50 protein-coding genes and 1 pseudogene (1 of these 51 cut by a window edge) are annotated in these 54,769 nt (G+C 67.4%); 21 read left to right on the top strand and 30 right to left on the bottom strand.

Annotated elements, in window-relative coordinates:
- Together ACTJLF_RS13330 and ACTJLF_RS13325 are read right to left on the bottom strand one after the other, a co-directional pair.
- A partial coding sequence (locus ACTJLF_RS13330) for a beta strand repeat-containing protein (RefSeq protein ID WP_440883240.1) occupies positions 1–3,716 on the bottom strand: 3,716 nt, incomplete at its 3' end.
- Positions 3,717–3,773: 57 nt separating this feature from the next.
- A pseudogene (locus tag ACTJLF_RS13325) lies at positions 3,774–3,878 on the bottom strand (ESPR-type extended signal peptide-containing protein); the annotation flags it as partial.
- A 218-nt stretch (positions 3,879–4,096) separates the two neighbouring features.
- On the opposite strand from ACTJLF_RS13325, the gene ACTJLF_RS13320 reads away from it, so the two are divergent.
- The 11 genes from ACTJLF_RS13320 to accD all read left to right on the top strand — a co-directional run bounded on the left by ACTJLF_RS13320 (position 4,097) and on the right by accD (position 17,297).
- A complete protein-coding gene (locus ACTJLF_RS13320) occupies positions 4,097–5,041 on the top strand; it encodes a LysR substrate-binding domain-containing protein (protein ID WP_019654087.1) in 945 nt (314 codons plus the stop codon).
- Positions 5,042–5,092: 51 nt separating this feature from the next.
- Positions 5,093–6,514, top strand: a complete 1,422-nt coding sequence (gene leuC / locus ACTJLF_RS13315; RefSeq protein ID WP_126182855.1) for a 3-isopropylmalate dehydratase large subunit — start codon at positions 5,093–5,095, stop codon at positions 6,512–6,514.
- 32 nt (positions 6,515–6,546) lie between these two features.
- Entirely contained in the window at positions 6,547–7,197 is a 651-nt protein-coding gene (gene leuD, locus ACTJLF_RS13310; protein ID WP_019654089.1) for a 3-isopropylmalate dehydratase small subunit, read from the top strand.
- Positions 7,198–7,315: 118 nt separating this feature from the next.
- Positions 7,316–8,404 carry a 3-isopropylmalate dehydrogenase gene (leuB, locus tag ACTJLF_RS13305; protein ID WP_019654090.1) on the top strand — a complete coding sequence of 363 codons (1,089 nt, stop codon included), beginning with the start codon at positions 7,316–7,318 and terminating at the stop codon, positions 8,402–8,404.
- A gap of 89 nt (positions 8,405–8,493) precedes the next feature.
- The gene (gene asd / locus ACTJLF_RS13300) at positions 8,494–9,636 is read left to right on the top strand and encodes an aspartate-semialdehyde dehydrogenase (RefSeq protein WP_019654091.1); all 1,143 of its coding nucleotides are present in this window, start codon (positions 8,494–8,496) and stop codon (positions 9,634–9,636) included.
- Positions 9,637–9,803: 167 nt separating this feature from the next.
- A complete protein-coding gene (locus ACTJLF_RS13295; RefSeq protein ID WP_440883235.1) occupies positions 9,804–12,680 on the top strand; it encodes a FimV/HubP family polar landmark protein in 2,877 nt (958 codons plus the stop codon).
- A 38-nt stretch (positions 12,681–12,718) separates the two neighbouring features.
- Entirely contained in the window at positions 12,719–13,531 is an 813-nt protein-coding gene (gene truA / locus ACTJLF_RS13290) for a tRNA pseudouridine(38-40) synthase TruA (RefSeq protein ID WP_132752512.1), read from the top strand.
- A complete protein-coding gene (locus ACTJLF_RS13285; protein WP_184604172.1) occupies positions 13,528–14,229 on the top strand; it encodes a phosphoribosylanthranilate isomerase in 702 nt (233 codons plus the stop codon). The genes truA and ACTJLF_RS13285 overlap by 4 nt, the downstream gene beginning before the upstream one ends.
- Before the next feature lie 48 nt (positions 14,230–14,277).
- On the top strand, positions 14,278–15,555 hold the full coding sequence (gene trpB / locus ACTJLF_RS13280; protein ID WP_019654095.1) for a tryptophan synthase subunit beta: 1,278 nt from the start codon (positions 14,278–14,280) through the stop codon (positions 15,553–15,555).
- The gene (gene trpA, locus ACTJLF_RS13275; RefSeq protein WP_019654096.1) at positions 15,555–16,400 is read left to right on the top strand and encodes a tryptophan synthase subunit alpha; all 846 of its coding nucleotides are present in this window, start codon (positions 15,555–15,557) and stop codon (positions 16,398–16,400) included. Before trpB ends, trpA begins: the two co-directional genes overlap by 1 nt.
- Before the next feature lie 24 nt (positions 16,401–16,424).
- Complete coding sequence (gene accD, locus ACTJLF_RS13270; protein ID WP_019654097.1) at positions 16,425–17,297, top strand: acetyl-CoA carboxylase, carboxyltransferase subunit beta; 873 nt, start codon at positions 16,425–16,427, stop codon at positions 17,295–17,297.
- A gap of 67 nt (positions 17,298–17,364) precedes the next feature.
- On the opposite strand, the gene ACTJLF_RS13265 is transcribed toward accD, so the two are convergent.
- Positions 17,365–17,925, bottom strand: coding sequence for a YggT family protein (locus ACTJLF_RS13265; RefSeq protein ID WP_019654098.1), 561 nt, complete (start codon positions 17,923–17,925; stop codon positions 17,365–17,367).
- A 49-nt stretch (positions 17,926–17,974) separates the two neighbouring features.
- Here ACTJLF_RS13265 and ACTJLF_RS13260 point away from each other — a divergent pair, with 49 nt between their 5' ends.
- From ACTJLF_RS13260 to ACTJLF_RS13235, 6 genes are all read left to right on the top strand, one after another.
- On the top strand, positions 17,975–18,619 hold the full coding sequence (locus tag ACTJLF_RS13260; RefSeq protein WP_240649923.1) for an LON peptidase substrate-binding domain-containing protein: 645 nt from the start codon (positions 17,975–17,977) through the stop codon (positions 18,617–18,619).
- A gap of 124 nt (positions 18,620–18,743) precedes the next feature.
- Complete coding sequence (gene lysS / locus ACTJLF_RS13255; protein WP_126182852.1) at positions 18,744–20,291, top strand: lysine--tRNA ligase; 1,548 nt, start codon at positions 18,744–18,746, stop codon at positions 20,289–20,291.
- A 2-nt stretch (positions 20,292–20,293) separates the two neighbouring features.
- Positions 20,294–21,568 carry an Hsp70 family protein gene (locus tag ACTJLF_RS13250; RefSeq protein WP_126182851.1) on the top strand — a complete coding sequence of 425 codons (1,275 nt, stop codon included), beginning with the start codon at positions 20,294–20,296 and terminating at the stop codon, positions 21,566–21,568.
- A gap of 23 nt (positions 21,569–21,591) precedes the next feature.
- Positions 21,592–22,125 (top strand): M48 metallopeptidase family protein, encoded by a 534-nt coding sequence (locus ACTJLF_RS13245; protein WP_440883234.1) that lies wholly within the window; start codon positions 21,592–21,594, stop codon positions 22,123–22,125.
- A 72-nt stretch (positions 22,126–22,197) separates the two neighbouring features.
- Positions 22,198–22,824: a hypothetical protein gene (locus tag ACTJLF_RS13240; protein ID WP_051127570.1), complete on the top strand. Its 627-nt coding sequence runs from the start codon at positions 22,198–22,200 to the stop codon at positions 22,822–22,824.
- A gap of 29 nt (positions 22,825–22,853) precedes the next feature.
- The gene (locus ACTJLF_RS13235; RefSeq protein ID WP_440883233.1) at positions 22,854–24,803 is read left to right on the top strand and encodes a glycosyltransferase; all 1,950 of its coding nucleotides are present in this window, start codon (positions 22,854–22,856) and stop codon (positions 24,801–24,803) included.
- A gap of 9 nt (positions 24,804–24,812) precedes the next feature.
- On the opposite strand, the gene ACTJLF_RS13230 is transcribed toward ACTJLF_RS13235, so the two are convergent.
- The 23 genes from ACTJLF_RS13230 to ACTJLF_RS13120 all read right to left on the bottom strand — a co-directional run bounded on the left by ACTJLF_RS13230 (position 24,813) and on the right by ACTJLF_RS13120 (position 45,886).
- Positions 24,813–26,162 carry a galactosyl transferase GMA12/MNN10 family protein gene (locus ACTJLF_RS13230; protein WP_440883232.1) on the bottom strand — a complete coding sequence of 450 codons (1,350 nt, stop codon included), beginning with the start codon at positions 26,160–26,162 and terminating at the stop codon, positions 24,813–24,815.
- Positions 26,163–26,166: 4 nt separating this feature from the next.
- Positions 26,167–27,261 (bottom strand): beta-N-acetylhexosaminidase, encoded by a 1,095-nt coding sequence (gene nagZ, locus ACTJLF_RS13225; protein WP_132797166.1) that lies wholly within the window; start codon positions 27,259–27,261, stop codon positions 26,167–26,169.
- 2 nt (positions 27,262–27,263) lie between these two features.
- Positions 27,264–27,656: a holo-ACP synthase gene (gene acpS / locus ACTJLF_RS13220; protein WP_126182847.1), complete on the bottom strand. Its 393-nt coding sequence runs from the start codon at positions 27,654–27,656 to the stop codon at positions 27,264–27,266.
- Between the two features lie 13 nt (positions 27,657–27,669).
- Entirely contained in the window at positions 27,670–28,467 is a 798-nt protein-coding gene (locus tag ACTJLF_RS13215) for a pyridoxine 5'-phosphate synthase (protein ID WP_440883231.1), read from the bottom strand.
- Entirely contained in the window at positions 28,464–29,234 is a 771-nt protein-coding gene (recO, locus tag ACTJLF_RS13210) for a DNA repair protein RecO (protein WP_440883230.1), read from the bottom strand. The genes ACTJLF_RS13215 and recO overlap by 4 nt, the downstream gene beginning before the upstream one ends.
- 135 nt (positions 29,235–29,369) lie before the next feature.
- Complete coding sequence (gene era, locus ACTJLF_RS13205; RefSeq protein WP_019654110.1) at positions 29,370–30,344, bottom strand: GTPase Era; 975 nt, start codon at positions 30,342–30,344, stop codon at positions 29,370–29,372.
- Positions 30,345–30,352: 8 nt separating this feature from the next.
- Entirely contained in the window at positions 30,353–31,039 is a 687-nt protein-coding gene (gene rnc / locus ACTJLF_RS13200) for a ribonuclease III (protein ID WP_019654111.1), read from the bottom strand.
- 17 nt (positions 31,040–31,056) lie between these two features.
- Positions 31,057–31,425 carry a DUF4845 domain-containing protein gene (locus ACTJLF_RS13195; RefSeq protein ID WP_019654112.1) on the bottom strand — a complete coding sequence of 123 codons (369 nt, stop codon included), beginning with the start codon at positions 31,423–31,425 and terminating at the stop codon, positions 31,057–31,059.
- Positions 31,426–31,472: 47 nt separating this feature from the next.
- Complete coding sequence (gene lepB, locus ACTJLF_RS13190; RefSeq protein ID WP_019654113.1) at positions 31,473–32,438, bottom strand: signal peptidase I; 966 nt, start codon at positions 32,436–32,438, stop codon at positions 31,473–31,475.
- Between the two features lie 7 nt (positions 32,439–32,445).
- Positions 32,446–34,257, bottom strand: coding sequence for a translation elongation factor 4 (gene lepA, locus ACTJLF_RS13185; protein WP_019654114.1), 1,812 nt, complete (start codon positions 34,255–34,257; stop codon positions 32,446–32,448).
- 522 nt (positions 34,258–34,779) lie between these two features.
- Positions 34,780–36,258: a DegQ family serine endoprotease gene (locus ACTJLF_RS13180; protein WP_132752503.1), complete on the bottom strand. Its 1,479-nt coding sequence runs from the start codon at positions 36,256–36,258 to the stop codon at positions 34,780–34,782.
- 104 nt (positions 36,259–36,362) lie between these two features.
- On the bottom strand, positions 36,363–37,445 hold the full coding sequence (locus ACTJLF_RS13175) for a MucB/RseB C-terminal domain-containing protein (protein ID WP_019654116.1): 1,083 nt from the start codon (positions 37,443–37,445) through the stop codon (positions 36,363–36,365).
- Positions 37,446–37,477: 32 nt separating this feature from the next.
- Positions 37,478–38,170 (bottom strand): sigma-E factor negative regulatory protein, encoded by a 693-nt coding sequence (locus tag ACTJLF_RS13170; RefSeq protein WP_019654117.1) that lies wholly within the window; start codon positions 38,168–38,170, stop codon positions 37,478–37,480.
- A 16-nt stretch (positions 38,171–38,186) separates the two neighbouring features.
- Complete coding sequence (gene rpoE / locus ACTJLF_RS13165) at positions 38,187–38,858, bottom strand: RNA polymerase sigma factor RpoE (protein WP_019654118.1); 672 nt, start codon at positions 38,856–38,858, stop codon at positions 38,187–38,189.
- A 10-nt stretch (positions 38,859–38,868) separates the two neighbouring features.
- Entirely contained in the window at positions 38,869–39,351 is a 483-nt protein-coding gene (locus ACTJLF_RS13160; protein WP_132752502.1) for a hypothetical protein, read from the bottom strand.
- A gap of 13 nt (positions 39,352–39,364) precedes the next feature.
- Positions 39,365–40,609, bottom strand: a complete 1,245-nt coding sequence (gene fabF, locus ACTJLF_RS13155) for a beta-ketoacyl-ACP synthase II (protein ID WP_019654120.1) — start codon at positions 40,607–40,609, stop codon at positions 39,365–39,367.
- 99 nt (positions 40,610–40,708) lie between these two features.
- Positions 40,709–40,948, bottom strand: a complete 240-nt coding sequence (acpP, locus tag ACTJLF_RS13150; RefSeq protein ID WP_007830471.1) for an acyl carrier protein — start codon at positions 40,946–40,948, stop codon at positions 40,709–40,711.
- Between the two features lie 99 nt (positions 40,949–41,047).
- Positions 41,048–41,791: a 3-oxoacyl-ACP reductase FabG gene (gene fabG, locus ACTJLF_RS13145; RefSeq protein WP_019654121.1), complete on the bottom strand. Its 744-nt coding sequence runs from the start codon at positions 41,789–41,791 to the stop codon at positions 41,048–41,050.
- A gap of 28 nt (positions 41,792–41,819) precedes the next feature.
- Positions 41,820–42,773, bottom strand: a complete 954-nt coding sequence (gene fabD, locus ACTJLF_RS13140) for an ACP S-malonyltransferase (protein ID WP_440883229.1) — start codon at positions 42,771–42,773, stop codon at positions 41,820–41,822.
- Positions 42,774–42,836: 63 nt separating this feature from the next.
- The gene (locus ACTJLF_RS13135) at positions 42,837–43,814 is read right to left on the bottom strand and encodes a beta-ketoacyl-ACP synthase III (RefSeq protein ID WP_440883228.1); all 978 of its coding nucleotides are present in this window, start codon (positions 43,812–43,814) and stop codon (positions 42,837–42,839) included.
- Positions 43,814–44,911, bottom strand: a complete 1,098-nt coding sequence (gene plsX, locus ACTJLF_RS13130; RefSeq protein ID WP_126182843.1) for a phosphate acyltransferase PlsX — start codon at positions 44,909–44,911, stop codon at positions 43,814–43,816. Before plsX ends, ACTJLF_RS13135 begins: the two co-directional genes overlap by 1 nt.
- 61 nt (positions 44,912–44,972) lie before the next feature.
- Positions 44,973–45,155 (bottom strand): 50S ribosomal protein L32, encoded by a 183-nt coding sequence (gene rpmF, locus ACTJLF_RS13125; RefSeq protein ID WP_007830466.1) that lies wholly within the window; start codon positions 45,153–45,155, stop codon positions 44,973–44,975.
- Between the two features lie 173 nt (positions 45,156–45,328).
- Positions 45,329–45,886 carry a YceD family protein gene (locus ACTJLF_RS13120; protein WP_019654125.1) on the bottom strand — a complete coding sequence of 186 codons (558 nt, stop codon included), beginning with the start codon at positions 45,884–45,886 and terminating at the stop codon, positions 45,329–45,331.
- A 91-nt stretch (positions 45,887–45,977) separates the two neighbouring features.
- On the opposite strand from ACTJLF_RS13120, the gene ACTJLF_RS13115 reads away from it, so the two are divergent.
- Genes ACTJLF_RS13115 through ACTJLF_RS13105 form a run of 3 tightly spaced genes read left to right on the top strand, consistent with a single transcriptional unit; the run spans position 45,978 to position 48,486 of the window.
- Complete coding sequence (locus tag ACTJLF_RS13115) at positions 45,978–46,559, top strand: Maf family nucleotide pyrophosphatase (RefSeq protein WP_019654126.1); 582 nt, start codon at positions 45,978–45,980, stop codon at positions 46,557–46,559.
- A complete protein-coding gene (locus ACTJLF_RS13110) occupies positions 46,556–47,329 on the top strand; it encodes an SAM-dependent methyltransferase (RefSeq protein ID WP_440883227.1) in 774 nt (257 codons plus the stop codon). The genes ACTJLF_RS13115 and ACTJLF_RS13110 overlap by 4 nt, the downstream gene beginning before the upstream one ends.
- A gap of 2 nt (positions 47,330–47,331) precedes the next feature.
- Positions 47,332–48,486 (top strand): MFS transporter, encoded by a 1,155-nt coding sequence (locus tag ACTJLF_RS13105; protein ID WP_145760448.1) that lies wholly within the window; start codon positions 47,332–47,334, stop codon positions 48,484–48,486.
- Positions 48,487–48,598: 112 nt separating this feature from the next.
- On the opposite strand, the gene ACTJLF_RS13100 is transcribed toward ACTJLF_RS13105, so the two are convergent.
- The 4 genes from ACTJLF_RS13100 to ACTJLF_RS13085 are packed head-to-tail and all read right to left on the bottom strand — an operon-like array spanning position 48,599 to position 51,769.
- The gene (locus ACTJLF_RS13100) at positions 48,599–49,615 is read right to left on the bottom strand and encodes a S49 family peptidase (protein ID WP_019654129.1); all 1,017 of its coding nucleotides are present in this window, start codon (positions 49,613–49,615) and stop codon (positions 48,599–48,601) included.
- Between the two features lies 1 nt (position 49,616).
- Positions 49,617–49,988, bottom strand: coding sequence for a Rieske (2Fe-2S) protein (locus tag ACTJLF_RS13095; protein WP_019654130.1), 372 nt, complete (start codon positions 49,986–49,988; stop codon positions 49,617–49,619).
- 19 nt (positions 49,989–50,007) lie between these two features.
- Positions 50,008–50,679, bottom strand: coding sequence for an HAD family hydrolase (locus tag ACTJLF_RS13090; protein ID WP_019654131.1), 672 nt, complete (start codon positions 50,677–50,679; stop codon positions 50,008–50,010).
- Complete coding sequence (locus ACTJLF_RS13085) at positions 50,672–51,769, bottom strand: RluA family pseudouridine synthase (protein ID WP_354406783.1); 1,098 nt, start codon at positions 51,767–51,769, stop codon at positions 50,672–50,674. The genes ACTJLF_RS13090 and ACTJLF_RS13085 overlap by 8 nt, the downstream gene beginning before the upstream one ends.
- Before the next feature lie 552 nt (positions 51,770–52,321).
- Between ACTJLF_RS13085 and ACTJLF_RS13080 the strand changes: the two genes are divergently transcribed.
- Positions 52,322–54,769, top strand: partial view of an Rne/Rng family ribonuclease gene (locus ACTJLF_RS13080; protein WP_440883226.1) — the 5' portion only. Its footprint extends 735 nt past the window's final position; the window shows 2,448 of its 3,183 coding nt (coding positions 1–2,448); it begins with the start codon at positions 52,322–52,324; its stop codon lies beyond the right edge, outside the window.

The raw sequence follows: 54,769 nt of genomic DNA, 5'->3' as shown, positions 1-54,769 counted from the left end.
CTGACGACCTCGATGCCGTTGCCGGTGGTCAGCGCGCCCAGGCCGCCGAGGTTGGCGATCTGCACGCTGGTCTTGCCGCTGGCGGTGCCGCCATCGATCACCAGGCGGTCCGATGGGCCGGTGCCGGTGAGCGCCGTTCCCAGCCTGAGCACGCCGTTGTTGCCCACGTAGTTGCCGCGCACGGTCAACGTCGTGCCGGCCGTCGCGCCCGCCAGCGAAACGGTGCCGCTGTTGGCGAGCGAGGCCACTGTCTGACTGAAGCCCGCAAGGTCGAGCGTGGCGCCGGTCGCCACGCTGTGCGCCGAGGCCGCGCTGAGGGTGTTGGCCGCCCCGGCCTTCAACGTGCCCTGCGCCACGTTCGTGGCGCCCGTGTAGGTATTGGCGCCCGACAGCGTGAGCGTGCCGGAGCCTTCCTTCGTGATGAACCCGCCGCCGGAGATCGCGCCACTGAGGGTGCCCGAGAACGCACCCGTGTCGATGATCGGATCCAGCTGTCCCGTCAACCGGATCGCGTTCGCGATGGTCAGGCCGTCCGCGCTGAAGCCCAGGGTCGTGTCGTCGTCCATCGACAGCGTGCCGGTGCCCAGCGCCTGGTTGCTGCCGACATTCAGGCGGCCCTGGCGCAGCACGGTGCCGCCGGTGTGGGTGTTGGCGCCAGAGAGCGTCAGCGTGCCCGTTCCCACCTTCACCAGCGAACCTCCCGTGCCGGAGATGACGCCGGAGATTTCCGTGTCGGCGTTCAGCCCGCCGGTGGTCAGAGTCTTCGCGCCGAGGAGCACCTGGCCCGCCCCGCCCAGCGAGCCGATCGACGTGCCGGCGGCCGCGATTTCGCTGATGCGCACGGTGCCGCCCTTGCCGTTCACGATGGTGGCCTGCCCCGCAGTCACGCTGCCGATGAAGTCGATGAGGCCGTCGGCACGGTTGGACAGCGTCACCGCACCCATGTCGGCCTTGCCGCTGAACAGCAAGGCCGCGCCGTTGGCGACCGAGACCGGTCCCTGGCCGAGCGCGCCGGTGACGCTGGCGTTGAGCGTGCCGGCTTCGACCGACGTGCCGCCGCTGTAGGTGTTGGCCGAGGCGAGAACCAGTTCGCCGTCGCCGGTCTTGCGCAGGCTTCCCGTGCCGCTCATGCTGCCGGCGTAGGTGCCGCTGCCGCCGGCCTTCGTCTGTTCGAAGACCACCGTCGCATCGTTCACGATGTCGCCCTGGAGGCTGGTGGCGTTGCCCTGCAGCACGCCGGCCTTCACGGAGGTCCCGCCGGTGTAGCTGTTGGCGCCGGTGAGCACGAGGGTGCCCGTGCCCTGCTGCACCAGCGCCCCCTTGCCTGCGATGGCGCCGGCGAAAGCCACCGTGTCGGCGCGGTCGAAGGCGAGCGCGCCGTCGTTGGTCACGTTGCCGACGAGCACGCCGGCGGTGCCGCCGTTGCCGACCTGCAGGCGCGTGCCGCTGGCGATCGCGATGGACTCGCCCTTGCTGCCCGTGGCGCTGATCGAGCCGGTCACCAGCACGCCCGGCGCCACGTCCAGCGCCACGCTCGACGCAGCGACGTTGCCCACGACCTGCAGCGCCTGCATGTTCCTGAGGCTGAAGGCGCCAGCGGCGGTGAAGTCTCCCAGCGCCGCGATCTGGTTGGAGAGGTTCATCGACACGTCGCCACCGGCATTGCCCGTCAGGGTGCCGGCGGTCACGGTGCCCGCGGTCTGCAGCACGCTGGCGTCGCTTGCCAGGGTCAGCGTGCCCTTGGTGCGCACGTCGGCCTGAAGCATCACGCCCTTGCTGCCGGTGATGGAGACGGTGCCCCCGCTCAGGGCGTGATCGACGTTGAGAGCGCCGCCGCTGGAGGCCAGCGTCAGCGCCGCCGTGCCGGTGTCGATCGCCGTACCCAGCGTCAGGACGCCGCCGGCCACCAGGCCGACCGCGCCGTTGACCCCATTGGTCAGCGAGACCACCGAGAGGTCGCCGCCGGAGGTCATGGAAATGCTCTGCCCGGCGAGCGAGACATCGCCCCTGAAGTCGTTGCCCGCGTTGTTCAGCGCGATGCTCCCCGCACCCGCGTCGACGGACATGGCGCCCGTCACCGAGAGCGCGCTGGTCTGCGTCACCGCGCCGCCGTTGCTGCGGGCATCGATGGACGATGCCGAACCGCCGCCCTGGAACAGGAGGTCGCCATGGCTCGTGACGGTGAGCGCGCCGGTGGCCAGCGTACCCAGCGTGAGGGCGTTCTTGTCGTTGATCTGCACGGTCGCGCCACCCAGGCTGACGGCGCCGCCGAAATCGTTGCCGGCATTGGTCAGCGTGATGTCGCCCGTGGCGGCCTGCACGTCGAGCGCGCCGCTGCCGGTGAAGACGCCGCTCATCGACACGGCGCCCTTGCTCGCGATGTTGCCGTTTCCGAGCAGCGTCACGTCGCGCCCGCTCGTGAAGGCGGCGGTGGTTTGCAGCGTGCCGCCGCGGTTGAAGCTCAGTGCGCCCGTCGCTGCGCCGAGCGCCGAGTCGCTGGCGACGCGCAGTGTTCCGCCATCGATCAGCGTGCCGCCCTGGTAGCTGTTGACGGCCGTGAGCTCGAGCGTGCCGCTGCCGATCTGATGCACCTGCCCGCTGCCGGCGATGACGCCGCCGAAGGTGACGGAGTCCGACCGGTTGAATGCCAGCGTGCCGTCGTTGCCGACATTCCCGACGATGCTGCCGGCCGTGCCGCCCGCGCCGATCTGCAAGGTGCCGGCGCTGATCGCGGTGCCGCCGGTGTAGGTGTTGGTGCCGGTCATCACCGTGGTGCCTGCGCCCGACTGCGAGATGCCGCCGGCGCCCGTGATGGCGTATCCGGCCGTGAGTTGCGTACCGGCGCCAGGCTTGAAGTCGACCAGGCCGTTGCCGTTGACCGTGACGCCGTTCGCCACGCTCATGCTTCCGGCCGTGAAGGTCAGCGTACCGCTGCCGGCCGCGCCGCCGAGGCCGCGCGTGGCGGCGCCCGATCCATTGCCGCCGGCGCTGCCGCCGACGACGATGCTGTCCGCGACGAGATTGCCGCCGGCGACGGTCAGGCGGCCGCTGCCGCCGGCACCGCCGTCGCCGCCGTTCGCATTGCCGCTGCCGCCGCCTCCGCCGCCGCCCGAACCACCGACGACGACCGCGCCGGTCACGGTCGTGGTCCCCGCTGAAATGCTAAGTGCACCAGCGCCGCCGCTCGAGCCGCTGCCGCCTGCAGCCGAGCCGCTGGCGCCGGCGCCGCCTCCGCCGCTGCCGCCGATGCCCAGCAAGCCATTCACCGACCTGTCGGTCGCGAAGGTCGCGCTCGTGAGTCCGCCGGAGATCGAGCCTTCGGCGATGCCGCTCAGGGCACTGCCGCCCGGCTTGGGGCCGAAGGGACCTTGGGCGCCCTGGACGCCGTCGGTGCCTGCCCCGCCGCCGAGGTTGCCGGCGCCGCCGAGACCCGCGTTGTCAGAGCCGCCGTCGCCACCCCTTGCGGGGCCACCGGCCCCGCCGCTGTTGGACCCGTAGGTGAAGCCAGCACCGCCGCCGCCTGCGCCGTAGCCGCCGCCGCCGCCGCCGGCAAGAGCGCCTCCGCTGCCGCCCCCTCCTCCACCGCCGATACCGCCGGCGCCCCCGTTGCCGCCGATACCCTGGCCCACTCCGCCCTCGCCGGCAGTGCCGACAAGCACGCTCTGCGCGAACGCAGGAACGAATGGCGCCGCACCGAGCATTACCACGACGCTCATCAGCGCGCTGAGGCGGAACAGCCGGCGCACCGGGTCGCCGGATTCGACGCCGCTACGGGCCTTCGCCGTACTGCGCGAGGCGACGTGGGACCTGGAGATTTCGGCTACGGCGACCCAGGCTCCCAACGCCTCATTCCACAGGCTGCGAAAACAGATATTCATCAGAATTTAGTTCTAAGTTAACAATTTGCCCGGCGATGATACGCGCGGTAACACTTCTGAAACATCCCCCGAACGAGCGATTGAGGGCGGCGCCGATCTGTCGGGGGGCGAACCGCCCATCTCAGCCGGGCAGCTGACCCATCTCCCTTTGCGAAGGGATGAGCGTCAAAATCAGGGAAAATAGCCCACCCCATCGCAAACCGCGATGCCAGCAAGCCATGAGCACCTCCGAACGCAACTTCGCCCGCCGCATCGACCTCACGTCGCTGCAGCTGTTCGTGGCCGTGTGCGAACTGGGCAGCATCGGCCGCGCGGCGGAGCGCGAATTCATCGCGGCCTCGGCCATCAGCAAGCGGCTGTCGGACCTCGAGGCCACGCTCGGCACCACCCTGCTCTACCGCCATGCGCGCGGCGTCGACCTCACGCCCGCCGGCGAAAGCCTGCTGCACCACGCGCGCTCGGTGCTCTACAGCCTCGAGAAGATGCAGGGCGAGCTCAGTGAATACGCCGACGGCGTGCGCGGCCATGTGCGGGTGCACGCCAACATCTCGGCGATCGTGCAGTTCCTGCCTGAAGACCTGGGCGTGTTCACGCGCGCCCATGAGGCCATCAAGATCGACCTCGAGGAGCACCTCAGCAGCGAGGTGATCCGCGCGGTGCAGGAAGGCGCGGCCGACCTCGGTGTTTGCCACGTGGCCGGCGGCGCGGGCGAACTGCAGAGCCTTTCCTACCGGCACGACCGGCTCGCGCTGATCGTGCCCACGGGCCATGCGCTTGCGGCGCGGGGCAGCATCGATTTCGTCGACTCGCTCGACTTCGACCACGTCGGCCTGCACACCAACAGCTCCATCTACGTCGCGATGCACGAGGCCGCATTGGACGCAGGCCGCAGCATCAAGCTGCGCATCCACGTCACCGGCCTGGACGCCATGTGCCGCATGATCGAGAACGGCCTGGGCATCGGCGTGATGCCGCAGCGCGCCTTCGAACTCATGCGCAACGGCATCGGCCACGGCCTCGTGAGCGTGGCACTCAACGACGCCTGGGCCGCGCGCGAGATCAGGCTGGTGGCTCGCGATTTCTCCACCCTGCCCGTGGCGGCGCGCTCGCTGGTGAACCACCTGCACGCGGCCGCGGACGGCGGCGAACAGCTCGCGGCCTAGGCCGCAACCACGGACAATTCCATTTCCCCACGAAAGACAGAAGAGACCGACATGGCACGCACGCTCTACGACAAGATCTGGGACGAACACGTCGTCCACACCGAGGAAGACGGCACCGCGATCCTCTACATCGACCGCCACCTGGTGCACGAAGTGACCAGCCCGCAGGCATTCGAAGGCCTGCGCGAGGCCGGCCGCAAGCTGTGGCGCATCAGCTCGGTGGTGGCCACCGCCGACCACAACACGCCCACCACCGGCTGGGAGCGCGGCTACGAAGGCATCGCCGATCCGACCAGCAAGGAACAGGTCACCACGCTGGACCACAACATCGCCGAGTTCGGCGCGGCCGCGTTCTTCCCCTTCCTGAGCAAGCGCCAGGGCATCGTGCACGTGATCGGCCCCGAATCGGGCGCGACGCTGCCGGGCATGACCGTCGTGTGCGGCGACTCGCACACCTCCACGCACGGCGCATTCGGCGCGCTGGCGCACGGCATCGGCACCAGCGAGGTCGAGCACGTGATGGCCACGCAGACGCTGCTGGGCAAGAAGGCCAAGAACATGCTGGTGAAGGTCGAAGGCAAGCTGCCCGTGGGCTGCACCGCCAAGGACATCGTGCTGGCCATCATCGGGAAGATCGGCACCGCCGGCGGCACTGGCTACACCATCGAGTTCGCCGGCTCGGCGATTCGCGACCTGAGCATGGAAGGCCGCATGACGGTGTGCAACATGGCCATCGAGGCCGGTGCGCGCGCCGGGCTGGTGGCGGTCGACGAGAAGACCATCAGCTACGTCAAGGGCCGCCCGCTCGCGCCCACCGGCGTCGAATGGGACCAGGCCGTGACCTACTGGCGCACGCTGCAGTCCGACCCGGGCGCGAAGTTCGACGCCGTGGTCGAGCTCGACGCCGCACAGATCCAGCCGCAGGTGACCTGGGGCACCTCGCCGGAGATGGTGGTCGAGATCAACGGCCGCGTGCCCGATCCCGACAAGGAGAAAGACGCCAACAAGCGCGGCGCCATCGAGCGCGCGCTGGTCTACATGGGCCTTGAGCCCAACAAGGCCATGAACGACATCTTCATCGACAAGGTGTTCATCGGCTCTTGCACCAACAGCCGCATCGAGGACATGCGCGAAGCCGCCGCCGTGGTGAAGAAACTGGGCCAGAAGGTCGCGAAGAACGTGAAGCTCGCGATGGTCGTGCCCGGCTCGGGCGTGGTGAAGGAACAGGCCGAGCGCGAAGGGCTCGACCAGATCTTCAAGGCCGCAGGCTTCGAATGGCGCGAGCCCGGCTGCTCGATGTGCCTGGCGATGAACGCCGACCGCCTGGAACCCGGCGAGCGCTGCGCATCCACCAGCAACCGCAACTTCGAAGGCCGCCAGGGCGCGGGCGGTCGCACCCACCTCGTGAGCCCGGCCATGGCCGCGGCCGCCGCGGTGCACGGCCATTTCGTCGACGTCCGCACATTCGCCTGAGCGGGCTGCAAGAAGGAAGAAAAGAGACTCCCATGAAGCAATTCACCGTGCACAAGGGCCTCGTGGCCCCGATGGACCGCGAGAACGTCGACACCGACGCGATCATCCCGAAGCAGTTCCTCAAGTCGATCAAGAAGACCGGCTTCGGCGTGAACCTGTTCGACGAGTGGCGCTACCTCGACCCGGGCCTGCCCGGCCAGGACCCGGCCAGCCGCAAGCCGAACCCCGACTTCGTGCTGAACCAGCCGCGCTACGCCGGCGCATCGATCCTGCTGGCGCGCCAGAACTTCGGCTGCGGCTCGTCGCGCGAGCATGCGCCGTGGGCGCTCGACCAGTACGGTTTCCGCGCGATCATCGCGCCGAGCTACGCCGACATCTTCTTCAACAACAGCTTCAAGAACGGCCTGCTGCCGATCGTGCTACCCGCGGCGCAGGTCGCCCAGCTCTTCGACGAGACCTTCGCCTTCCCCGGCTACACGCTGACCATCGACCTGGAGCGCCAGGTGGTGGTGAAGCCCGACGGCCAGGAGTTCGCGTTCGACGTACAGGCCTTCCGCAAGTACTGCCTGCTCAACGGCCTGGACGACATCGGCCTCACGCTGCGCCACAAGGACAAGATCAAGGCCTTCGAAGCCGAGCGCCTGGCGCAGAAGCCCTGGCTGGCGCATACGATGATTTCCTGATTCGAAACGAAACGAAAGGGACATCCGGACGCAGAGTGCGCGAAGGTTTCGCGAAGGACGAGTCGTCCTTCGCGTCCGGACAGCCCGATTCCTCTCTCATTCAACCATTCAAGACCCAATGAAAATCGCAGTTCTCCCAGGTGACGGCATCGGCACCGAAATCGTGGCGGAAGCCGTCAAGGTGCTCGACGTTCTCGACCTGAAGTTCGAGACGGAATCGGCGCTGGTCGGCGGCGCGGCCTACGAAGCGCACGGCCATCCGCTGCCGGAATCGACGCTCAAGCTCGCCAAGGAAGCCGATGCGGTGCTCTTCGGCGCCGTCGGCGACTGGAAGTACGACAAGCTCGACCGGCCGCTGCGACCCGAGCAGGCCATCCTGGGGCTGCGCAAGAACCTGGGCCTGTTCGCCAACTTCCGCCCGGCCATCTGCTACGAGGAGCTGGTAGGCGCCTCCAGCCTGAAGCCCGAGCTGATCGCGGGCCTGGACATCCTCATCATCCGCGAGTTGACCGGCGACATCTACTTCGGCCAGCCGCGCGGCCGCCGCGTCGCGACGGATGGGCACTTCCCCGGCGCCGAGGAGGCCTTCGACACCATGCGCTACTCGCGCCCCGAGATCGAGCGCATCGCCCGCGTCGCCTTCGAGGCCGCCCGCAAGCGCAGCAAGCGCGTGACCAGCGTGGACAAGAACAACGTGCTGGAAACCTCGCAGCTGTGGAAAGACGTGATGCTCGACATCGCGAAGGAATACCCGGACGTCGAACTCGACCACATGCTGGTCGACAACGCGGCCATGCAGCTGGTGAAGGCGCCCAAGAAATTCGACGTTGTGGTCACCGGCAACATGTTCGGCGACATCCTCTCCGACGAGGCCGCGATGCTCACCGGCTCCATCGGCATGCTGCCCTCGGCATCGCTCAATTCGAGCAACCAGGGCCTGTACGAGCCCAGCCACGGCAGCGCCCCCGACATTGCCGGCAAAGGGGTTGCCAATCCTTTGGCTACAATCCTGTCCGCTGCCATGATGCTCCGTTTCTCCCTCAACCAGCCCGAAGCTGCCGACCGTATCGAGTCGGCGGTCAAGGACGTGCTCGCCTCCGGGCTGCGCACGGGCGACATCTGGTCTGAAGGCACCAAGCGCGTCGGCACCCGCGAGATGGGCGACGCGGTCGTTGCAGCAATCACCAAAAAGACGATTACCGGCTAACCGCAGCCCGCTTCGTCACGCCCCTCCCCGGCTCGACGAGTCGGGCGCAAAAAAGACAACTTTTCTTTTTTTCATAAGGGCAAACTGAAATGGCGAACGCATCTCAACCTCTGGTCGGCCTCGTGGGCTGGCGCGGCATGGTCGGCTCGGTCCTGATGGACCGCATGCAGGCCGAAGGCGACTTCGGTCTCATCGAGCCGGTCTTCTTCTCGACCTCCAACGCCGGCGGCAAGGCCCCGGCCATGGCCAAGAACGAAACCGCGCTGAAGGATGCGAACGACATCGAGGCACTGAAGAAGTGCGACATCGTCATCACCTGCCAGGGCGGCGACTACACCAGCGAAGTCTTCCCCAAGCTGCGCGCCGCCGGCTGGAACGGTCACTGGATCGACGCCGCCTCCACCCTGCGCATGAAGGACGACGCGATCATCGTGCTCGACCCCGTCAACCTGCCGGTGATCGAGAACGCGCTCGCCAAGGGCGGCAAGAACTGGATCGGCGGCAACTGCACCGTGAGCTGCATGCTCATGGGCGTCGGCGCCCTCTACAAGGCCGGCCTGGTCGAGTGGATGACCAGCATGACCTACCAGGCGGCCTCGGGTGGCGGCGCTCAGCACATGCGCGAGTTGCTGACCCAGTTCGGCACCCTGAACGCCGAAGTGCGCGCCCTGCTGGACGACCCGAAGTCGGCCATCCTCGAGATCGACCGCAAGGTGCTGCACAAGCAGCAGACGCTCAGCGCCGCCGAGACGGCCAACTTCGGCGCGCCGCTGGGCGGCTCGCTGATCCCCTGGATCGACAAGGACCTCGGTGACGGCATGTCGAAGGAAGAGTGGAAGGGCGGCGCCGAGACCAACAAGATCCTCGGCCAGGGCGCGGGCTTCGGCACCGCCGCCGTGCCGGTCGACGGTTTCTGCGTGCGCATCGGCGCGATGCGCTGCCACAGCCAGGCCCTGACCTTCAAGCTCAAGAAGGACGTGCCGGTGGCCGACATCGAGGCGATGATCGCTGCCGACAACCCCTGGGCCAAGGTCGTGCCGAACACGCGCGAAGCCACGGTCAAGGACCTGACGCCGGTGGCCGTGACGGGCACCATGGACATCCCGGTCGGCCGCATCCGCAAGCTGGCGATGGGCCCGGAGTATGTCGGCGCCTTCACCATCGGCGACCAGTTGCTGTGGGGTGCCGCGGAACCGCTGCGCCGCATGCTGCGCATCCTGCTCGAAGCCTGATGAGGGCTGCTCAGGCTTTTGAAACACGAATTGTTGCCTTCAAGCAACGGAAGATGTGTGCGTAAGTATGCGCGCACTGGGTAGAACAAGCGCATTGCCTTGTCAGTGCTCAGTGATGATGCTAACGTCCTCTTACAAATTCCGGGCCTGAGCCGCCCCCTATCAGCATGACAAGACATCTGTTGCCTGCGGCCAGCCCATCGGCCGTTCGCCCGCCTCTGCCGTCGAACGGTTGGCGCCTCTCCATCCTCGGCGCGGCGGCAGCCGTGGCCATGGGCATCGCCAGCGTCGACGCCAGCGCCTTCACGCTGGGGCAGCTCAAGGTGCAGTCGGCCCTCGGCGAGCCCTTGCGCGCGGAGATCGATGTCACGGAAATGGCCGCCAACGAAGCGGACGGCCTGAAGATCAACATCGCCACGGCCGAAGCGTTCAGGAACGCCGGCGTGCCATACAACTCCGCGCTCAGCGACGTCAGGGCGACGCTGCAGCGCCGCGCCGGCGGCCAGTATGTGGTTCGCCTGACCGGCAGCCGTCCGCTGAACGACCCGTTCATCGACCTGCTGCTCGAAGCCAACGGCGCTTCCGGCCGGATCGTGCGCGACTACACGGTGCTGCTCGATCCGCCGGCCACGCGCCAGGCCGCGGCACCGCAGGCGGCTCCCATTTCTCCCCAGATCAGCGCCCCGGTCGAACGCGCAGCCCCTGCGGCTCGCTCGCGCCGCGAGCGTCCGCCCGTGGTGGCGACGGCACCGTCCGCCGCTCCTGTCGCTCCCGCGCCTGCAGCAGCCGCACCGGCTGCTGCAGCTCCCGTTCCGGCGGCGGCCCCGGCCCGTAGCGGCGGAGGCAGCGGCGAGCAGGTCACGGTGCAGCGCGGCGACACCGCCGGCAAGATCGCTGCAGCCTACAAGCCTGCCGACGTGTCGCTCGACCAGATGCTGGTCGCGCTGCTGATGGCCAACCCCGACGCCTTCGTCGGCGGCAACGTCAACCGCATGCGGGCCGGCGCAGTGCTCGACCTGCCGAGCGCCGCCGAGGCATCCGCCGTTTCGCCGGCCGAAGCCCGCCGCACCGTCACCGCACAGAGCCGCGACTTCGGCTCCTACCGCCAGAAGCTGGCCGACAACGCGCCCACCACCAATGTCGCCGCCGCGAGCCGCAAGGCCGCCGGCAAGGTCCAGGCGAACGTGGAAGACCGCAATGCGGCGGCCAGCTCCCCGGACAAGCTGACGATCTCCCAAGGCAACGCCACCGCACGCGCCGCCGACGAGAAAGTCGCGCAGGCCCGCCAGGCGCAGGACAGCAGCAACCGCGTCGCGGAGCTGTCGAAGAACATCAACGAGCTGAACAAGCTCAAGGCGGCCACGGGCGCTGGATCGTCCGCCGCAGCGCCGGCCGCTGCCCCGGCACCGGCGACGCCGGGCATTCCGGTTCCCGCTCCCAACACCAGCGCCACGGTGGCGCCGCCGGCTGCCAGCCCCGCGCCGGCTCCTGCCGCTGCCGCCGCGCCCGTCGCAGCCCCCGCACCGGCGCCTGCTGCAGCGCCGGCACCCGCGCCGGCCGCCGTAGCTCCGAGCCCTGCCCCCACTCCTGAAGCCACAGCGCAGGCTGCAGCACCCGCTGCCCCGGCAGCCGCTCCGGCCGAATCCCCCGCCGCGGGCGCGCCGGCCGCTACGCCGCCTGCCGCGGCAGATGCAGCGGCCGCGCCTGCTGCTGCAGCCGCAAGCGCCCCGGCTGCGGCCGCTGCGCCGAAGCCGGCCGTGAAGAAGCCGGCTCCGCCGCCCCCGCCGCCGGAGCCCACCTTCCTCGAAGAGCTGATGGACAACCCGCTGATGCTCGCGGGCGCTGCGCTGATCGCGCTGCTGGTCGGCTTCCTGCTGTACCGCGTGCTGGGCCGTCGCCGCGAGGAGATGAGCGAAAGCGTGTTCCTCGAAAGCCGCATTCCGAAGGACTCGTTCTTCGGCGCCAGCGGCGGCGAGTCGGTGGACACCAAGCATCGTGGCGACTCCACGGTCTCCTCGCTCTCGTACTCCCCGAGCCAGCTCGACGCCGGCGACGTGGACCCGGTCGCCGAGGCCGATGTGTACCTGGCCTACGGCCGCGACCTGCAGGCCGAGGAAATCCTGCGCGAGGCGCTGCGCCTGAACCCGGACCGCACCGCCATCCACCTGAAGCTGCTCGAGATCCACGCCAAGCGCCGCGACGTGCGTGCCTACGAAAGCCTCGCCACCGAAGTGCACAAGCTGACGGGCGGCGCGGGCTCCGACTGGAACCGCGTGGTCGACATGGGCAAGGACCTCGATCCGGGCAACCCACTGTACGAATCGGGCGCTCCCCGCAGCGGCGGCGCCAGCGCTGCCGAAACGGCCGCCTTCGCAAGCGCCCTGAGCGCTGCTGCCAAGCCCGCAGCACCGGCTCCTGTGGTCTCGCCCCCGGTGGCCGTGGCACCGCCTGCCTTCGTGCCTTCGGTCGCGCCGCTGGATTTCGATCTCGACCTGACCACTCCGCCGGCCCCCGCTCCTGCACCGGCACCGGCCGCCCCGCAGCACTCGCCGGTCGGCGCCAGCCTGCCGAAGTCGGCCTATGCACCTGCTCCGCAGACGGCGCGCCCCGCGCCGCCGCTGTCGAACGGCCATGCCCTGACGACGCCGGTCGACCTCGAGAACGACTTCGACACCGCCCCCGGCGCGCTTTCGGCCGATACGCTGCCCGGTTCGCTGAGCCTGAGCGATGCGGACAACACCCGTCCCGCCATGCTGCGCAATGCGCTGCCGGCCGACTCCGGCTTCATCGAGTTCGACATGAGCGCACTGGCCGGACTGCCCGCTTCGCGTCCCGCTGAAGCCGCCAAGCCGGCAGCCGCTGCGGCCGCCGCGCAAAACGACGAAGGCGACGAGAGCCCGCACGCCGTGAAGCTGTCGCTGGCCCGCGAGCTGCAGGCCATCGGCGACGTCGAAGGCGCCCGCTCGCTGGTCGAGGAAGTCGAAGCCGAAAGCGCAGGCGACCTCAAGTCGCAAGCCCGTCAACTGCTCGCGGAACTGCGCTGAGCGAGCTCGCGGCTCGCTTTTCTCGGTCCCCTGAATTCGTGAGGCTGGCGCTCGGCATCCGGTACAACGGCCGAGCGTACGACGGCTGGCAGAGCCAGTCCTCCGGCCGCACGGTGCAGGACAAGCTAGAAGCCGCGCTCGCGCAGTTCGCTGCGCAGCCGATCAGGACCCTGTGCGCCGGCCGCACCGATGCCGGCGTGCATGCCCTGATGCAGGTGGTTCACTTCGACACCACCGCCATACGCGAACCCTTCTCCTGGGCGCGCGGTACCAATCGCTTCCTGCCAGACGACATCGCGGTGCAGTGGGCGCATCCGGTGCCTGATGAATTCCATTGCCGCGCCAGCGCCCTCGCCCGCCGGTATGTCTACGTGCTTTCGCAGTCCCCCGTGCGGCCCAGCCTGGACGCAGGCCGCGTCGGCTGGTCGATGCGGCCGCTCGACGGCGATGCGATGCGCGCCGCCGCGGCGCTGCTGATCGGCCAGCACGACTTCACTTCGTTCCGCGCCTCGGCCTGCCAGGCGCGCTCGCCGGTCAAGGACCTGCGGCGCATCGAGATCACCCGCGTCGGCGACGGCGAGCGCTGCCGCTGGCACTTCGAATTCGAGGCCGATGCGTTCCTGCACCACATGATCCGCAACCTGATGGGCTGCCTGCTGCGCGTCGGCCGGGGCGATGCGCCTCCAGAGTGGATCTCGCAGGTGCTCGCGGCACGCAGCCGCGACGCGGCGGCGCCCACCTTTTCCGCCGACGGCCTTTATTTCATGGGCCCGTTGTACGACGCCAAGTGGGGTCTGCCGGATGAAGCCACGCTGCAGGCCGGCGGGGCTCCGTATGATGGCCCGCCATGAGCGCGCCTGCCCTGCCCCGTACCCGCATCAAGATCTGCGGCCTGACACGTGAAGCCGACGTCGATGCGGCGGTGGAAGCCGGTGCTGACGCCGTCGGCTTCGTCCTGTATCCGAAGAGCCCGCGCGCCGTCACGGCGCAACGGGCTGCCGAACTGGCCTCGCGCCTGCCACCGTTCATCACGCCAGTCCTGCTGTTCGTGAACGAGGATGCTACCAAAGTCATAGCATCGCTCACCCAGGTGAAGGGCTCCATCGCGCAATTCCACGGCGAAGAGACCCCGCAGCAATGCGAAGAAGCCGCCGGCGGCGGGCGCTTCCGCTACATGCGCGCCGCCCGTATTCCGCTGGGGGATGCCGGGGCCGGCTTCGACCTCGTAAAATACGCGTCCGATTACTCCCACGCCCAGGCCATCCTGCTCGACGCGCATGTCGAAGGTTATGGCGGTGGCGGCAAGGCATTCGATTGGTCACTTCTTCCACCCGCCGTCGACGCTCACCTCGTCTTGAGTGGTGGGCTCACACCTGCAAACGTGGGCGATGGCCTTCGCATCCTGCGGACGCGCTGCAAGACGCTGTCCGTTGATGTGAGCTCGGGCGTCGAAATCGACGGTCCCGGGAACAAGGGCCTCAAGGACGCCGGAAAGATCCGGCAATTCGTCGCAGCAGTCAGGGCTGCCGACGCGTCCTTCTCCAGTTAGCCGCCGCAGCCGATCGTTCGTCGGGCTGCGGCCCACCGATCGAGAACCATGCAAAGCAACTACCAGCAACCCGACGCCACCGGCCACTTCGGCAACTACGGCGGCACCTTCGCGAGCGAGACGCTCACCCACGCGATCAACGAACTGCGCGATGCGTACGCGAAGTTCAAGGACGATCCGGCGTTCCTCGCGGAATTCCACTACGAGCTCAAGCACTTCGTCGGCCGTCCCTCGCCGATCTATCACGCGGCGCGCACCAGCCGCGAAATGGGCGGCGCGCAGATCTACCTGAAGCGCGAAGACCTGAACCACACCGGTGCCCACAAGATCAACAACGTGATCGGCCAGGCGATGCTCGCGCGGCGCATGGGCAAGCCCCGCGTCATCGCCGAGACCGGCGCCGGCCAGCACGGCGTGGCCACCGCCACGATCTGCGCGCGTTACGGCCTCGAGTGCGTGGTCTACATGGGCAGCCAGGACGTGAAGCGCCAGAGCCCCAACGTCTACCGCATGAACCTGCTCGGCGCCACCGTGGTGCCCGTCGAGTCGGGCAGCAAGACGCTGAAGGACGCACTCAACGAGGCGATGCGCGACTGGGTCACCAACGTGGAGAACACGTTCTACATCATCGGCACCGTCGCCGGCCCGCACCCCTATCCGACCATGGTGCGCGACTTCCAGAGCGTGATCGGCACCGAGTGCATCGAGCAGATGCCGGCCATGCTCGCGGCCGACGGCATCACCGGCGAGGCGGAGGGCAAGCAGCCCGACGTGGTGATCGCCTGCGTGGGCGGCGGCAGCAACGCGATGGGCATCTTCCACCCCTACATCCCGTTCACCGGCACGCGCCTGATCGGCGTCGAGGCCGCGGGCGAAGGGCTCGACAGCGGCAAGCACTCGGCCTCCATCCTGCGCGGCAGCCCCGGCGTGCTGCACGGCAACCGCACCTACCTGCTGCAGAACGAGGACGGCCAGATCACCGAGACCCACAGCATCAGCGCGGGCCTCGACTACCCCGGCGTGGGCCCCGAGCACGCGTACCTGGCCGACATCGGCCGCGCCGAGTACGTCGGCATCACCGACACCGAGGCGCTGGACGCCTTCCACTACCTGTGCCGCACGGAGGGCATCATCCCCGCGCTCGAATCCAGCCACGCGGTGGCCCATGCGCTGAAGCTCGCCAAGACCATGCGCCCCGACCAGTCGATCCTGGTGAACCTCTCGGGCCGCGGCGACAAGGACATCGGCACCGTCGCCGACCTGTCGGGCGTCGATTTCTACGACCGCCCCTCGATGCGCGGACTGAGCGTGAAGGGAGGCAAGTGATGAGCCGCATTGCAGCCACCTTCGAAGCCCTGAAGAAAGACGGCCGCCGCGCCCTCATCCCGTACGTGACAGCGGGCTTCCCCTTCGCCGACATCACGCCCGAGCTGATGCACGGCATGGTCGAGGCCGGCGCCGACGTGATCGAACTGGGCGTGCCTTTTTCCGACCCCATGGCTGACGGCCCCGTAATCCAGAAGGCCGGCGAAGCCGCGCTGGCGCTGGGCGTGGGCATGAAGCAGGTGCTCGCCATCGTCGCGGCCTTCCGCAAGACCGACACGACCACGCCAGTGGTGCTGATGGGCTACGCCAACCCGGTCGAGCGCTACGACCTGGTGCACGGCAAGAAGTCCTTCATCCGCGACGCGGCCGCAGCCGGCGTCGACGGGCTGCTGGTGGTCGACTACCCGCCCGAGGAATGCGAGGCCTTCGCCGCCGAGCTGAAGGCCGCCGGCATCGACCTGATCTTCCTGCTGGCACCCACCAGCACCGACGAGCGCATGGCGCAGGTCGCGCGCATCGCGAGCGGCTACGTCTACTACGTGTCGCTCAAGGGCGTGACCGGCGCCGGCCACCTCGACACCGAGGCCGTCGGCCGCATGATCCCGCGCATCCGCGAACACGTGAGCATCCCGGTGGGCGTGGGCTTCGGCATCCGCGACGCGCGCACGGCGCAGGCCATCGGCTCGGCCGCCGACGCGGTCGTGATCGGCACGAAGATCATTCAACTCATCGAGGACCAGCCCCGCGACAAGGTCGTGCCGGCGGTGCGCGAATTCCTCGCGGGCATCCGCGAGGCGCTCGACGCCCTGCCTGCCGCGACGGCCAAGAACGCGGCTGGTCGATAATCACCGCCAACACAAGGAGCCCCCATGAGCTGGCTTGAAAAACTGCTACCCGCCAAGATCGCCCAAACCGACCCGTCCGAGCGCCGCCAGGTGCCCGAGGGCCTGTGGATCAAGTGCCCCGCCTGCGAGACCGTTCTGTACAAGACTGACCTCGAGCACAACCAGAACGTCTGCCCCAGCTGCAGCCATCACCACCGCATTGGCGCCCGCGCGCGGCTCGACGCGTTCCTCGACGCCGAGGGCCGCTACGAAGTCGGCCAGGAAGTGCTGCCGGTCGACGCGCTGAAGTTCAAGGACAGCCGCAAGTACCCCGAGCGCCTGAAGGAAGCCCTGGAAAACACCGGCGAGACCGACGCCCTGGTCGTCATGGGCGGCTCGGTGCACAGCATCAGCGTGGTCGTGGCCTGCTTCGAGTTCGAGTTCATGGGCGGCTCCATGGGCAGCGTGGTCGGCGAGCGCTTCGTGCGCGGCGTCGAGACCGCCATCGAGCAGAAGGTGCCGTTCATCTGCTTCACCGCCACCGGCGGCGCGCGCATGCAGGAAGGCCTGCTCTCGCTGATGCAGATGGCCAAGACCAATGCCGCGCTCACGCGCCTGGCGAAGAAGGGCCTGCCCTACATCAGCGTGCTGACCGACCCGACGATGGGCGGCGTGTCGGCAGGCTTCGCCTTCGTGGGCGACGTGGTGATCGCCGAGCCCAAGGCGCTGATCGGCTTCGCCGGCCCGCGCGTGATCGAATCGACCGTGCGCGTGACGCTGCCCGAAGGCTTCCAGCGCGCCGAGTTCCTGCAGACCAAGGGCGCCATCGACTTCATCAGCGACCGCCGCGAACTGCGCAAGACCATCGCCAACACGCTCGCGATGCTGCTGCGCCAGCCGGCCGATGCGGTGAGCTGACCGAAAGGCGATCGAAAAACAAAAGGGCCCGGGTGCGATGCATCCGGGCCCTTTTGTATTCAGGAGCTCAGAACGTCAGCTGATAAGCGAAGACCAGCAGGTTACCCAGCACGATCGCGATCACCTGCAGCACCACGATGGCAGCCAGCGGAGAAAGGTCGACTCCGCCGATCAGCGGGATGAAGCGGCGGAAGGGCCGCACGAGCGGATCGGCCAGGCGGGAGATCAGGTCGAGCAGCATGGGCGAGGCTCCCGGAATCCACGACAGCACCGCATAGACCACCAGCAGCGCCGTCAGGCCCGAGACGGCCAGCTGCATCAGCCCCACCAGCGACACCAGCGGCAGGGTCGCGATGCGCCCGAGGCTGCCCGCCAGCAGCCACAGCAGCAGGAACTTCAGCATCACCAGCAGCCATGCCGCGATCAGGCTGGCGAGGTCCCAGCGCTTCACCGAAGGCACGATGCGCCGCAGCGGCAGCACGATCCAGTCGGTGATCGCGAACACGAAGCGCCCGAGAGGGTTGCCGAAGGGCACGCGGTGGTATTGCATGTACAGGCGCAGCAGGCAGGCGCCGCCGAGCAGACCGACGATCACGTCGAGAAGGAACGAGGGAATCTGGTAGAGCATGAGACGCGGCCGTGAGGGGAATGCGATGATAGCCATGCAAGGCTCATCGATGACGACACAACCCCTTTTGCATTCACTGCCATTGTTTCCGCTCGGAACGGTGCTCTTTCCCGGCGGCCTTCTTCCATTGCGCATCTTCGAGGTCCGCTACCTCGACATGATCGGCAAGTGCCGCAAGGCCGACGCGCCCTTCGGCGTGGTGAGCCTCACCAGCGGCAGCGAGGTGCGCAAGGCCGGCGCCGATGCCGAGAGCTTCGCCGCCATCGGCACGCTGGCCATGATCCGCGAGTTCGAGTCGCCGCAAAGCGGCCTGCTGCAGATCGAATGCGTCGGCACGCAGCGCTTTCGCGTCCGCAGCAACGAGCTGCAGAAGCATGGCCTCTGGGTCGCCGAGGTCGAGGCGGTGAACGACGACGTCGCGCTGGAGATTCCCGACGACCTGCGGCACACCTCCACCGCGCTGCAGCGCCTGGTCGGCACCCTCGAGGAGCGCAAGCGCGCCCAGGGCGGGGCGGTGCGGCTGCCGATCGCCGAGCCCTACCGCTTCGACGATTGCGGCTGGGTGGCCAACAGATGGTGCGAGCTGGTGCCGATGCAGCTCGAGCTGCGGCAACGGCTGATGGAGCTCGACAGCCCGCTGATGCGGCTGGAGCTGGTCAGCGATCTGCTGGCACGCACCGGTATCACTGAATAGGTCGCTCCAATTTTCATAGCGCATGGCGCAGGATTGACGGGCGCTCTGGGCAGGTTTTATTCAAACCCGATCGGCTAAAATGCCGGGCCCGCGCACGCTCCCGGTTGCGCGCCATCCGCCTCCCATGTCCGATCAAAAGAACCCCTCGCCTCCTCCCGCTCCCGCCGACGAAAACCAGCTCATCGCAGAACGCCGCGAAAAGCTCGCGCAGCTGCGCGCGGCGCAGGCCGAGGGCAAGGGCGTTGCATTCCCGAACGACTTCAAGCCGGGCCATCGCGCCGCGGCGCTCGTGGAGGCCCATGGCGCCACCGACGGCGAGGCCCTCGAGGCGCAGGCCGTTTCGGTGAGCGTAGCCGGCCGGATGATGCTCAAGCGCGTGATGGGCAAGGCCAGCTTCGCCACGCTGCAGGACGCCACCGAGCGCATCCAGCTCTACGTGACGCGCGATGCCGTCGGAGAAGACGTGTACGCGGACTTCAAGCGCTGGGACCTCGGCGACATCGTCGGTGCCGAAGGCACGCTCATGAAGACCAAGACGGGCGAGCTCTCGGTCAAGGTCACGAAGCTGCGCCTGCTCACCAAGAGCCTGCGGCCGCTGCCCGACAAGTTCCACGGCATGGCCGACCAGGAGCAGAAGTACCGCCAGCGCTACGTCGACCTGATCACCGACGAATCCGCCCGCAAGCGTTTCACCGCGCGCAGCAAGGCGGTGAGCGCCCTGCGCGAGTTCATGGTGTCCAACGACTTCCTCGAGGTCGAGACGCCCATGCTCCACCCCATCCCCGGCGGCGCAAACGCCAAGCCGTTCAAGACGCACCACAACGCGCTCGACCAGGAGATGTTCCTGCGCATCGCGCCCGAGCTGTACCTCAAGCGCCTGATCGTCGGCGGCTTCGAGCGCGTGTTCGAGATCAACCGGAGCTACCGCAACGAGGGCATCTCGGTGCGGCACAACCCCGAGTTCACGATGATGGAGTTCTACGCGGCCTACTGGAACTACCGCGACCTGATGGACTTCACCGAGACGCTGATCCGCACCATCGCCGACAAGGCCGTGGGCACGCAGCAGCTCACCTACCAGGGCAAGCCGGTCGACCTGACACAGCCCTTCCAGCGCCTGACGATCCGCGAGGCGATCCTCAAGTACACCGAGGCCGAAGGCGTGGCGCAGGGCGTCGACGACAGCGCCTGGCTCATCGCCGCGCTGCGCAAGCTCGGCATGAACGAGGAGAAGGACAAGCTCTCGCAGCGCAGCCTCGCCAGCCTGCAGGTGCTGTTCTTCGAGGAAACCGTCGAAGAGAAGCTCTGGCAGCCGACCTTCATCATGGAGCACCCGACCGAGATCTCGCCGCTGGCGCGCGCCAACGACGAGCGCCCCGAGGTCACGGAACGCTTCGAGCTGTACATCACCGGCCGCGAGTTCGGCAACGGCTTCAGCGAACTGAACGACGCCGAGGACCAGGCCGCGCGCTTCAATGCGCAGGTGGCCGCCAAGGACAGCGGCGACGACGAGGCCATGTACTACGACCACGACTTCGTGCGCGCCCTCGAATACGGCATGCCGCCCACCGGCGGCTGCGGCATCGGCATCGACCGGCTCATGATGCTGCTGACCGATTCGCCGAGCATCCGCGACGTGATCCTGTTCCCGGCGCTTCGCAGGGAATCCTGATCGTGAAGGCACCGTCGTCGTTGCCGACGATCGGCATCGACTTCGGCACCTCCAACTCCGCTGTCGCCTGCCGGGTCGGCACGCAAGCACGTCTGCTGCCCATCGAGGGCGCGGCCACCACACTGCCCACCGCGATCTTCTTCAACGCCGAAGACCGCACCACCCACTTCGGCCGCGACGCCATCGGCCAGTACCTCTCGGGCACCGAGGGGCGGCTGATGCGCTCGCTCAAGAGCCTGCTCGGCAGCGCGCTGATGCAGGAGAAGACGGCGATCTACGACGGCCTCGTGAGCTTCGAGGACATCATCGCCCGCTTCCTGCGCGAGCTGGCGGTGCGCGCCGGCCGCGAGCTCGGCCAGATGCCGGAGCGCGTAGTGATTGGACGCCCGGTGCATTTCGTGGACGACGACCCCAAGCGCGACGAGCGCGCCGAGGAAAGCCTGCGTATCGCGGCACGCGCGGCCGGCTTCAGGGAAATCTCGTTCCAGCTCGAACCCATCGCGGCCGCCTTCGACTACGAACAGCGGATCAGCAAGGAATCCGTCGTGCTCATCGTCGACATCGGCGGCGGCACCTCCGACTTCACCGTCGTGCGCGTAGGGCCCGAGCGCGCCGCGCTCGAAGACCGCAGCGATGACGTGCTGGCCACCAGCGGCGTGCACATCGGCGGTACCGACTTCGACCAGCGGCTGAACCTCGAGCGCGTGATGCCGCAGTTCGGATTCCGCCATCACGGACCGCAGGGGCGCGAGGTGCCGAGCAAGGTGTTCTTCGAGCTGTCGTCCTGGCACCTGATCAACTGGCTCTACGCCGCCAAGGCGCTTCGCCAGGCAAAGGATCTGCGCACCAGCTACGCCGACACGCGCCTGCACGACCGGCTGATGACCGTGCTCGAGGAACGGCACGGCCACCGCATCGCGAGCGCCGTGGAAGCGGCCAAGATCGAGGTGTCGCTGAGCGATGCCGCGACCGCCATCGACCTGGATTGCGCCGAGCGTGGTCTCGCCGCCTCGCTCACGCCCGACGACATGGCGCAGCAGCTGGCCGCGCCGCTGGAAAGCGTGATCGCCTGCGCGCACGCCTGCGTCAAGCGCGCGGGCCTGCGCAGCAACGACCTCGACGCGATCTACCTCACCGGCGGTTCGTCGGCGCTGCGGCCCTTCCAGAACGCCCTGCGCAGGAGCTTCGCGGGCGTGAACCTGGTCGAGGGCGACCTCTTCGGCGGCGTCGCCACCGGCCTGGCCTGCGCAGCCAGCACGCAGCGCCGGACGGCCTGAACCCGGTCATTCAAGGTCATTGCATGAAGTACCTGGCGGGCTACCCGGCACCCCTGCTGGAGCAGGTCCGCCAGCTGATGGCCCGGGAGAAGCTGGGCGCCCTCCTCGGCCAGCGCTATCCGGAGGGTGTGCATGACATCCAGACCGACCGCGCGCTCTACGCCTACGTGAACGAGCTCAAGGGCGAGTTCATGCGCAAGGCCGAGCCGCTGTCGAAGGTGATGTTCGACAACAAGCTGCACGTGATCCGCAACGCCCTGGGCACCCACACCACCGTGTCGCGCGTGCAGGGCGGCAAGCTCAAGGCCAAGCGGGAAATCCGGGTGGCGAGCCTGTTCAAGGAAGTGCCGCTGGCGCTACTTCGGATGATTGTTGTGCACGAGTTGGCACATATGAAGGAACGTGAGCACGACAAGGCCTTCTATGCGCTGTGCAGGCACATGGAGCCGGACTATCATCGCCTCGAGTTCGATCTCCGGCTGTATCTGGAGCACCTGGGCATGGGGGGACAGCGCTTGTGGGCGAATGCAGCGGCTGGCTCTGCACCTGGCGAGTGATGGCTTCGCGCGGCGGGTGATCCTGTATTCCCCCGGCTTCCGCCGAAGCGCCAATCCAACGCAGCCAGGTTCATGTCACATCCCCAACAACGATTCTTCGTCGCCGGCGTGAAGCAGTTCCTGCCGTCCTACTTCACCGGGCGGTCGGTCATCGAGATCGGCAGCCTCAATCTGAACGGCTCGGTCCGCGAGTTCTTCCAGGAGTGCAGCTACCTCGGCCTCGACGTCGGGGAAGGCCAGGACGTCGACCTCGTCTGCCATGGTGAAGACTACGGCGGTGCCGCGAACGGCACGGACGTCGTCATATCGTGCGAGGCAATGGAGCACAACCCCCAGTGGAAGAAGACCTGGCTCAACATGCTGCGTCTGGTGAAGGACGACGGCCTGGTCGTCATGACCTGCGCGACTCCTGGCCGGCGCCAGCATGGCACGGTGGAGTTCAACCCCTTCGACTCGCCGCTGACCATCGGCCAGAGCCAGAACCACTATCGCAATCTCGCGGCCTCCGATTTCACCGACCTGCTGCAGCACGACGCATGGTTCTCGGTCTGGGGGTTCTTCGAGGACCGCAGCAGCCACGACCTGTACTTCTTCGGCGTGGGCAAGGAAGCCGCTGAAGAAACGCGTGCACAGGCACTGCAGCTGCATTCGGCGCTGAAAGACCACTACCACAAGGTCAACGTGCTGGGCCACTACTGAATCGACCAGGCATCGCCCCTGTCACCGCCATGACGACACTGCCCCGGCTCAACTTCACTTCGCTCTCGTCGCACGAGACCTGCGGCGACATCGTCGAAGCCTTCAGGCTGGCAGCGGAACGTCTCGGCTACCCCACGCGCTTCACCCACTGCTACATCGAGCCGGGTGAGATCAACATCCTGTTCTTCTTCTGGGATGTGCCGTGGGAACACATCGAGCAGCACCATCCCGACTGCATCGTCGTCAACTTCGAGCCGATGGTGCACGGCACGCACGCGTGGAACGACCGCTACCTCGAGGTGCTCAAGCGCTGCTATCTCTGGGAGTACAGCAAGACGAACTTCCAGCGGCACCGCCAGCTCGGCTACCGGAACGCGGACTATGTCGCGCTCGGCTGGGAGCGCGACGCCGCGGAGATCCTGCCGCCGGAAGACATCCTCCCCGACGAGCAGCAGGACATCGACGTCGTCTTCTTCGGCTCGCTGACGCGCCGGCGCATCGACATCCTCGAGGGGCTGATGGCGCGCGGCCTGCGGGTCGAGGTGAACCGGGGTCGTGCGTGGACACTGGAAGAGCGCAACGGCTTCATGCGCCGCGCGAAGATCGTGCTCAACCTCCACAACTGGGAGGAGTCGCGCATCGTCGAGGTGCCGCGGCTGTCGATCCTGCTGCGGCACCGCAAGGCGGTGGTCTGCGAGCTGTACCCCGACAGCGAGATCGAGGCGTCGATCCGCAAGGCGGTGGTCGGCGCTCCCTACGAGAAGCTCATCGAGACGATCGAGCAGCTTCTTGCCGATGCGCCCCGCCGCGCTAGGCTCGAACGCGAAGGCCTGGCGATCTTCACCAGCGCATTCGCAGCCCCGCTGGTCGGACCGGCCATCGAGCGGTTCCTGAGCTGGCGCGCCCAGCAGCCCGACCGCTTCGTCGTGCCTGCAACGCCGCCGCGCATCACTCTCTGCCTGACGGCCGGCGATTCGCTCGAAGACCTGGAGCAGAGCCTTCGCGCATGGGTGGCACAGACCGCGGTGGAGCTTCACCTGGTGCTGGTCGCCCAGGCAGGCATCGCCGGCCTCGAAGCCATGCTGGCGCGAACTGGCATCGCGAGTTCGCATCTGTTTTCCCTGCCCTTCGCGTTCGATCGCGCCACCGCACGCAACCTTGCATTGGCGCACGCCCAGGGCGAGTACATCGTCTTCGCCGATGTCGGCGACGTCCCTGCGCCGCAGCGCCTGCAGCGCCAGGCCGCACTGCTCCAGGCCTGTGCCGATGTCGACATCGTCGGCTGCTGGTGCGAGACGCACGAGGGCCCGTTCGAGTTCTCCGAGCGGCACCAGGACATCCTGGTGGAGTTCTTCGGCCCGCGCCCGCTGATGCTGTCGGCCTGCATGGTTCGCCGCGCCTTCATGGAGCGCAGCGGCGTGCGCCACGACCCGGAATTCACGGCGCACGACGACTTCCACATGCTGTGCAAGAGCGCAGTTGCCAGCGCACGCTTCGCGGTGATCCCCGAGCTTCTCCACAAGCCGGCCACGCCGGCCGCGCCCGTGGATGCGGCCCGCGCGGCAGCGCTGGCCTCGCGGGCGCGCGCGCTGGTGCTGGGCTACCTGCTGCCCGGATCGAGCGTCGAGCATGTGCACGAGATCGCCAGGCTGTACGACCTGTACTGGCCGCCGGTGCTCGACTTCGCGCAGAAGCTGCTGCTGATCCTGGCGCGCGCAAGCTTCAGGCCGGCCGCTGCGCCGGAGCTGCAGCTGGTCGAGCACGAGACGCTGACGCGCGCGCTGCGGCACGAGGCCCTGCGGCTGCTCCAGATCTTCTTCAATGCGGGTCTGGCGGACAAGGAATGGCTGGAACGCCAGTTCGAGGTGCCCGAGATCGCGCAGTTCCTCGCGCCCGCGTCCAGCCAGCTGCCGGTGCGGGTCTTCAGGCTGGAGCCTGCAGTACCAGCCGCTGCCGAGCCGCAGCCCGCAAACGGCTAGCCGGCCCGATCAGCGCAGGCGCTGAGAAAGCGCGTCCATCGAGGCCATGTAGGCGGAACGATAAGGCTCATCGAGATTGATGAAGTGCACCAGCAGGGTTTCGTCCGAAGCCAGGTGCGGCGGCGTGTTGATGCTGAGGTTGTCGACGATGCTGCGTTCGTTCACCAGACCCGCCCCCGCCAGCACTTCGTTCGTGTAGTACTGGTCGCCCTGGCTGCTGTAGACCGCCGACTTGTCGTCGACCTCGCCGATGCGCTGCCAGATGCGCGCGAGCAGCTCGGCGTTGCCGGGCGTGTTCAGGAATCCCATCACGCCCGAGTTGAACGACCAGCCGCCCACGTCCTTCGCGAGCAGCAGTTCGCGCCCTTCGAGCAGAGCGTCGATCCGGCGGCCCTGGTTGAGGAAGAGCACGTCGGCGTCGATCCAGATCACCCACCTGTGATGCGCGATGTGCTGCTGCAGCAGCCAGCTGCGCACCCAGGACCCACCGATGCCGGTATCGACCGCTTGCGGTATCGCGCGGTACACGTGGTAGGCGTAGCCGTGCCTGTCGCAGTAGCGCTTCACGTTGTGCTCGGACACCCGCGCGTAGCTGCCGACGTGGTGCGTGTAGAGCGTGACGAAGGCGATGTCGGCATCGGCGTTGTAGCTCGACACCGGCTCCTCCGACAGCGCCGGATAGGCAGCGGGCTGCAGCACGGGCTGGCCATGGAAGAGTGCGTTGTTGACCTGCGCCGCCAGCATGTCCTGCAGGTTCTGGTCGTGCAGCAGCGCCTCGCGCCACACGCCTTCGGGCGCCGCGATCGACAGCGGCCCGAGGTGGACCACGAAGATCCGCGCCAGGAACCATTGCGGAATGCGCCACGACACGTTGACGTAGATGTCGCCGACCATCGCATTGCAGCCCAGCAGGCCTGCCGGCCGCAGCCGCGCGGCCTCGTCGACGCTGCTGTCCACCAGCGCGACGACGTTGCCTGCATCGTCCATCAGCCCGAGCAGCATCGCGCGGCTGGCTGGCGTGTTGCGCAGCACCATCATGTTGGTCATGGCCGGCCCGGGCCGGTCGCCGATGGGAGGCGCCTCGACGACCAACGCATCCCGCCCCTGCATCAGCGTTTCGATGGCAATCGGGTGGAACACCATCGAGTCGCCGTCGAGGAACAGCAGCCAGTCGTTCTCGGGCAGCGCGCGCAGGTGGCGCAGGATCTGGCCGTACCTGGCGCTGTCGCGCAATGCCGGGTGGCGGATGCGATCAGCCTCGACCCACTGGTGCGGATAGCCGAACAACCGGCAATAGTGCGCATGGTTGCGCAACACGGCCTCGTCCTTGCGCGGGAAGAAACTGAGGCACAGCGGCATGGGCCTACTCCGTCAGGCCATCGCGCGAGAGGATGCGCCTGGCGCTGCGGTACTGCGCCGAGCCCGCGAGCGCCGTCCACGATGGAGCCGACGTGTCGGGAAGCAAGGAGCGCCGGCGCGCTTCGCTGTCGGGATTGCCCGACCAGCGGCCTGCATCCCGGGCTGCAGCGAAGCCCTCCAGCAAGCCGTCGAGCGGCACGCCGTCGCCGATGCTCTGGTTGCACAGCAGCGCCATGTCGCACCCGGCCTCCAGTGCAGCCAGTGCGGCGTCGGCAAAGCTGAGCAGCTCGCCGTCGATGTAGCGGCCGGCCTCCATGCTCAGGTCGTCGCTGAAGACCGCACCCTCGAAGCCGATCCGCTGCCGCAGGGTCTCCTTCAGCCACTTCGCCGAAAACCCTGCCGGCCGCCTGTCGACCTTCGGATAGATCACATGCGCCGGCATCACGGCCGCGAGCGAGCCCGACAGCCAGTCGTAGGGTTTCGCATCGTCTGCCAGGATGGCCTTGAGGCTGCGCTTGTCCACCGGGATCTCGACGTGCGAGTCGGCGTGCACGAAGCCATGCCCCGGAAAGTGCTTGCCGCAGTTGCGCATGCCCATCTGCAGCATGCCGTGCATCACGCTCTTGGCCAGCAGCGCGACCACGCGCGGGTCGCGGTGGAAGCTGCGGTTGCCGATGACGCTGCTGCCGCCATAGTCGAGGTCGAGCACCGGTGCGAAGCTGAAGTCGACGCCGCAGGCGCGCAGCTCGCCCGCCAGCACCTGCCCGAGGGCCGTGGCTGCCTGGGTGGCGCGCAGGGCGTCGCGCAGCCAGAGTTCGCCGAGCGCGCGCATCGACGGCAGGTCGGTGAAGCCGTCGGTGCGGAAGCGCTGCACGCGACCGCCCTCGTGGTCGACGCAGATCAGCAGGTCGGGCCGGATCGACTTGATCTCGGCATTGAGCGCGGTCATCTGCGCGCGGTCCTGCCAGTTGCGGGCGAAATGGATCACGCCGCCGACGAGCGGGTCGGCGAGGCGACGACGGTCAGCGTCGGTGAGTGCCGTGCCGGCAACATCGATGATCAGCGGCGCGTGGGGGCGGTCAGCGAGCCCGGCGGTCATGTCTATATCTTCTCCACCACCACGAAGCTCGCGGCGTATTCGGTTTCGTCGGTCACGGTCACGTGGGCCGTGAGGCCCTGTGCCTCGAACCACTCCTTCAGCGCGCCGTGCAGCACGATGACCGGCTTGCCGCTGCGCAGGTTGGCGATCTCGCACAAGCGCCAGCTCATGGGCATGCGCATGCCCAGCCCGATGGCCTTGCTGAAGGCCTCCTTGGCTGAAAAGCGGGTGGCGAGGTAGCTCAGGCCGCGCTTGGGCCAGCGTGCGCTGCGGGCCTGCCAGACCTTGAATTCGGCGTCGCTCAGCACCTTGCGGGCGAAGCGCTCGCCCTGGCGCTCGAAGGTCGCGGCGATGCGGCGCAGGTCGCAGATGTCGGTGCCAATGCCGTAGATCATGCGGCGCCGGCGCTCATTGTTGTTGCTGCTGCTGTTGCTGCCGGGCCTCGCGGATGCAGCGCAGGTAGTCGCGCGTGGCGGCCGTGTAGCCGAGCTCGAGCGCGTCGGCGACGAAGGCGTGGCCGATGGAAACCTCCTGCACGCCGGGCACGGCGCGCAGGAAGGCCGTGAGGTTGTCCCGGCTCAGGTCATGCCCGGCATTGACGCCGAGGCCCGCCGCGAGGGCGGCGCGCGCCGACTCTGCATAGCGCGTGAGCACGGCCCGTTCGTTCGGCGTGCCGCGCGAGGCTGCGTAGCCTTCGGTGTAGAGCTCGACACGGTCGGCGCCCACGGCCTTGGCCGCGGCCATCATCTCGGGAATCGGGTCCATGAACAGGCTGACGCGCACCCCGAGCGCCTTGGCTTCGGCGATCAGCGGACGCAGGCGCTCGGCGTCTTCGGGGAAGGTCCAGCCGTGGTCGCTGGTCGACTGGGTTTCGCTGTCGGGCACGAACGTGGCCTGGTGCGGCTTGAGGGTGCGCACGAAGTCCATCAGGTTGTGGAAAGGATTGCCCTCGATGTTGAACTCGATGCCCGGCCAGTCCTTTGCGAGCAGCGCGGAAAGATCGCTCACGTCGTGCGCCCGGATGTGGCGGGCGTCGGGCCGCGGATGCACCGTGATGCCGTGCGCGCCGGCGGCCAGGCAGGCCTGCGCGGCCTTCACCACGCTCGGAATGCCCAGGTGGCGCGTGTTGCGCACCAGGGCGACCTTGTTGAGGTTGACGGACAGCGAGGTGGCGGCGCTGGCGCCGGCTTGGCCCGGAGTGCTCATAGTGCTTGCAGGTCTCTCATCATTTGCCGCGTACGCAGCGTGGACACGCCGCAATGGTAGTTGAGCAGCGCGCGCAACTGGTTGCGCAGGGCACTGTTGCTGCCGGCGTTCATGGTGGCAATTTCACGCAAGGTGGCGGTAAATGGCGCACGGTCGTCCAGCACGGCCTGCAGGGCCTGCCAGTCGGCACCGGCCAGCGCGGCCTCGTCGTCGCCGGCCTCGCGCAGCCCGGCCTCGGGAACGAGGCTGTAGCGCAGCCCGCCGGCGAGCGGCTCCAGCGTCAGGGTCTGGACGTCGAGCGACGGCAGCAGGCCGACCTCGCGCAGCAGCAGCAGCTCGAAAGCACGCAGCGCCGCCGCCTGGGCCGCGGCCTGCGCGCCGCCGTGTTCGCTCGCCAGCACCTGAACGACGCCGGCGTATGCATCGAACAGCGCCTCGTGGGCGTCGTCGCGCGCCAGCAGGCGCAGCAGCAGCTCGTTGACGTAGTAGCCCGACAACAGCGCCTCGCCGGTCGGCATCACGTGCCCGCCCATCCATTCGGCGCCCTTGAGCGTGCGGATCTCGGCGTCTCCCCCGTAGTTGAGCTGCAGCGGCTGCAGCGGCAGCAGCACCGGACGGAAGTTGGAGTTCGGCCGCTTCGCCCCCTTGGCCACGAGCGCGATGCGCCCGTGGTGGCGGGTGAACACTTCGAGGATCAGGCTCGACTCGCTCCAGTCGTAGCGATGGAGGACGTAAGCCGGCTCGTGCGAAACGCGTTGGGTGGCCATGTCAGTGAGCAATCGAGCATCGAGGCTTGATGAGGCCGGCAAATGCCGCGGAACCGGCTTTGCCGGGCCGCTGGCGTTGCCCCCTGCAAGGGGGCCGGCGGCCATGCGAAGCGAGCAAGCCCGGGGATCTGCCTGTTATTCGTAGCCGAACGAGCGGACGCGGGCCTCGTCGTCGGCCCAGCCCGAGCGCACCTTGACCCACAGCTCGAGGAACACCTTGGCGTCGGCCAGCTTCTCGAGCTCGACGCGGGTCTCCATGCCGATGCGCTTGATGCGCTCGCCCTTGTCGCCGATCACCATGGCCTTGTGGCCGTCGCGCTCGACCACGATGGTGGCGGCGATGCGCAGCAGGCGCTTCTGGCCCTTCTTCTGGGGCGGCTCCTCGTCGAACTTGTCGATGACGACGGTGGAGGTGTAGGGCAGCTCGTCGCCTGTCAGGCGGAACAGCTTCTCGCGCACCAGCTCGCCGGCGAGGAACTTCTCGCTGCGGTCGGTCAGCTCGTCCTCATCGTAGAACCAGGGCTGCTCGGGCAGGTATTTCTCGCAGATGCCGAACAGGCGCTCGACGTCCTTCGGATTCTTGGCGGACATCGGCACGAATTCGGCGAACTCGTGCTTCTCCTGCATGCTCTTGAGCCAGGGAGCGATGTCGCCCCGGCGGTGCACGTTGTCGAGCTTGTTGGCCACCAGCACCGTCGGAATGCCCTTGCCGAGCAGCTTCAGCACGCGCTCGTCGGCCTGCGTGAAGCTGCCGGCCTCGACCACGAACAGGATGAGATCCACGTCGCCGACCGCGCCCTGCACGGTCTTGTTGAGCGACTTGTTCAGCGCATTCGCGTGCAGGGTCTGGAAGCCCGGCGTGTCGACGAACACGAACTGCGTGGCGCCCAGCGTGCGCATGCCGGTGATGCGGTGGCGCGTGGTCTGCGCCTTGCGCGAGGTGATGCTGATCTTCTGGCCGACGAGGGCGTTGAGCAGCGTCGACTTGCCCACGTTGGGCTTGCCGACGATGGCGATCAGGCCGCAGTGCTGCGGGCCTTGGGGACCAGCGGCACCCTCGCCGCCTTCGGCGTCTTCGGGTTCCGCTGCGGGATTGATTGCGTCGTTCATTCTGGATTTCACGCGCCGCCGCGTGCCTTGAGCCGGATCAACATGGCCGCCGCGGCAGCCTGCTCGCCGGCGCGGCGCGAGCCGCCGATGCCGCGTTCGCGAAGGCCCAGTTCGGGCACCTCGCACTCGACATCGAAAGTCTGCTTGTGCGCTGCGCCCAGTGTGGCGGCCACGCGGTACACCGGCAGCTTCATTTTGTGACCCTGCAGCCATTCCTGCAATTCGGTCTTCGGGTCCTTGGCCGCCGCCTCCATGCGCGGATTGATCTCGACCGACTCGTAGAGCCGGTGAACCAGCGCCTGGGCGGCGGCGAAGCCGGCGTCGAGGTAGACCGCGCCGATCAGCGCCTCCAGCGCGTCGGCCAGGATCGACGGCCGATTCGGCCCGCCCGACCGGGCCTCGCCCTCGCCGAGCCGCAGCAGCGGCGACAGCGCCAGGCCTACCGCCAGGCGGTGCAGGGTGTCCTGCTTGACGAGATTGGCCCGCACACGCGAGAGGTCGCCCTCGGGCAGCGCCGACAGGCGCTGGTAGAGCAGGTGCGAGACCGCCAGGTTCAGCACCGAGTCGCCCAGGAATTCGAGGCGCTCGTTGTGGTCGGCCGAGAAGCTGCGGTGCGTGAGCGCGAGCTGCAGCAGCCGCGGATCGGAGAAGGTGTGCTGCAGGCGCGCCTGCAACGCGGCCAGGCTGCCATCCACCTTTTTGGGTGCCGTGTTCAGCGGGTTTCGCCCTTGTACTTGAGCGTGAGGTAGGCCGGGCCGAAGAGCGGGATCTCGCGCTCGTACGAGTACGAAACCACCACCTTGTCACCGACCTTCTTGATGTCGAGGTCCTTGCCGCTGACCGACTTGAAGTCGTCGATGGCCTGGGCGCGATCGAAGATGGCGCGCACCTCGGGCACCGTCGTGCCTTCCTTGGCCTTGTTGGCGGCCTTGTCGATGGCCTGCCACTCGATCAGCGTCGGGATGACCTGGGCGATCACCACGCCCAGGCAGCCGAGCACGGCCGCGACGAACACCAAGCCGATGAACGAAATGCCGCGCTGCCGCGCGGCGCTGCTGCGAACGGACCGATGTGCTCTCATGCCCTCATACCCCTCGAACGGTGCTTGCAGTTGATTGGAATGCTTTTTTATTGAAACGGACCGATGCGTCCCAGGTCACCGAAGTTCATCCAGACGAAGAAGGCCCTGCCCACGATGTTCTTGTCCGGCACGAAGCCCCAGAAACGCGAATCGGCCGAATTATCGCGGTTGTCGCCCATCATGAAATAGTTGCCTGGGGGCACCTTGCAGACCACGCCTTCGACCGAATAGCGGCAGTTCTCGCGGAACGGGAAGTCGCTGGCGCCGGGCACGAACGCCGGGGAGGCGTCGTCGTTGAGGATCTTGTGCTGCTTGCCGCCCAGGTTCTCGTCGAACTGCTTGAGCAGGCGCATCGATTCGCCGTCCAGGTAGTCGGCGGCGGCCACCTTGGAGACCGGCTGGCCGTTGATCGTGAGCTTCTTGTTCAGGTAGGCCACTTCGTCGCCGGGAATGCCGACCACGCGCTTGATGTAGTCCATGCTCGGCTTGGGCGGGTAGCGGAACACCACCACGTCGCCGCGCGCCAGCGGCGTGCCTTCGGTGATCTTGGTGTTGATGACCGGCAGGCGCAGGCCGTAGGTGAACTTGTTGACCAGGATCAGGTCGCCGGTCAGCAGCGTGGGCATCATCGAGCCCGACGGGATCTTGAAAGGCTCGTAGAGGAACGAGCGCAGCAGGAACACCACCAGGATCACCGGGAACAGGCCGGCGGTCCAGTCGAGCCACCAGGGCTGCATCAGCAGCCGCTCGCTCGCCTTGGCATCCACCGTGTCGACCTGGTTGATGCCCTGCCCCGCCAGACGCGCGTTGCGCTCGGCCAGCGAGGCCTCGAGCCTGGCGGCGGCCTGCTCGCGCCGCGGCAGGAAGTAGAAGCGCTCGGCCAGCCAGTAGAGGCCGGTGACCACCGTCGCCAGGAACAGCAGCAAGGCGAAATTGCCCTCGATCACGTTGAAGTACCAGGCGCCGACATAGCCGGCGAAGGCCGCGAGGACCAGGGAGGTGATGAATGCCATTTTTCGATCAGTCTTCGACTTGCAGGATCGCGAGGAAGGCCTCTTGCGGGACCTCGACAGAGCCGATCTGCTTCATTCTTTTCTTGCCCGCCTTCTGCTTCTCGAGCAGCTTCTTCTTGCGGGTGATGTCGCCGCCGTAGCACTTCGCCAGGACGTTCTTGCGAAGGGCCTTGATTGTCTCACGCGCAATGATGTTGGCCCCGATGGCCGCCTGGATCGCGACGTCGTACATCTGGCGCGAGATGATCTCGCGCATCTTCGCGACCACCGCCCGGCCGCGGAACTGCGACTGGCTGCGGTGCACGATGATCGACAGCGCGTCGACCTTGTCGCCGTTGAGCAGGATGTCGACCTTCACCACGTCGGAAGCGCGGTACTCCTTGAACTCGTAGTCCATCGAGGCGTAGCCGCGGCTCACCGATTTGAGCTTGTCGAAGAAGTCGAGCACGATCTCGCCGAGCGGCATCTCGTAGGTCAGCATGACCTGGCGGCCGTGGTAGGCCATGTTGATCTGCACGCCGCGCTTCTGGTTGGCCAGCGTCATCACCGGGCCGACGTAGTCCTGCGGCATGTACAGATGCACGGTGACGATCGGCTCGCGGATCTCGGCCATTCGGCCGATGTCGGGCATCTTGGACGGGTTCTCGACCATGATGACCTCGCCGTCGTTCTTGAGCACCTGGTAGACCACGCTCGGCGCGGTCGTGATCAGGTCCTGGTCGAACTCGCGCTCCAGGCGCTCCTGCACGATCTCCATGTGCAGCAGGCCCAGGAAGCCGCAGCGGAAGCCGAAGCCCAGCGCCTGGCTGACCTCGGGCTCGTAGTGCAGCGAGGCGTCGTTGAGCTTGAGCTTCTCGAGCGCATCGCGCAGCGAGTCGTACTCGCTGGCCTCGGTCGGGTAGAGCCCGGCAAACACCTGCGGCTGGATTTCCTTGAAGCCCGGCAGCGGCTCGGTGGCGGTGAAGGCCGCACCGCCGGTGCCGCCCTTGATCAGCGTGACGGTGTCGCCGACCTTGGCTGCCTGCAATTCCTTGATGCCCGCGATGATGTAGCCCACCTCGCCGGCCTCGAGCGCTTCGCGCGGCTCGTTGGCGGGCGTGAAGACGCCGAGGTTGTCGGCGTTGTAGCTCGCGCCTGTCGCCATCATCTTGATGCGGTCGCCCTTGGCGAGGCGGCCGTCGACCACGCGCACCAGCATCACGACGCCGACGTAGGCGTCGAACCAGCTGTCGATGATCATCGCGCGCAGTGCGCCCTCCGGATTGCCGCGCGGCGGCGGCACCTTGGCGACGATCGCTTCCAGGATCTCGTCGATGCCCATGCCGGTCTTGGCAGAGCACGGGATCGCGTCGCTCGCATCGATGCCGATCACGTCCTCGATCTCCGCCTTCGCGGTCTCGGGGTCGGCCTGCGGCAGGTCCATCTTGTTGAGCACCGGCACCACCTCGACGCCGAGGTCGAGCGCGGTATAGCAGTTGGCCACCGTCTGCGCCTCGACGCCCTGCGAAGCATCGACGACGAGCAGTGCGCCTTCGCACGCCGAGAGCGAGCGGCTCACTTCATACGAGAAGTCGACGTGGCCCGGCGTGTCGATCAGATTGAGGTTGTAGACCTTGCCGTCGAGCGCCTTGTAGTGCAGCGCAGCCGTCTGCGCCTTGATGGTTATCCCACGCTCCTTTTCGATGTCCATCGAGTCAAGGACCTGCGCTTCCATGTCGCGCTCGGCGAGGCCGCCGCAACGTTGGATCAAACGGTCTGCGAGCGTCGACTTGCCATGGTCGATGTGCGCAATGATCGAAAAATTTCTGATGTGATTCATCAACGGGAACGCTTAAGTACTTGAATTGGCTCGTACGCAGAGTGCTACAGGCAAGAAAAAAGGGCGCGTCTTCTGGAGACGCGCCCTGAACCAACAAGCAATGGCAACTGCAGTAGTTGGAGCTTCATTGTAGGCAAAAAGGGAAGCGCGTACATCCGGGAACGGGGTCCAAAAGGGTCGTTGCAGGTCCACAACATCAAAGATACGAACAGGTTATCCACAGGATCGGTGAAGCAGTTACTGAACAACTTGTGGGCGATCTGTGGAGCACCGGTGGACTGCCATCTGACATCTCGCATGGTGGAGGTCAGGGCATTCCTTATGCGCCGACCAGCCGCCGAGAGCGTCCTATTCTACCGAAATCCGTCCTTAGCCCTTTTGAAAGTTAGTGAATACCAACTAAAAATGAAGTTTTCAGCCGCCGAGATTTTTTTGGAGGCCGGCGCCGGAACGTCGTAAACACCTCAAAAAAACGGCCCCAAACCCGACTGGCGGGTGGGGCCACTTGACGCGAGACCCGGATCAGCGTGCCTGACGGATCAGCGCGTACTGCGCCCAGTCGCCGCGGCGGAACAGCACGCTCAGCGGCTTGCTCTTGTCGGACTTGCCAAGCGCCGACTCGAATTCGCGTGCATTCGACACCTCGACATTGCCGACCGCCATGATGATGTCGCCCTCGCGCAGACCTGCGCGAGCCGCGGCGTCGTTGGCGGCATCGACCCTCACGCCGCCCTTGAGCTTCAGCTCCTTCTTCTGCGCATCGGTGAGATCGCTCACGGCCAGGCCCAACGACTTGGCGGCGGCCGACGCCGGCGGCTTCTGCGCGGGCTCCTCGCGGTCGCTCGCGCGCTTGCTGGGCTTGTCGGGCTCGACCTCGGCAATGGTCACGCTGAGATCGCGCGAGGCACCGCGGCGGAACACGGTGAGCGTGCTCTTCGTGCCCGGCTTGGTGTTGCCCACCAGGCGAGGCAGGTCGCTCGGCTTCTCGATCGCCTTGCCGTCGAACTTGGTGATGACGTCGCCCGGCTCCACGCCGGCCTTCTCGCCGGGCGAACCCGCCTCGACGCCGCGCACCAGCGCACCCTGCGGCTTGCCCAGGCCGATGGCTTCGGCCACGTCCTTGGTGACCTGGTCGATCTGCACGCCGATGCGGCCACGCGAAACGCGGCCTGTGGTGCGCAGCTGGTCGCTCACGCGGATCGCCTCGTCGATCGGGATCGAGAACGAGATGCCCATGAAGCCGCCCGAGCGCGAGTAGATCTGGCTGTTGATGCCCACCACCTCGCCACGCATGTTGATCAGCGGGCCGCCCGAGTTGCCGGGGTTGATGGCCACGTCGGTCTGGATGAACGGCAGGTACTCGCCCGTGTCGCGCTGCTTGGCACTCACGATGCCTGCGGTGACGGTGTTCTCGAGTCCGAAGGGCGAGCCGATGGCCATGACCCACTCGCCCACGCGCAGCTTGGAGATGTCGCCGACCTTCACCGCCGGCAGGCCGGTCGCCTCGATCTTCACGACGGCGACGTCGGTGCGCTTGTCGGCCCCGACGATCTTGGCCTTGAACTCCCGCTTGTCGGGCAGCGTGACCAGCACCTCAGAGGCGTCCTCGACGACGTGCGCGTTGGTCATCACGTAGCCGTCGGGGGTCAGGATGAAGCCGGAGCCCACACCACGCGGGCGCTCTTCCTCCTGCGGCTGCGGACGGTTCTGACGCGGCCCCTGGCGCGGCACGCCGGGCAGCGGCTGGCCGAAGAAGCGGCGGAAGAACTCCTGCATTTCCTCGTCCATCTCGCCGTTGCCGCCACGCTGCACCACCTTCTCCACCGTGCGGATGTTGACGACGGACGGACCGACCTGGTCGACCAGGTCGGTGAAATCGGGCAGCGTGCGCGTCTGCGCGTGAACCGGCTCGACGGGAAGGAAGGTGGCGCTGGCAGTCAACGCGAGCGCGCAAGCCATCAGGCCGGAACGAAACTTGTGTCCCTCGACTTTGAAGATCATCGGCTTTCTTTCAAAAGAACAGAGCGGCGAAAAAAGTCTATGAGTCTGCGTCGCAAGCTTGGTTCAGCGCAATTGGCCGCAATTGGCGCTTCCAAGGCTGGTCCTCAGCGCGTGCGCGCGAGGCTTTGCGCGAATGCGTTGAGCGTCTGCTGAGGCACCTCGCCGACCGCGGTCAGCCACCAGTCGCTCGCAGGCTCGGGCAGGCGGCGGCGGATCGCATTGGTCGCACCGATGGTCAGCACGCCATCGCGCGGCGAGCGCGCCGGATCGTAGCGTTCGATGAAGAGCGACACGGAGGCCAGGCCGTCAGAGAAGATCCACTGGACAGTGGCCGCGTCCTGCTGCTTCGCCTTGCCGCTGCCGTCGTCTCCCGCGACCGGACGGCGGAAGAAGCTTCGGGGCTTGAAGCCGGCCACGGGCGTGCGAAGGGTCCAGCCTTCGTCCTGCGCATTGCTGCGCTCGAGCTCGAGCTTCTCGACGCGGTAGCCGGCGGTGTTGGACATCATCTGCGCGAGCGCCTGGGCCTTCACCGGCGCGTCGAGCTGAAGCTCCGAGAAGGCCGACTGCTCCACCACGCGCGATTCGCTGTCGACGGTCTGCAGCTTCACGACGAGCCCCGAGCGGCGCTCGCTCCAGATGCGATAGCCGAAGCGCAGCCCGTCGTGCGGCACGAGCTGAACCACGTCGGCATCGAAGCCTGCAACGCGGTCCTTGCCGATCGCGCGCACGTCGTAGAACTCGCCGATCGAGGAATCGGGCTTGTCCGGCAGGTTCGGGAAGAGATCGAGGTTCTCGCGCTTCTCGACCTTCACCACCTTCGCCTCCGGCAGGAAGGTCATCACGTTGCGATTGCGCCGGAAGGTCGAACGCGGTGGCCCCGTCAGCGCTTCGATGCGCTCGATCTGGTGTTCGCCGTCGCGCACGTGCCAGATGCGCGCGCTCGACAGATCGCCACCCGGCGCCGACACGACGAAGGTGCCCACGTAGTTGCGCTGGCGGGCGCCGGCATGCATGCGCTGCAGCCACTCGGTCACGCTCATCGCCGGTGGTTCGTCCGTCTGCGCCGTCGCCGCACTCTTCGCGTTAGCGGCACCCGAGCGGGTCTGCGCGGTGGCTGCCTGCGCCAGGCAGAAAGCGGCAAAGACAAGCACGAAGGCGCGCGCGGAGAACGGCATCGAAACGGTCATTAGGGGCAGCTAGCTACAGGTGCTCGCGCCGATCAGCGCGTGGGGCCCTCGAAAGTGGCATTGCGCAGGAAACCGGAAGGCATCTGCGAAGCGCCGCCGGCCTGCTGGTGCGCTTCGAGGAGCTGATCGAGGCGCGGATCGCGCAGCATGACCTGAGGGCTGCCGTTGCCGACGATCACGCGGGTCGGCGTCAGCGTGCTGCCGACGGCTTGAGGGCCATTGACTGCGGCCGCAGCCAGCACCGAGTTCACGGCCGGGGCGGGCTGCTGTTGTTGCTGCTGGACCGAGGCCAGCTGCGCGCCCGCACCACCTTGCTGCGGCACGGCAGAACCGTTGCCGACCAGCGTCCAGCTGATGGCGGCCACGGCCATGAGCGACGCGGCGCCGGCCACGAGCTTCCAGCGGAACACCGGCTCATTGGCGGCTTCAGCCCTGCGCTGCACCGGCATCGCCACCGGCACGGCGACGGTTTCGGGCACGGGAGCCATCATCACCGGCTCCGCCGCCAGCCGCTGCTGGAAGCGCGCCAGGAAGGCGGAGGTGTCGCTGCACGGCGAATGCGAACCGGAGCGCAGCACGTCGCCCACCACGTGGTACGCCTGCCATGCCGCCCGCGACTCGCCTTCGGCGCTGAGCGCCTCGATCGCCTGTGCGAAGGCCTCGCCCTGCAAATGACCATCCGCAAGCGCGGACACCTGTTCGCGAACCGTGATCGTCTGATTCATTTCATTCACCTGCTTACTACCAACGCTTGCCGGACTGGTTGTCCAGCAACGGCTTGACCCTGGCCGAAATGGCCTCGCGCGCCCGGAAAATCCGCGAACGCACCGTGCCGATGGGGCAATCCATGACCTCGGCAATCTCTTCGTAACTCATGCCCTCGATCTCGCGCAACGTGACCGCCTGCCGCAGTTCGGCCGGCAGGGCTTCCATGGCTGCCTCGACGGCGCTGGCGATTTCGTTCGCCGCCATGACCGATTCGGGGGTTTCGTCGCTGGTTGGTTCGTTTCCGGGACGGTAAGTTTCATCCTCGTCCTCGGAAGAAGGCCTCAGGGCCGCTTCGGAAACGGTGGGATCGCGCTTCATGTCCACCAGCGCCTTCTTGGCGGTGTTCACGGCGATCCGGTAGAGCCAGGTGTAGAACTGCGCCTCGCCACGGAACTGATGCAGCGCGCGGTACGCCCGGATGAAGGTTTCCTGCGCGATGTCCTCGACCAGGTCGACGTCGCGCACCATCCGGCCGATCAGGCGCTCGATGCGGCGCTGGTACTTGATGACCAGCAGCTCGAAGGCCTTCTGGTCTCCAGCGACGGTGCGCTGGACAAGCTGGAAGTCGACATCGCCCGGACGCGGCGCCACGGCGGGCGCGTCTGTCAGGCCGGAATCCGGCGGCACGGGCGGGGAAGTGGTCATCGACGAAGGTTCAGGGCGCGTCGGCCGGAGCTGTCGCGCGCCAGGGTTCGGCAGCGGAGGCCGCGGACGGGGCGCGCGAATATACCGCGCGGCGCAGGTCGCGCCAGCGCTCGGGCATGGCCCGATGCTCGATCCATATCCAGCGCCGCGCTCGTCCTGGTTCGCTCAGGCACAGCAGCATCAGCGACTGGAAGTCGAGCGCCACGGACGCCCGAGCGGCATGCACCCCGCGGGAGGCCGGGCCGCCCGTCAGCGACCAGTAAAGGCCATCGAAATGCAGGACGCCCGCGCCCTCCTGCCGCAGACCGAAGCCCGCGGCGACGCCTGCGAACAGCACACTGGCGACCAGCAGGACGTGGCGCCATCCGGCGCTATCGAAGAGATAGCAGGACGCGCCCGCGCAGAGGGCGCCCAGCGCCCAGAGAACGACAAGAATCCGGGTTGCGCCACGCGAGCGCCCCACCGGATAGGTCACCGACGGCGCGCCGTGCATGACAGAGCGACGTTCAAGCGCGCTTGAACACCAGCGTGCCGTTGGTGCCGCCGAAGCCGAAGTTGTTCTTGACCGCGACATCGATCTTCAGATCGCGCGCCTCGTTGGCGCAGTAGTCGAGATCGCACTCCGGATCCTGGTTGAAGATGTTGATGGTCGGCGGGCTCTTCTGCTCGTGCAGCGCCATCACGGTGAACACCGACTCGATGCCGCCCGCGCCGCCCAGCAGGTGGCCGGTCATGGACTTGGTCGAGTTGACGACGAGCTTCTTCGCGTGATCGCCGAAGGCCAGCTTGACCGCATTGGTCTCGTTGACGTCGCCGATCTGCGTCGAAGTGCCGTGCGCGTTCAGGTACTGCACCTGGTCGGCATTGACGCCCGCGTTCGACAGCGCCATGGCCATCGAGCGACGGGGCCCGTCGACGTCGGGGGCGGTCATGTGATACGCGTCGCCCGTCAGGCCGAAGCCCGCGACCTCTGCATAGATCTTGGCGCCGCGCGCCTTGGCGTGTTCGTACTCCTCGAGCACCAGCACGCCGGCGCCCTCGCCCAGCACGAAGCCGTCGCGGTCCTTGTCCCACGGACGCGATGCCGTCGCCGGATCGTCGTTGCGGGTGCTCAGCGCGCGGGGCGCCGTGAAGCCGCCGATGCCCAGCGGGGAGATCGTCGACTCCGCACCGCCAGCGATCATCACGTCGGCGTCGCCGTACTCGATCATGCGAGCGGACGTGCCGATCGCGTGCAGACCTGTGGTGCAGGCTGTCACGACCGCGATGTTCGGGCCCTTGAAGCCGTACTTGATCGAGACGTGACCCGAGATCATGTTGATGATCGAGGCCGGCACGAAGAACGGCGACACGCGGCGCGGGCCGCGGTTCATCAGTTCACCGTGCGTTTCCTCGATCATCGGCAGGCCGCCGATGCCGGAGCCGATGTTGCAGCCGATGCGCACGGCCTGCTCATAGGAGAGCGCTTCGCCGGTCGGCAGTCCGCTATCCTGCACCGCCTGGATGGCGGCAGCGAGCCCCAGGTGAATGAAGCGGTCCATGTGACGCGCTTCCTTCTCCGAGATGTATTGGGTGATGTCGAAACCCTTGACCTCACCTGCGAACTTGCAGGCGAAGGCGCTTGCATCGAACGCGGTGATGTTCGCAATGCCCGACTTCCCGGCCAACAGGTTGGCCCAGGATTCGGCAACGGTGTTTCCGACAGGAGCGATGCAACCGAGTCCGGTAACGACGACGCGGCGTTTGGTCATGCCGGCAAACCTTTCTGAAAGCGCTGAACAGTTGCCTGCCGGCGCGTGCGGTTCAAGAAAAAGCCGCCGGCCGCAGTTCCAATGTTGTCAGCTGGCCGATCAGGCCTTTTGATTCTTGGTGGCGTAGTCGACGGCGTTTTGCACCGTGGTGATCTTCTCGGCGTCTTCGTCGGGAATTTCGATGCCGAATTCGTCTTCGAGTGCCATCACGAGTTCGACCGTGTCGAGAGAGTCGGCGCCGAGGTCGGCCACGAAAGCCTTTTCGTTCGTCACCTGGGACTCTTCCACGCCGAGTTGCTCGGCGATGATTTTCTTGACACGTGCTTCGATATCGCTCATTTGGTTCCCTCTGAGGGTTGTAGGTAATCGGTGGATTTTAGCCGGGCGCATTGTGGCATTTGCCGTGCCCCCGGGACGGAGAAAACTTGCGCCTTGCGGCTACATGTGCATGCCGCCGTTGACGTGCAGCTCCTGCCCCGTGACGTAGGACGCCTGGGGCGATGCGAGGTACGCCACTGCGTGCGCGATGTCGGCCGGCTTGCCCAGATGTCCCAGCGGGATCTGCTGGAGCAGCGCCTGTTGCTGGGCTTCGGGGAGGCTGGCCGTCATGTCGGTCTCGATGAAACCAGGAGCGACGCAGTTGACGGTGATGTTGCGGCTGCCCAGTTCACGGGCGAGCGCGCGGGTCATGCCTGCCACGCCTGCCTTGGCGGCCGCGTAGTTGGCCTGCCCGGCATTGCCGGAGGCGCCCACCACGCTGGTGATGCTGATGATGCGGCCATAGCGCTGCTTCATCATCGGACGGATCACCGCGCGCGACAGCGAGAAAACCGCCTTGAGATTGGTGTCGAGCACCGCATCCCAGTCGCTGTCCTTCATGCGCATGGCGAGCGTGTCGCGGGTGATGCCGGCGTTGTTCACCAGCACGTGGATGGCACCGTAGGCCTTCACGATCTCGTCGATCAGGGCCTCGACGGCCGCGCCGTCGTTGACGTCGAGCGCACGGCCGCGGCCGTCGTAGGCGCTCAGGGCCGCGGTGATCTTGGCCGCGCCGTCGTCGGTGGTGCCGGTGCCCACGACCTTGAGGCCGCGCTGGGCCAGCTCCAGCGCGATGGCCGCGCCGATGCCGCGCGTCGCGCCGGTGACCAGGGCTACCTGCCCTTCGAATTTGGGAATGCTCATAGGAAAAGAGTGGAGAGCCGTGGCGCCGTCAGCCGGCGAGCGATTGTCGGGTGTCCGCGAGCGTCGCCGGGTCGTACACCGACGCGGCTTCCAGATCGGGGGCGATGCGCTTCACCATGCCGGCCAGCACCTTGCCGGGGCCGCACTCGATGATGGCGGCTACGCCGCGCAGTTTCAAGGCCTGCACGCATTCGACCCAGCGCACCGGGCCGGCGGCCTGGCGCACCAGGGCGTCGCGGATGCGGTCGGCGTCGGTCTCGATGGCGACGTCGATGTTGTTCAGCACCGGAATCTGAGGCGCGGCCAGCGTGGTCGAGGCCAGTTTCTCGCGCAACGCCTCCGCCGCGGGCCTCATCAGGCTCGAATGGAATGGCGCGGACACGGGAAGCAGCAGCGCGCGCTTGGCGCCATTGGCCTTCAACAGTTCGCAGGCCTTGTCCACGGCAGCCTTGCTTCCGGCGATCACCGTCTGCACGGGGTCGTTGAAGTTCACCGCCTCGACGACTTCCGCACTGCCGGCACCGAAGCTCGCCGTGGCTTCCGCGCAGCCCGCCACCACCTTGCCCGACTCCATGCCGAGCACTGCAGCCATCGCCCCGACGCCCACAGGCACCGCCTGCTGCATCGCCTGGGCACGGAAGCGCACGAGCGGCGCGGCCTGTGCGAGCGTCAACACGCCGGAAGCCACCAGCGCCGAATACTCGCCGAGCGAATGACCCGCCACGACCGAGGGCTTTGCGCCGCCTTCGGCCAGCCATGCGCGCCACGCGGCAATGCCAGCCACCAGCATCACCGGCTGGGTGTTGGTGGTGAGCGCCAGTTCTTCCTTGGGACCGTTCTTGATCAGACCGCCGACGTCTTCGCCGAGGGCATCGGACGCCTCGCGCAGCGTTTCGGCCACGGCCGGATGGTCGCCCCAGGCGTCCAGCATGCCGACTGCCTGCGAGCCCTGGCCCGGAAAGACAAATGCAAAGGATTTCATTGTTTTACGCGTCGTGTCGCATCGCGGGCGCCTGCGAAGGCTCCGCGACGCACCAGCAATAACTTACAGATTCAACAGCACCGCACCCCAGGTGAAGCCGCCGCCCACGCCTTCGAGCATGAGCGTCTCACCCTTCTTCACCTTGCCCGAGCGCACGGCTTCATCGAGCGCCAGCGGAATCGAGGCGGCGGAAGTGTTGCCGTGCTCGTTGACCGTGACGATCAGTTTCTCGCGCGGGAGCTTCAGCTTCTTCGCCGTGCCTTCCATGATGCGGATGTTGGCCTGATGCGGGATGAGCCAGTCGATGTCGGTGTCGGCCTTGCCGGCCTTTTCCAGCGTGGCACGCGCCGCTTCCTCGAGCACGCGCACCGCGAGCTTGAAGACGGCCTGGCCGTCCATGTGCAGCAGCGGTGTGCCCAGCACATTGCCGCCCGACACATGGCCCGGCACGCAAAGAATGCCGACGTGCTTGCCGTCCGCGTGCAGGTCGCTGGCCAGGATGCCGGGCTCTTCGCTGGCCTCGAGCACCACCGCGCCCGCGCCATCGCCGAACAGCACGCAGGTCGTGCGGTCGTTGAAATCCAGGATGCGGGAGAACACTTCGGCGCCCACCACCAGAGCACAGCGCGCGGTGCCGGTGCGGATCATCGCGTCGGCGACGGTCAGTGCGTAGACGAAGCCGCTGCAGACCGCCTGGACGTCGAACGCCGGGCAGCCGGCGATGCCGAGCTTGTTCTGCAGGATGGCTGCCGACGACGGGAACACCATGTCGGGCGTGGACGTGGCGACGATGATCAGGTCGACGTCGCCGGCCTTGCGCCCTGCCGCTTCCAGCGCATGCCTAGCGGCATGCAGGCCGAGATCGCTGCTGGTGACATCCGGCGCGGCGAAATGCCGGGCGTGAATGCCGGTGCGCTCGACGATCCACTGGTCGGAGGTTTCTATGCCTCGCGTCGCCAGATCCTTGGCGAGGTCGTCATTGGTCACGCGGCGTGGAGGCAGATAGCTGCCGGTGCCGGTAATGCGTGAATAAGGAGTCATCAAACGTGAAGGGCCGTCGCGTCGACCGGCGCCGCCGGTTCCTGCCGCGCGAGCAAAGGCGCGGCGTGGGCGATGCGGGCCCGAACGCGATCGAGCAGGTTGTTGCGAGCGGCATCATAAGCGCGATCCAGCGCATGGCCGAAAGCCACCTCGTCAGCCGAGCCATGACTCTTGAAGACCAGCCCGCGCAGCCCCAGAAGAGCCGCACCGTTGTAGCGACGATGATCCAGACGACTTTTGAACGCTTTTAGCACCGGATAAGCAACAATTGCCGCGAGCTTGGTGAAAACGCTGCGCGAGAATTCGACGCGGATGAACTCACCGATCATCGAAGCCACGCCCTCGCTGGCCTTCAACGCCACATTTCCGACGAAACCGTCGCAAACGACGATATCGGTCGTGCCCTTGAAGATATCGTTGCCTTCCACGTTGCCGTAGAAGTTCAAATCCTTGGAGTTGGCAGCCGTACGCAGCAGTTGGCTTGCTTTTTTGATGGTTTCGCTACCCTTGATCGCTTCCTCGCCGATATTGAGGAGGCCGACCGAAGGTGCCTCATTGCCGGTCAACGCCGACACCAGCGCCGAGCCGAGAACGGCGAACTGGAGCAGGTCTTCGGCGTCGCAATCGACGTTCGCGCCCAGGTCGAGCACCGTCGTCGCTCCGCCCTTGGCATTGGGCAGTTGGGGAGCGATCGCCGGGCGATCGATGCCTTCGAGCGTCTTGAGCAGGTAGCGGGCGATGGCCATCAGTGCGCCGGTATTTCCGGCGGACACGGCGGCCTGGGCAGCACCGTCCTTGACCTGCTGGATCGCGACGCGCATCGAAGAATCCTTCTTCTTGCGCAGGGCGATTTCGACCGGATCGTCCATGCCCACGACCTCGCTGGCGGCGACGATTCGAGCACGCGGGTGCGCGGCGAAGCCCGCCAGCGCGGCCGGCGCGCCGACGAGCAGCAACGAGGCGTCGCTGTGCCGCTCGAGGAACGCACGGCAGGCCGCGAGCGTGACGCGCGGCCCATGATCACCTCCCATGCAATCCACGGCGAGCGTGATCGCGGAAGGCGCAGCGGTATTTTCGGGAAAAGAAGGCGTAGCCATCAAAACAAAGGCCCGACGCTACGGGAAAAGTAGCTTCGGGCCTTGGCCTTGGGATGCGAGATCAGGCTTCGGACTTGTTCTTGAGCACCTGGCGGCCACGGTAGAAACCGTTGGGGCTGATGTGGTGGCGCAGGTGGGTTTCGCCGGTGGTCGGCTCCACGGCGATGCCGGGCACGACCAGTGCGTTGTGGGAACGGTGCATGCCGCGCTTGGAAGGCGACTTCTTGTTTTGCTGGACGGCCATGATGGCTCCTGGACTGTTAGGTTGGTGATTGGATGCGGGCTCAAGCGGTGGCAATAGACGAACCCTGCAAAACCCGGCGGCATGTATGGAATGCCCCTGCTGGCGTTTCGTGTATCGCTGCTCACGGCGGCGCGCGCGAAGCCCATGATTATAGCCCAGCCTGAGGCAAAGAGCTACTTTCCCTCTTCCGGCTTGCGCGAACGCAACGCGCCGAGCACGGCAAAGGGGTTCGGCTTGGCCTCCTCGGCCGCCTTGAAATCCTCGTCGCTGGACGAAAGCCGCACCGGCGTGGGGCAGACGTCGTGGGCCGGCATGACGGGAATCTCCATCAGAAGCTCATCCTCGATCAGGGTGTGCAAGTCGAAATCCCGGCTCACGACCAGCAGGTCTTCCTCGGATTCCTCATCCTCAGCCTCGGCGACGTCCTCGTTCGGCACGAAGCGGAACCAGCGGTCCACCGCGAGCGTGGTGTCGACCGGCGACAGGCAGCGCTGGCAGACCAGCGGCACGACGGCCTCCGCTTCCAGGTGCATCCATGGCACCGGCTTGCCGTCCGCACCGGGGCGTTCTTCGCCGTGAGCCGTCCAGTTCACCACCGCGTCGGGTGCTGGGACGGCCAGTTCGGCGACCAGGCGCTCGTACTTCGGCACAGGATCGGCGGCTTCCAGCGTGGCTCCTGCTGCGGCGAAACCGGGCACATTGAGCCGTTCGGGGGCGAATTCTCTCTTCATCTGCTCCAGTCTAGCGCGCCGGCCGCCCTGTCGACATGGGGGTCGTCCGGCATGCGTCGGGGTTTCGGGCGCCTCACGCACAATCGTCGACATGCAACGCACCGTGATCCTCGCCTCCACCTCGCGCTACCGCCGCGAATTGCTCACCCGCCTGCGCCTGCCTTTCGACGTGCACTCGCCGGAAGTGGACGAAACACCCCTGCCCGGCGAAACGCCCCACGACCTGGCCGTCCGCCTCGCGCTCGAGAAGGCCAATGCCGTCGCCGCCCGCTTTCCTGAAGCCGTCGTCATCGGCTCCGACCAGGTGGCCGACCTCGCCGGCGAAGCGCTCGGCAAGCCCGGCGACCACGCCCGGGCCACCGCCCAGCTGCGCCGCATGCGCGGCCAGACGCTGATCTTCCAGACGGCCGTGGCCGTCGTCTGCAAGGCAACGGGCTTCGTCCAGCGCGACATCGCCCCCGTGCGCGTGGTGTTCCGCGACCTCGGCGATGCCGCCATCGAGCAATACCTGCAGGCCGAACAGCCCTACGACTGCGCCGGCAGCGCCAAGAGCGAAGGCCTGGGCATCGCGCTGCTGGACGCCATCGACAGCGACGACCCCACCGCGCTGGTCGGCCTGCCGCTGATAAGAACATGCCGGATGCTGCGCGCCGCGGGGGTCGATCTCCTATGACGCAGAAGGAACAAGGCAAGCTCTACCTCGTCCCCGCGCCGCTCGATTTCGGCTGCGAAGCGCAGGCACCGCTGCAGGACGCCCTGCCGCTGGGCACCCTCCAGACGGCCGCCGGCATCACGCACTGGATCTGCGAGAACGCGAAATCCGCGCGCGCCTACCTCAAGCGCATCGACGCCGTCGCGCCACTCGCCGCTCCGCTGCAGGCGCAGAACATCCAGGAATTGCCGCGCGAAGTGCACAAGAAAGGCGATCATGCCGGCCAGTTCGACGCCCGACCGCTGCTCGCCGCCGCCCTCGAAGGCCACGACATCGGCCTGATGAGCGAGGCTGGCATGCCGGCGGTGGCCGACCCGGGCTCGTCGGTGGCGCGCGCCGCGCACGACCTCGGCCTTGCCGTGGTGCCCCTGACCGGCCCCGTCTCGCTGCTGCTGGCGCTGGCCGCGAGCGGGCTCAACGGCCAGAACTTCGCCTTCGTGGGCTATCTGCCGCAGGACGCAGGCGAGCGCCAGGCCCGCATCCGCGAACTGGAGGCGCTGGCGCTCAAGTCGGGCCAGACGCAGCTCTTCATCGAAACGCCCTATCGCAACGCCGCGCTGCTGCAGGCGCTGGTGCAGACGCTGCAGCACAACACCCGCCTCGCCGTCGCGCGGGGCCTGACGCTTGCCAACGCCCAAGTGCGCAGCGAGACGGTCAAGTCCTGGCGCGCCGCGAAGCTCCAGCCCACGACAGACGAACGCCTGCCCGCCGTGTTCGCGATCGGCCGCTGACCATGGCGGCCATCACTTCAGCCACGCGCTGGGCATCGCGCGCGCAGTTCTTCGCCGCCGGCTTCATCTTCGCGACCTGGGGCGTGCACGTGCCCACGGTCAAGGCGCACTACGGCATCGACGAGGCCCAGCTCGGCCTGGCGATGCTCGCGGCCGGCGCTGGCGCCATGTTCGGCCTGACCAGCGCGGGCCGCTGGATCGGCCGCCACGGCCCGCGCCGCATGGCCGGCCTCTGCGGCGTCGTCTATGCGCTGCTGCTGGCCGGCCTGATCGCCATGCCGGGCTACGCGGCGCTGCTGGTGCTGCTGGCCGCATTCGGCCTGGTGACGAGCGTGTTCGACGTGTCCATCAACACCGAGGCCGCGCAGCTCGAACTGCATGGCGGCACGCCACTGATGAGCGGCATGCACGGCATGTTCAGCCTCGGCGGCATGGCCGGCGCGGCGAGCGGCAGCGCGGCGCTGGCGGCCGGGCTCGGCGCGCAGGCGCACCTGCTGGTGGTCTCGGCCGCGATGACGGCGCTGGTCGCAGTGGCTGCCACCCGCATGCTGCCCCGGCCCGCCACCAGTGACGCCGCGGAAGCTGATCACGGGTTCCTGCTGCCCCGCGGCACGCTCGCGGTGCTGGGCGTGCTTGCCGCACTGGGCCTGATCGCCGAGGGCGCGATCTACGACTGGAGCGTGCTCTACATGCAGCAGGAGATCGGCAGCCCGCAGCAGCAGGCCGCACTGGCCTACGCGAGCTTCTCGGCGGCGATGGCGGCCGCGCGCTTCGGCGGCGACGCGATGCGCGCACGCTTCGCGCCGCATGTGCTGCTGCTCGGCAGCGGCCTGCTGGCCGCAGGCGCCATGGCGATGGTGCTGATCACCGACCTGCCGTGGCTGGCGCTCGTCGGCTTCGCCGGCGTGGGGGTGGGCTTTGCCAATGTGGTGCCGATCCTGTTCTCGGCCTCGGCGAAGGTGCCCGGCATCGAGCCGGCACGCGGCATCGCGTCAGTGTCGGCGGTGGCCTATCTGGGGTTCATGGCAGGCCCGGCGGTGATCGGCCTGCTGGCGCGCGCGACCTCGCTGACGGCGGCGCTCTATGTGGTGGTGGTCTTCGCCGCGGCGCTGGCGGCATCGGCGCGCTACACCGCCAGCAGCAAGCACAGCAGCTAAAAGAAGGCTGGATCTTTCGCGAAACACCGGGGAACCGGCTATGCCGGGCCTCCGGTGTCACCCCTGCAAGGATGTTGGCGAAGCGAAACGAAGCGCGCAGCGCCCCGGGGGTTTACCTGAGCACTGGCGTCGTGTGCATCAGTCGCACGGTGGTCTCGGCCATCGCAGCGCCGAACTTCTTGGCCAGCTTCTCGGCCACGTTGTCGCGCCGGGTGTAGTCGATCACCTCCTCGGCCTTGACCACTTCGCGGGCCACGTAGTCGACGTTGCCCAGCTGGTCGGCCAGGCCGTACTCGACGGCCTGCTCGCCGCTCCAGAAGAGGCCGCTGAACAGGCCCGGGGTGTCGAGCTTCAGGCGGTCGCCGCGGCCCGCCTTCACCACATTGATGAACTGGGCGTGGATCTGGTTGAGCATGGTCTGCGCATGCGCGCGCTGCGCGTCGTTCATGGGGCTGAACGGGTCGAGGAAGCCCTTGTTCTCGCCCGCCGTCAGCAGGCGGCGCTCGACGCCGACCTTCTCCATCACGCCGGTGAAGCCGAAGCCGTCCATCAGCACACCGATGCTGCCGACGATGCTGGCCTTGTCGACGTAGATCTTGTCGGCTGCGGCGGCGATGTAGTAGGCGGCCGAGGCGCAGGTCTCCTCGACCACGGCATACACCGGCTTCTTGTACTTGGCCTTCAGGCGCTTGATCTCGTCATTGATGATGCCGGCCTGCACCGGGCTGCCGCCGGGCGAGTTGATCAGCAGGACCACGCCCTTGGCGCCCTCGTCCTCGAAGGCGGTCTTCATCGCGGCGACCACGAACTCGGCACTCGCGTCGCTGCCGTTGGCGATCTCGCCCTTGATCTCGACCACCGCCGTGTGGGCCGAGGTCTTCGCCGTGCTGGGAGTGCTGCGCGAGAACGCAGCCCAGGCCAGGAAGACGAAGAAGGCCAGCCAGGCCAGGCGGGTGAAGGTCTTCCAGCGGCGCGCAGCCTTCTGCTCGTTCAGCGAGGCGAAGGCGAGCTTCTCGAGGGTGGCGCGCTCCCAACCGGGGCGCTGCGTGGGATCTTTGGCCATGTTCGTGGAAGGGGCCCGTTCAAATGGTTCGAACCCCGAGGGTTCGGTTCGGGTCGGGTCGGTCATGTCAGAAGGTCAGGGGGTGAAGGTTCCAGTCAGTATGCCAGTGCACCACGCCGTCATGCTCGCTCAGCGCGATCTTCACGAGGCCGCCACGGCACGGGCCGCCGGCGCATTCGCCAGTGTCGGGCCGGTAGGCCGCGCCGTGCGTCGCGCACAGCAGCCACTGGCCGGTGTCGTCGAAGAAGCGGTCGGGCTGGAAGTCGAGCTCCATCGCGACGTGGCTGCAGCGATTGAGGAACGCATGTGGCCGGCCTTCGAAACGTATCGCGAAGGCGCGGCAGGTCTCGCCGCCGTAGACCACGTCGAAGGGCACCGCCAGGCCGCCTTCGGCCAGGTCGGAAGCGTTGCACAGCGGAATGCGTTCTTGATCGCTCATGGCGGCATCTTCATCAGGTTCAGGCGTTTTCGAGCAGCCAGGCCTGCAGACCCGCCACGGAGTGGGCGACGTGCAGCGGCTTGAATTCGTCGAAGCTCTCGGGCTCATGCGCGCCGTAGCTCACGCCCACGCTGGCGCAGCCGGCGTTCTGCGCGAGCTGCAGGTCGTGCGTGGTGTCGCCGATCATCAGGGTGCGCTCGGGCGGCACGTCGAGCTCTTCCATCAGCTCCAGCAGCATGCGCGGATGCGGCTTGCCGAAGGTCTCGTCGGCGGTGCGCGAGGCGTCGAAGCGGTCGCGCAGCGCGACCGACCTCAGTGCCTCGTTGAGGCCGCGGCGCGACTTGCCCGTGGCCACGGCCAGCCGGTGGCCGCGCTCGCGCAGGGCGTCGAGCATCTGCAGCACGCCGTCGAACAGCACGATGTCGTCCTGGTGCTGCAGGTAGTGGTACCGGTAGCGCGCGCCGAGCTCCGGGTACTTCTCCTTCGGCACGTCGGGCGCCGCGCGCGCGAGCGCCTCGGCCAGGCCCAGGCCGATGACCCAGGCGGCGTCGTTCTCGCTCGGCTTGGCGCCACCGACGTCGATCACCGCGGCCTGGATGCAGCGCACGATCAGGCGGGTGGAGTCGTAGAGGGTGCCATCCCAGTCGAATGCAATCAGGTCGAAGCGCAGGGGTTTGTTGGAATCAGTCATGGACCTTGGATGTGGGGTGTTGGGTCATCGCCTCGAGGGCGGCCGGGGGCATCAGCGTGAGCAGCTCGGGCGGCAGGCCGGCCTGCAGCGCCACGCGTTCGCCGCTGGCGGGGTGATTGAACTGCAGCCGCCACGCATGCAGGAACATGCGCCGCAGGCCCAGCTTGTGCAGCGCGCGCTGGCGTCCGGCTTCGCCGTACTTGTCGTCGCCCGCGATCGGATGACCGGCCGAGGCGAGATGGACGCGGATCTGGTGCGTACGGCCGGTCTTGATCGTGACCGCCAGCAGCGACATCGGAGCCGATTCGCCCGGCAGCGAGAGCCTGGCCAGCACCCGCACCAGCGTGACGGCGCGCATGGCGTCCGGATGATCCTTGGCGACCACGCGCACGCGGCGCTCGCCCGCGCCGGCCGAGCCGTCGGGCAGCAGATACCTGGCAAGAGGCGCGTCGAGCACCTTCTTGTTGGCGGGCCAGTCGCCTTCGACCAGCGCCAGATAGGTCTTGCCCGTCTCGCGCTCGCGGAACTGCTCCTGCAGCGCGACCAGCGCGCTGCGCTTCTTGGCGACCAGCAGGATGCCGGAGGTCTCGCGATCGAGCCGGTGCACCAACTCCAGGAACTTCGCGCCGGGCCGCGCGGTGCGCAGCTGCTCGATCACGCCGAAGCTCACGCCGCTGCCGCCATGGACGGCCACGCCGGCCGGCTTGTCGACGGCCAGCACGGCCTCGTCTTCCAGCAGCACCGGGAATTCGCGCGCAGGCGCGGGCGGAGTCGCGCCCTCTTCGGCGCGCTCGGAAATACGGATGGGCGGCAGCCGCAGCACGTCGCCGGCCTCGACGCGGGTCTCGGCCTGCACCCGGCCCTTGTTGATGCGCACCTCGCCCGAGCGGATGATCCGGTAGACGTGCGTCTTCGGAACGCCTTTCAGATGGCGGAAAAGGAAATTGTCGAGCCGCTGCCCGGCGGATTCGGCGTCGACCGTGAGGAATCTGATGGCCGAATGCGGCGCCCCGGCTTCGTCGGGGGCCTTGGAACCTGCGGGATTTCGAGCAGCCGCGGGCCCTTGCTTCGCACCTATAATGTTTTTCACCAGCGCGGTCATGTAAGTGCTTGATTAGACAGAAGTTTAGTCCACTGCCATCAAATACCCAGGGCGGCGCAGGTAGGTCGATGCCGCTTTGGCGCCGAGCTGCAAACCCCGCGCAATCGCGCAAAGTGGCAGACAAGGCACCCAAGTCAAGCCGACACCCACGAAACACCGATACGGAATACCCCAGCCTGCAGCTTCCAAGCTGCCGGCGGATCGAAGCGAGTCCCTTGTTGTGTTGATGCTGCTGATTCGAATGTGCCTGCACTGGCTTGCGCCAGTGGCTTCGGCCATTCAATCGTCTGCAGCGCGCGTCATCATTGCGCAACCGGCTATCAAAAAGATAGCCAACCAACACCGAATCTGGCTCGCGCCCATCCACGCGCCCCCACCCCGGCTGTCTTCTTGAGCTAACGCTCGAGAAGCCTGTCCGCGCCCTGCGCGGCAGCGGCAGCATCCGGGGCCAAGCGGCAATTCCCTGGTTTCGCGGGCGTCGTCCGTGCATCGTTGGCTCGTCAAGGGCCGGTAGAACGATACATATAAGGACAACGCATCATGAAGCGGATGCTGATCAATGCCACGCAGGCCGAAGAACGCCGCCTGGCCATCGTCGACGGGCAGAAACTGCTCGACTACGAAATCGAAATCGAAGGGCGCGAACAGCGCAAGGGCAACATCTACAAGGCGGTCGTCACGCGCGTCGAGCCCTCGCTCGAAGCCTGTTTCGTCGACTACGGCGAAGACCGCCACGGCTTCCTGCCGTTCAAGGAAATCTCCAAGCAGTACTTCGCCGAAGGCGTGTCGGCCAGCCAGGCCCGCATCCAGGACGCGATCCGCGAGGGCCAGGAACTGGTCGTGCAGGTCGAGAAGGAAGAGCGCGGCAACAAGGGCGCGGCCCTCACCACCTTCATCTCGCTGGCCGGCCGCTATGTCGTGCTGATGCCGAACAACCCCCGGGGCGGCGGCGTCTCGCGCCGCATCGAGGGCGACGACCGCGCCGAGCTCAAGGAGGCGATGGACCAGCTCGAATACCCCAAGGGCATGAGCATCATCGCGCGCACCGCCGGCATCGGCCGCTCGGCGCCCGAACTCCAGTGGGACCTGAACTACCTGCTCAAGCTCTGGAGCGCCATCGACGGCGCAGCCAAGGGCGGCAAGGGCGCCTTCCTGATCTACCAGGAATCCTCGCTCGTCATCCGCGCCATCCGTGACTATTTCAATCACGACATCGGCGACATCCTGATCGACACCGACGACATCTACGACCAGGCGCAGCAGTTCATGGCGCACGTCATGCCCGAGCATGCCTCGCGCGTGAAGCGCTACCGCGACGACGCGGCGCTGTTCAGTCGCTTCCAGATCGAGCACCAAATCGAGTCGGCCTACGCACGCACCGTGCAGTTGCCCTCGGGCGGCGCCATCGTCATCGACCACACCGAGGCGCTGGTCTCGGTCGACGTGAACTCGGCCCGCGCCATCAAGGGCGGCGACATCGAGGAAACCGCCACCCGCACCAACCTCGAAGCCGCCGACGAAGTGGCCCGCCAGATGCGCCTGCGCGACCTGGGCGGCCTGATCGTCATCGACTTCATCGACATGGACGAGTCGAAGAACCGCCGCGAAGTCGAAAGCCGCCTGCGCGACGCACTGCGCCAGGACCGCGCCCGCGTGCAGTTCGGCTCGATCAGCAAGTTCGGCCTGATGGAAATGAGCCGCCAGCGCCTGAAGCCGGCGCTGAGCGAAGGCTCGTCGATCCCCTGCCCCCGCTGCGGCGGCTCGGGCCACATCCGCGACACCGAGTCGAGCGCGCTGCAGATCCTGCGCATCATTCAGGAAGAGTCCATGAAGGACAACACCGCCGCCGTGCACGTGCAGGTGCCGGTGGAAGTGGCTTCGTTCCTGCTGAACGAGAAGCGCACCGAGATCGCCAAGATCGAACTGAAGCAGCGCGTGAGCGTGCTGATGGTGCCCAACAAGACGCTCGAGACGCCCAACTACAAGCTCGAACGCCTCAAGCACGACGACCCGCGCCTCGACCACATCGAGGCCAGCTACAAGATGGCCGACGAGATCGAGGACCCGACCTCGGTCACGCGCCGCTCGCAGGAACCGACCAACAAGCAGACGCCCGTCATCAAGGGCGTGCTGCCCGACGCGCCCGCCCCGGTGGTCCCGCCCAAGCCCGAGGCGGTGCGCCCGGCCGAGGCACCGGCACCGGCCGCGCCGCCCGTGGTGAGCGCGCCCGTTCCGGCGCAGACCGGCTTCTTCGCCTGGATCAAGAACCTGTTCGGCGGCAAGCCCGAGCCGGTCGCCGCGCCCGCGCCGTCTCCGATCCCGGTCGAGGCACCGAAGCCCCGCCGCGACGGTCGCCCCGGCCGTGACGGCGAAGCTCGCGGCGGCGCGCGCGACGGCGAACAGCGCCGCGGCGGCCGCGGTGAACGCGCAGAACGCGGTGAGCGAGGCGAGAACGGCGGACGCCAGGGCGGCCGCGACGGCGAGCAGCGCCGCGGCGGTCGTGGCGGCGAGCGCCGCGAGGGCCGCAACGGCGAACAGCGCAACGAGCAACGCAACGAAGGCGCCAACAACCAGCCGCGCGAACAACGCGAGCCGCGTGAGCCCCGCGAGGCACGCGCACCGCGCGACGGCGAGCAGCGCCGCAACGGCCGCGGCGAGCGCCGCGAAGGCGAAGGCCGCGAAGGCCGCAGCAGCGTCCTGCCGGCCGATGCGCTCGAAGGCACCAGCCTCGAAGCCCAGCAACTGGCAGGCGCCGTCGCTGGCGAAGAAGGCAACCCCGAACGCGCACCTCGCGCCCGCGGTGAACGCCGTGAACGCGGCGAGCGCAATGAGCGAGGCGAACGTGGCGAGCGCGGCGAACGCAATGGCGACCGCGAACGCAGCGCTGCAACCGAAGCCGGTGAAGGCGAACAGCGCCAGCCGCGCAACGGCCGCGACGAGCAGCGCGGACCGCGCGGCGAACGCAATGACCGCAACGAAGGTCGCCGC

Source organism: Variovorax sp. 22077 (assembly GCF_052044195.1).
GTDB classification, from domain to species: Bacteria; Pseudomonadota; Gammaproteobacteria; order Burkholderiales; family Burkholderiaceae_C; genus Variovorax; species Variovorax atrisoli.
The sequence above is the reverse complement of the archived record's forward strand: the minus strand, read 5'-3'. Positions and strand labels throughout refer to the sequence as shown.

What these genes read in the sequence shown, in the direction of transcription:
- acpP (WP_007830471.1), bottom strand. Translation starts at nt 40,948, where the DNA reads ATGAGCGATATCGAAGCACGTGTCAAGAAAATCATCGCCGAGCAACTC.
- lepA (WP_019654114.1), bottom strand. Translation starts at nt 34,257, where the DNA reads ATGAATCACATCAGAAATTTTTCGATCATTGCGCACATCGACCATGGC.
- plsX (WP_126182843.1), bottom strand. Translation starts at nt 44,911, where the DNA reads ATGGCTACGCCTTCTTTTCCCGAAAATACCGCTGCGCCTTCCGCGATC.
- ACTJLF_RS13260 (WP_240649923.1), top strand. Translation starts at nt 17,975, where the DNA reads ATGACGACACAACCCCTTTTGCATTCACTGCCATTGTTTCCGCTCGGA.
- ACTJLF_RS13160 (WP_132752502.1), bottom strand. Translation starts at nt 39,351, where the DNA reads ATGCACGGCGCGCCGTCGGTGACCTATCCGGTGGGGCGCTCGCGTGGC.
- fabD (WP_440883229.1), bottom strand. Translation starts at nt 42,773, where the DNA reads ATGAAATCCTTTGCATTTGTCTTTCCGGGCCAGGGCTCGCAGGCAGTC.
- fabG (WP_019654121.1), bottom strand. Translation starts at nt 41,791, where the DNA reads ATGAGCATTCCCAAATTCGAAGGGCAGGTAGCCCTGGTCACCGGCGCG.
- trpA (WP_019654096.1), top strand. Translation starts at nt 15,555, where the DNA reads ATGAGCCGCATTGCAGCCACCTTCGAAGCCCTGAAGAAAGACGGCCGC.
- ACTJLF_RS13090 (WP_019654131.1), bottom strand. Translation starts at nt 50,679, where the DNA reads ATGACTGATTCCAACAAACCCCTGCGCTTCGACCTGATTGCATTCGAC.
- lepB (WP_019654113.1), bottom strand. Translation starts at nt 32,438, where the DNA reads ATGGCATTCATCACCTCCCTGGTCCTCGCGGCCTTCGCCGGCTATGTC.
- lysS (WP_126182852.1), top strand. Translation starts at nt 18,744, where the DNA reads ATGTCCGATCAAAAGAACCCCTCGCCTCCTCCCGCTCCCGCCGACGAA.
- leuC (WP_126182855.1), top strand. Translation starts at nt 5,093, where the DNA reads ATGGCACGCACGCTCTACGACAAGATCTGGGACGAACACGTCGTCCAC.
- trpB (WP_019654095.1), top strand. Translation starts at nt 14,278, where the DNA reads ATGCAAAGCAACTACCAGCAACCCGACGCCACCGGCCACTTCGGCAAC.
- acpS (WP_126182847.1), bottom strand. Translation starts at nt 27,656, where the DNA reads ATGATCTACGGCATTGGCACCGACATCTGCGACCTGCGCCGCATCGCC.
- ACTJLF_RS13120 (WP_019654125.1), bottom strand. Translation starts at nt 45,886, where the DNA reads ATGAAGAGAGAATTCGCCCCCGAACGGCTCAATGTGCCCGGTTTCGCC.
- ACTJLF_RS13265 (WP_019654098.1), bottom strand. Translation starts at nt 17,925, where the DNA reads ATGCTCTACCAGATTCCCTCGTTCCTTCTCGACGTGATCGTCGGTCTG.
- accD (WP_019654097.1), top strand. Translation starts at nt 16,425, where the DNA reads ATGAGCTGGCTTGAAAAACTGCTACCCGCCAAGATCGCCCAAACCGAC.
- ACTJLF_RS13110 (WP_440883227.1), top strand. Translation starts at nt 46,556, where the DNA reads ATGACGCAGAAGGAACAAGGCAAGCTCTACCTCGTCCCCGCGCCGCTC.
- ACTJLF_RS13180 (WP_132752503.1), bottom strand. Translation starts at nt 36,258, where the DNA reads ATGATCTTCAAAGTCGAGGGACACAAGTTTCGTTCCGGCCTGATGGCT.
- ACTJLF_RS13240 (WP_051127570.1), top strand. Translation starts at nt 22,198, where the DNA reads ATGTCACATCCCCAACAACGATTCTTCGTCGCCGGCGTGAAGCAGTTC.
- ACTJLF_RS13245 (WP_440883234.1), top strand. Translation starts at nt 21,592, where the DNA reads ATGAAGTACCTGGCGGGCTACCCGGCACCCCTGCTGGAGCAGGTCCGC.
- ACTJLF_RS13195 (WP_019654112.1), bottom strand. Translation starts at nt 31,425, where the DNA reads ATGAGAGCACATCGGTCCGTTCGCAGCAGCGCCGCGCGGCAGCGCGGC.
- ACTJLF_RS13230 (WP_440883232.1), bottom strand. Translation starts at nt 26,162, where the DNA reads ATGCCGCTGTGCCTCAGTTTCTTCCCGCGCAAGGACGAGGCCGTGTTG.
- rpmF (WP_007830466.1), bottom strand. Translation starts at nt 45,155, where the DNA reads ATGGCCGTCCAGCAAAACAAGAAGTCGCCTTCCAAGCGCGGCATGCAC.
- ACTJLF_RS13170 (WP_019654117.1), bottom strand. Translation starts at nt 38,170, where the DNA reads ATGAATCAGACGATCACGGTTCGCGAACAGGTGTCCGCGCTTGCGGAT.
- ACTJLF_RS13100 (WP_019654129.1), bottom strand. Translation starts at nt 49,615, where the DNA reads ATGACCGACCCGACCCGAACCGAACCCTCGGGGTTCGAACCATTTGAA.
- ACTJLF_RS13115 (WP_019654126.1), top strand. Translation starts at nt 45,978, where the DNA reads ATGCAACGCACCGTGATCCTCGCCTCCACCTCGCGCTACCGCCGCGAA.
- ACTJLF_RS13105 (WP_145760448.1), top strand. Translation starts at nt 47,332, where the DNA reads ATGGCGGCCATCACTTCAGCCACGCGCTGGGCATCGCGCGCGCAGTTC.
- ACTJLF_RS13175 (WP_019654116.1), bottom strand. Translation starts at nt 37,445, where the DNA reads ATGACCGTTTCGATGCCGTTCTCCGCGCGCGCCTTCGTGCTTGTCTTT.
- ACTJLF_RS13295 (WP_440883235.1), top strand. Translation starts at nt 9,804, where the DNA reads ATGACAAGACATCTGTTGCCTGCGGCCAGCCCATCGGCCGTTCGCCCG.
- ACTJLF_RS13215 (WP_440883231.1), bottom strand. Translation starts at nt 28,467, where the DNA reads ATGAGCACTCCGGGCCAAGCCGGCGCCAGCGCCGCCACCTCGCTGTCC.
- era (WP_019654110.1), bottom strand. Translation starts at nt 30,344, where the DNA reads ATGAACGACGCAATCAATCCCGCAGCGGAACCCGAAGACGCCGAAGGC.
- asd (WP_019654091.1), top strand. Translation starts at nt 8,494, where the DNA reads ATGGCGAACGCATCTCAACCTCTGGTCGGCCTCGTGGGCTGGCGCGGC.
- ACTJLF_RS13320 (WP_019654087.1), top strand. Translation starts at nt 4,097, where the DNA reads ATGAGCACCTCCGAACGCAACTTCGCCCGCCGCATCGACCTCACGTCG.
- ACTJLF_RS13285 (WP_184604172.1), top strand. Translation starts at nt 13,528, where the DNA reads ATGAGCGCGCCTGCCCTGCCCCGTACCCGCATCAAGATCTGCGGCCTG.
- leuD (WP_019654089.1), top strand. Translation starts at nt 6,547, where the DNA reads ATGAAGCAATTCACCGTGCACAAGGGCCTCGTGGCCCCGATGGACCGC.
- nagZ (WP_132797166.1), bottom strand. Translation starts at nt 27,261, where the DNA reads ATGACCGCCGGGCTCGCTGACCGCCCCCACGCGCCGCTGATCATCGAT.
- leuB (WP_019654090.1), top strand. Translation starts at nt 7,316, where the DNA reads ATGAAAATCGCAGTTCTCCCAGGTGACGGCATCGGCACCGAAATCGTG.
- ACTJLF_RS13235 (WP_440883233.1), top strand. Translation starts at nt 22,854, where the DNA reads ATGACGACACTGCCCCGGCTCAACTTCACTTCGCTCTCGTCGCACGAG.
- recO (WP_440883230.1), bottom strand. Translation starts at nt 29,234, where the DNA reads ATGGCCACCCAACGCGTTTCGCACGAGCCGGCTTACGTCCTCCATCGC.
- rpoE (WP_019654118.1), bottom strand. Translation starts at nt 38,858, where the DNA reads ATGACCACTTCCCCGCCCGTGCCGCCGGATTCCGGCCTGACAGACGCG.
- ACTJLF_RS13135 (WP_440883228.1), bottom strand. Translation starts at nt 43,814, where the DNA reads ATGACTCCTTATTCACGCATTACCGGCACCGGCAGCTATCTGCCTCCA.
- ACTJLF_RS13095 (WP_019654130.1), bottom strand. Translation starts at nt 49,988, where the DNA reads ATGAGCGATCAAGAACGCATTCCGCTGTGCAACGCTTCCGACCTGGCC.
- fabF (WP_019654120.1), bottom strand. Translation starts at nt 40,609, where the DNA reads ATGACCAAACGCCGCGTCGTCGTTACCGGACTCGGTTGCATCGCTCCT.